54 protein-coding genes and 2 pseudogenes are annotated in these 57,268 nt (G+C 42.0%); 41 read left to right on the top strand and 15 right to left on the bottom strand.

Annotated features, from left to right (window positions below):
* On the bottom strand, positions 1 to 683 hold a 683-nt coding region (locus DP73_RS23690), incomplete at its 3' end, for a DNRLRE domain-containing protein (protein ID WP_034600411.1).
* Between the two features lie 774 nt (positions 684 to 1,457).
* Here DP73_RS23690 and DP73_RS14370 point away from each other — a divergent pair.
* From DP73_RS14370 to DP73_RS14360, 3 genes are read left to right on the top strand one after another with little or no spacing between them, the layout of a single operon-like run.
* Positions 1,458 to 2,096: a TetR/AcrR family transcriptional regulator gene (locus DP73_RS14370; protein WP_034600410.1), complete on the top strand. Its 639-nt coding sequence runs from the start codon at positions 1,458 to 1,460 to the stop codon at positions 2,094 to 2,096.
* A 14-nt stretch (positions 2,097 to 2,110) separates the two neighbouring features.
* Entirely contained in the window at positions 2,111 to 3,277 is a 1,167-nt protein-coding gene (locus DP73_RS14365) for an efflux RND transporter periplasmic adaptor subunit (RefSeq protein ID WP_034600409.1), read from the top strand.
* Positions 3,278 to 3,289: 12 nt separating this feature from the next.
* A complete protein-coding gene (locus DP73_RS14360; RefSeq protein WP_034600408.1) occupies positions 3,290 to 6,391 on the top strand; it encodes an efflux RND transporter permease subunit in 3,102 nt (1,033 codons plus the stop codon).
* Between the two features lie 160 nt (positions 6,392 to 6,551).
* Here DP73_RS14360 and DP73_RS14355 read toward each other — a convergent pair whose 3' ends face one another.
* From DP73_RS14355 to DP73_RS14335, 5 genes are read right to left on the bottom strand one after another with little or no spacing between them, the layout of a single operon-like run.
* On the bottom strand, positions 6,552 to 6,842 hold the full coding sequence (locus DP73_RS14355) for a spore coat protein (RefSeq protein ID WP_034600407.1): 291 nt from the start codon (positions 6,840 to 6,842) through the stop codon (positions 6,552 to 6,554).
* Positions 6,843 to 6,877: 35 nt separating this feature from the next.
* Entirely contained in the window at positions 6,878 to 7,123 is a 246-nt protein-coding gene (locus tag DP73_RS14350; RefSeq protein ID WP_242865771.1) for a spore coat protein, read from the bottom strand.
* Positions 7,124 to 7,181: 58 nt separating this feature from the next.
* Entirely contained in the window at positions 7,182 to 8,327 is a 1,146-nt protein-coding gene (locus DP73_RS14345) for a zinc-dependent alcohol dehydrogenase (RefSeq protein ID WP_034600404.1), read from the bottom strand.
* A gap of 20 nt (positions 8,328 to 8,347) precedes the next feature.
* Positions 8,348 to 8,752, bottom strand: coding sequence for a spore coat protein (locus DP73_RS14340; protein WP_242865770.1), 405 nt, complete (start codon positions 8,750 to 8,752; stop codon positions 8,348 to 8,350).
* Between the two features lie 18 nt (positions 8,753 to 8,770).
* Positions 8,771 to 8,977 carry a hypothetical protein gene (locus DP73_RS14335; protein ID WP_034600403.1) on the bottom strand — a complete coding sequence of 69 codons (207 nt, stop codon included), beginning with the start codon at positions 8,975 to 8,977 and terminating at the stop codon, positions 8,771 to 8,773.
* Between the two features lie 420 nt (positions 8,978 to 9,397).
* On the opposite strand from DP73_RS14335, the gene DP73_RS14330 reads away from it, so the two are divergent.
* The 3 genes from DP73_RS14330 (at position 9,398) to DP73_RS14320 (ending at position 12,361) form a co-directional block, all read left to right on the top strand.
* On the top strand, positions 9,398 to 10,600 hold the full coding sequence (locus DP73_RS14330) for an MFS transporter (protein WP_034600402.1): 1,203 nt from the start codon (positions 9,398 to 9,400) through the stop codon (positions 10,598 to 10,600).
* A gap of 122 nt (positions 10,601 to 10,722) precedes the next feature.
* On the top strand, positions 10,723 to 11,355 hold the full coding sequence (locus DP73_RS14325; protein ID WP_034600401.1) for a corrinoid protein: 633 nt from the start codon (positions 10,723 to 10,725) through the stop codon (positions 11,353 to 11,355).
* A gap of 28 nt (positions 11,356 to 11,383) precedes the next feature.
* The gene (locus DP73_RS14320; protein WP_034600399.1) at positions 11,384 to 12,361 is read left to right on the top strand and encodes a uroporphyrinogen decarboxylase family protein; all 978 of its coding nucleotides are present in this window, start codon (positions 11,384 to 11,386) and stop codon (positions 12,359 to 12,361) included.
* 117 nt (positions 12,362 to 12,478) lie between these two features.
* Here DP73_RS14320 and DP73_RS14315 read toward each other — a convergent pair whose 3' ends face one another.
* A complete protein-coding gene (locus tag DP73_RS14315; RefSeq protein WP_034600398.1) occupies positions 12,479 to 13,621 on the bottom strand; it encodes an acyltransferase family protein in 1,143 nt (380 codons plus the stop codon).
* Between the two features lie 232 nt (positions 13,622 to 13,853).
* Here DP73_RS14315 and DP73_RS14310 point away from each other — a divergent pair, with 232 nt between their 5' ends.
* The gene (locus DP73_RS14310) at positions 13,854 to 14,612 is read left to right on the top strand and encodes a Uma2 family endonuclease (RefSeq protein WP_034600397.1); all 759 of its coding nucleotides are present in this window, start codon (positions 13,854 to 13,856) and stop codon (positions 14,610 to 14,612) included.
* A 183-nt stretch (positions 14,613 to 14,795) separates the two neighbouring features.
* Here the strand turns inward: DP73_RS14310 and DP73_RS14305 are convergent, their stop codons facing one another.
* Positions 14,796 to 15,419 (bottom strand): CatB-related O-acetyltransferase, encoded by a 624-nt coding sequence (locus tag DP73_RS14305; RefSeq protein ID WP_034600395.1) that lies wholly within the window; start codon positions 15,417 to 15,419, stop codon positions 14,796 to 14,798.
* 678 nt (positions 15,420 to 16,097) lie between these two features.
* On the opposite strand from DP73_RS14305, the gene DP73_RS14300 reads away from it, so the two are divergent.
* The 12 genes and pseudogenes from DP73_RS14300 (at position 16,098) to DP73_RS22095 (ending at position 26,157) form a co-directional block, all read left to right on the top strand.
* Positions 16,098 to 16,568 carry a VOC family protein gene (locus tag DP73_RS14300; protein ID WP_034600394.1) on the top strand — a complete coding sequence of 157 codons (471 nt, stop codon included), beginning with the start codon at positions 16,098 to 16,100 and terminating at the stop codon, positions 16,566 to 16,568.
* 123 nt (positions 16,569 to 16,691) lie between these two features.
* Complete coding sequence (locus tag DP73_RS14295) at positions 16,692 to 17,414, top strand: DUF5131 family protein (RefSeq protein ID WP_034600392.1); 723 nt, start codon at positions 16,692 to 16,694, stop codon at positions 17,412 to 17,414.
* A gap of 498 nt (positions 17,415 to 17,912) precedes the next feature.
* A complete protein-coding gene (locus tag DP73_RS14290) occupies positions 17,913 to 18,605 on the top strand; it encodes a hypothetical protein (protein ID WP_034600391.1) in 693 nt (230 codons plus the stop codon).
* Positions 18,606 to 18,736: 131 nt separating this feature from the next.
* Positions 18,737 to 19,438, top strand: a complete 702-nt coding sequence (locus DP73_RS14285) for a hypothetical protein (RefSeq protein ID WP_242865769.1) — start codon at positions 18,737 to 18,739, stop codon at positions 19,436 to 19,438.
* Positions 19,439 to 19,561: 123 nt separating this feature from the next.
* The gene (locus DP73_RS14280) at positions 19,562 to 20,173 is read left to right on the top strand and encodes a LysE family transporter (RefSeq protein WP_034600390.1); all 612 of its coding nucleotides are present in this window, start codon (positions 19,562 to 19,564) and stop codon (positions 20,171 to 20,173) included.
* Positions 20,174 to 20,178: 5 nt separating this feature from the next.
* Positions 20,179 to 20,967 (top strand): AraC family transcriptional regulator, encoded by a 789-nt coding sequence (locus DP73_RS14275; RefSeq protein ID WP_034600415.1) that lies wholly within the window; start codon positions 20,179 to 20,181, stop codon positions 20,965 to 20,967.
* A 272-nt stretch (positions 20,968 to 21,239) separates the two neighbouring features.
* A complete protein-coding gene (locus tag DP73_RS14270; RefSeq protein ID WP_052090692.1) occupies positions 21,240 to 21,818 on the top strand; it encodes a hypothetical protein in 579 nt (192 codons plus the stop codon).
* A 232-nt stretch (positions 21,819 to 22,050) separates the two neighbouring features.
* Positions 22,051 to 22,335: a hypothetical protein gene (locus DP73_RS14265; protein WP_128751421.1), complete on the top strand. Its 285-nt coding sequence runs from the start codon at positions 22,051 to 22,053 to the stop codon at positions 22,333 to 22,335.
* Positions 22,335 to 22,541: pseudogene (locus tag DP73_RS22675) on the top strand (response regulator transcription factor). Before DP73_RS14265 ends, DP73_RS22675 begins: the two are co-directional and overlap by 1 nt.
* 101 nt (positions 22,542 to 22,642) lie before the next feature.
* Positions 22,643 to 23,287, top strand: a complete 645-nt coding sequence (locus tag DP73_RS14260) for an N-acetyltransferase (protein ID WP_034600413.1) — start codon at positions 22,643 to 22,645, stop codon at positions 23,285 to 23,287.
* Positions 23,288 to 23,737: 450 nt separating this feature from the next.
* Positions 23,738 to 24,115 (top strand): BlaI/MecI/CopY family transcriptional regulator, encoded by a 378-nt coding sequence (locus DP73_RS14255; protein ID WP_034600388.1) that lies wholly within the window; start codon positions 23,738 to 23,740, stop codon positions 24,113 to 24,115.
* Between the two features lie 2 nt (positions 24,116 to 24,117).
* Entirely contained in the window at positions 24,118 to 26,157 is a 2,040-nt protein-coding gene (locus DP73_RS22095; RefSeq protein ID WP_052090690.1) for a M56 family metallopeptidase, read from the top strand.
* Positions 26,158 to 26,189: 32 nt separating this feature from the next.
* On the opposite strand, the gene DP73_RS14245 is transcribed toward DP73_RS22095, so the two are convergent.
* Positions 26,190 to 26,942 carry a methyltransferase domain-containing protein gene (locus DP73_RS14245; protein ID WP_034600386.1) on the bottom strand — a complete coding sequence of 251 codons (753 nt, stop codon included), beginning with the start codon at positions 26,940 to 26,942 and terminating at the stop codon, positions 26,190 to 26,192.
* A gap of 139 nt (positions 26,943 to 27,081) precedes the next feature.
* On the opposite strand from DP73_RS14245, the gene DP73_RS14240 reads away from it, so the two are divergent.
* The 9 genes from DP73_RS14240 to DP73_RS14205 all read left to right on the top strand — a co-directional run bounded on the left by DP73_RS14240 (position 27,082) and on the right by DP73_RS14205 (position 37,918).
* On the top strand, positions 27,082 to 27,291 hold the full coding sequence (locus tag DP73_RS14240; RefSeq protein ID WP_034600384.1) for a hypothetical protein: 210 nt from the start codon (positions 27,082 to 27,084) through the stop codon (positions 27,289 to 27,291).
* A gap of 86 nt (positions 27,292 to 27,377) precedes the next feature.
* Positions 27,378 to 27,473, top strand: coding sequence for a Dabb family protein (locus DP73_RS22670; protein WP_128751420.1), 96 nt, complete (start codon positions 27,378 to 27,380; stop codon positions 27,471 to 27,473).
* A 120-nt stretch (positions 27,474 to 27,593) separates the two neighbouring features.
* The gene (gene alr / locus DP73_RS14235; RefSeq protein WP_034600382.1) at positions 27,594 to 28,784 is read left to right on the top strand and encodes an alanine racemase; all 1,191 of its coding nucleotides are present in this window, start codon (positions 27,594 to 27,596) and stop codon (positions 28,782 to 28,784) included.
* A gap of 245 nt (positions 28,785 to 29,029) precedes the next feature.
* A complete protein-coding gene (locus tag DP73_RS14230) occupies positions 29,030 to 29,605 on the top strand; it encodes a restriction endonuclease subunit M (protein WP_034600381.1) in 576 nt (191 codons plus the stop codon).
* Positions 29,602 to 32,811: an HsdR family type I site-specific deoxyribonuclease gene (locus DP73_RS14225; protein WP_034600380.1), complete on the top strand. Its 3,210-nt coding sequence runs from the start codon at positions 29,602 to 29,604 to the stop codon at positions 32,809 to 32,811. The genes DP73_RS14230 and DP73_RS14225 overlap by 4 nt, the downstream gene beginning before the upstream one ends.
* 31 nt (positions 32,812 to 32,842) lie before the next feature.
* Entirely contained in the window at positions 32,843 to 33,844 is a 1,002-nt protein-coding gene (gene rhuM / locus DP73_RS14220) for a RhuM family protein (protein WP_034600378.1), read from the top strand.
* Complete coding sequence (locus DP73_RS14215; protein WP_034600376.1) at positions 33,841 to 35,073, top strand: restriction endonuclease subunit S; 1,233 nt, start codon at positions 33,841 to 33,843, stop codon at positions 35,071 to 35,073. The genes rhuM and DP73_RS14215 overlap by 4 nt, the downstream gene beginning before the upstream one ends.
* A gap of 15 nt (positions 35,074 to 35,088) precedes the next feature.
* The gene (locus DP73_RS14210) at positions 35,089 to 36,684 is read left to right on the top strand and encodes a type I restriction-modification system subunit M (RefSeq protein ID WP_034600374.1); all 1,596 of its coding nucleotides are present in this window, start codon (positions 35,089 to 35,091) and stop codon (positions 36,682 to 36,684) included.
* A 244-nt stretch (positions 36,685 to 36,928) separates the two neighbouring features.
* The gene (locus DP73_RS14205; protein WP_034600373.1) at positions 36,929 to 37,918 is read left to right on the top strand and encodes a guanosine polyphosphate pyrophosphohydrolase; all 990 of its coding nucleotides are present in this window, start codon (positions 36,929 to 36,931) and stop codon (positions 37,916 to 37,918) included.
* A gap of 88 nt (positions 37,919 to 38,006) precedes the next feature.
* On the opposite strand, the gene DP73_RS14200 is transcribed toward DP73_RS14205, so the two are convergent.
* On the bottom strand, positions 38,007 to 38,402 hold the full coding sequence (locus DP73_RS14200; protein ID WP_034600372.1) for a type II toxin-antitoxin system HicB family antitoxin: 396 nt from the start codon (positions 38,400 to 38,402) through the stop codon (positions 38,007 to 38,009).
* 76 nt (positions 38,403 to 38,478) lie between these two features.
* Entirely contained in the window at positions 38,479 to 38,661 is a 183-nt protein-coding gene (locus tag DP73_RS14195) for a type II toxin-antitoxin system HicA family toxin (protein ID WP_014184374.1), read from the bottom strand.
* 313 nt (positions 38,662 to 38,974) lie between these two features.
* Between DP73_RS14195 and DP73_RS14190 the strand changes: the two genes are divergently transcribed.
* The 4 genes from DP73_RS14190 (at position 38,975) to DP73_RS14175 (ending at position 43,033) form a co-directional block, all read left to right on the top strand.
* Entirely contained in the window at positions 38,975 to 39,847 is an 873-nt protein-coding gene (locus DP73_RS14190) for a radical SAM protein (RefSeq protein WP_034600370.1), read from the top strand.
* 152 nt (positions 39,848 to 39,999) lie between these two features.
* Positions 40,000 to 40,533, top strand: a complete 534-nt coding sequence (locus tag DP73_RS14185) for a dihydrofolate reductase family protein (protein ID WP_034600369.1) — start codon at positions 40,000 to 40,002, stop codon at positions 40,531 to 40,533.
* The gene (locus DP73_RS14180) at positions 40,526 to 40,705 is read left to right on the top strand and encodes a hypothetical protein (RefSeq protein ID WP_034600368.1); all 180 of its coding nucleotides are present in this window, start codon (positions 40,526 to 40,528) and stop codon (positions 40,703 to 40,705) included. The genes DP73_RS14185 and DP73_RS14180 overlap by 8 nt, the downstream gene beginning before the upstream one ends.
* A gap of 120 nt (positions 40,706 to 40,825) precedes the next feature.
* Positions 40,826 to 43,033 carry a hypothetical protein gene (locus tag DP73_RS14175; protein WP_034600367.1) on the top strand — a complete coding sequence of 736 codons (2,208 nt, stop codon included), beginning with the start codon at positions 40,826 to 40,828 and terminating at the stop codon, positions 43,031 to 43,033.
* A gap of 203 nt (positions 43,034 to 43,236) precedes the next feature.
* On the opposite strand, the gene DP73_RS14170 is transcribed toward DP73_RS14175, so the two are convergent.
* The 4 genes and pseudogenes from DP73_RS14170 to DP73_RS14160 all read right to left on the bottom strand — a co-directional run bounded on the left by DP73_RS14170 (position 43,237) and on the right by DP73_RS14160 (position 46,452).
* The gene (locus DP73_RS14170) at positions 43,237 to 44,205 is read right to left on the bottom strand and encodes an MBL fold metallo-hydrolase (RefSeq protein ID WP_034600365.1); all 969 of its coding nucleotides are present in this window, start codon (positions 44,203 to 44,205) and stop codon (positions 43,237 to 43,239) included.
* A 169-nt stretch (positions 44,206 to 44,374) separates the two neighbouring features.
* Complete coding sequence (locus tag DP73_RS14165; RefSeq protein ID WP_034600363.1) at positions 44,375 to 45,493, bottom strand: RNA-guided endonuclease TnpB family protein; 1,119 nt, start codon at positions 45,491 to 45,493, stop codon at positions 44,375 to 44,377.
* A gap of 27 nt (positions 45,494 to 45,520) precedes the next feature.
* A pseudogene (locus DP73_RS22665) lies at positions 45,521 to 45,622 on the bottom strand (IS607 family transposase); the annotation flags it as partial.
* 452 nt (positions 45,623 to 46,074) lie between these two features.
* Complete coding sequence (locus DP73_RS14160; protein ID WP_034600361.1) at positions 46,075 to 46,452, bottom strand: FMN-binding protein; 378 nt, start codon at positions 46,450 to 46,452, stop codon at positions 46,075 to 46,077.
* Positions 46,453 to 46,765: 313 nt separating this feature from the next.
* On the opposite strand from DP73_RS14160, the gene DP73_RS14155 reads away from it, so the two are divergent.
* The 9 genes from DP73_RS14155 (at position 46,766) to DP73_RS14115 (ending at position 56,863) form a co-directional block, all read left to right on the top strand.
* A complete protein-coding gene (locus DP73_RS14155) occupies positions 46,766 to 48,172 on the top strand; it encodes a PLP-dependent aminotransferase family protein (RefSeq protein WP_034600360.1) in 1,407 nt (468 codons plus the stop codon).
* Between the two features lie 166 nt (positions 48,173 to 48,338).
* Positions 48,339 to 48,584 carry a hypothetical protein gene (locus DP73_RS14150; RefSeq protein ID WP_034600359.1) on the top strand — a complete coding sequence of 82 codons (246 nt, stop codon included), beginning with the start codon at positions 48,339 to 48,341 and terminating at the stop codon, positions 48,582 to 48,584.
* Positions 48,584 to 48,985 carry an aspartyl protease family protein gene (locus tag DP73_RS14145; RefSeq protein WP_034600358.1) on the top strand — a complete coding sequence of 134 codons (402 nt, stop codon included), beginning with the start codon at positions 48,584 to 48,586 and terminating at the stop codon, positions 48,983 to 48,985. The genes DP73_RS14150 and DP73_RS14145 overlap by 1 nt, the downstream gene beginning before the upstream one ends.
* A 999-nt stretch (positions 48,986 to 49,984) precedes the next feature.
* Positions 49,985 to 50,686 (top strand): response regulator transcription factor, encoded by a 702-nt coding sequence (locus DP73_RS14135; protein ID WP_034600356.1) that lies wholly within the window; start codon positions 49,985 to 49,987, stop codon positions 50,684 to 50,686.
* A gap of 8 nt (positions 50,687 to 50,694) precedes the next feature.
* Complete coding sequence (locus DP73_RS14130; protein ID WP_034600353.1) at positions 50,695 to 51,741, top strand: HAMP domain-containing sensor histidine kinase; 1,047 nt, start codon at positions 50,695 to 50,697, stop codon at positions 51,739 to 51,741.
* 120 nt (positions 51,742 to 51,861) lie between these two features.
* Entirely contained in the window at positions 51,862 to 54,969 is a 3,108-nt protein-coding gene (locus tag DP73_RS14125) for an efflux RND transporter permease subunit (protein ID WP_034600352.1), read from the top strand.
* Positions 54,956 to 56,203: an efflux RND transporter periplasmic adaptor subunit gene (locus DP73_RS14120; RefSeq protein WP_034600350.1), complete on the top strand. Its 1,248-nt coding sequence runs from the start codon at positions 54,956 to 54,958 to the stop codon at positions 56,201 to 56,203. Before DP73_RS14125 ends, DP73_RS14120 begins: the two co-directional genes overlap by 14 nt.
* A 14-nt stretch (positions 56,204 to 56,217) precedes the next feature.
* Positions 56,218 to 56,448 (top strand): type II toxin-antitoxin system RelE/ParE family toxin, encoded by a 231-nt coding sequence (locus tag DP73_RS22660; RefSeq protein WP_128751419.1) that lies wholly within the window; start codon positions 56,218 to 56,220, stop codon positions 56,446 to 56,448.
* Between the two features lie 211 nt (positions 56,449 to 56,659).
* Positions 56,660 to 56,863: a DUF6366 family protein gene (locus tag DP73_RS14115; protein ID WP_034600349.1), complete on the top strand. Its 204-nt coding sequence runs from the start codon at positions 56,660 to 56,662 to the stop codon at positions 56,861 to 56,863.
* Positions 56,864 to 57,268: the final 405 nt, after the last annotated feature.

Genomic DNA, 57,268 nt, shown 5'->3' with positions numbered 1-57,268 from the left:
GTAGCACCAGTAGCACCAGCATCGCCAGTAGCGCCAGTAACGCCAGTAGCGCCAGTAGCGCCAGTAACCCCAGTAGTACCAGTAGCACCAGCATCGCCGGTAGCACCAGTAGCACCGGCAGCGCCAGTGACTCCAGCACATGAGCTATAGTTTATTAGCAAATATGGCGGATTGACGTTATTAGTGCTTTCATACCCGATGATTGTATTTGGCTTACCTTCTTTTCCTATAAGTGTAATGCCAAAGTTCTCATTACACCCATTAATCCAGCCCTGTACTAAACCCGTTATATTGATAGATATATAAGTTCCTACATCGCTATCAATTACATTAAAGGAATAGGGGGTTATGACAGTATTTGGTGCCGTTTCCCAGGTTACAATGGCTTGGTTAAAATCATTTTCATTTTCGTATATTGTTACTGTTTGTGGCGAAAGCTCATTATCAGGCCTATCTTTTCTATTAATAAAAAGGTAAAGAATAGCACTGCATATTATACTCGAGCAAGGTAAATTAATGGGAAATTTGAGTAACGTTCTATAAGAATCTGGCTTACAGCGATTCGTGGTAGTTCTAAGATATTCTCCTGTAAACAATTGATTGATAGCCCCAAAATTTGTATTATGATAATATTGTGAGATATACACACTATCAGTCGGAGGAATAATAATAGATGACGCCATATAATTCTTCCTTTCTTTAAGTTTCTATTTGATAAAGATGTTAACGATTTCTGAGAATCGTCCGTCATTATATACATTCAAATAAAAGAGAGCATAGTAGATTCAGTTTATGATCAATTGGAATAGTTAAGTTGAGACTCAAATGCTAAGAAATATAAAATAAGAAATCTAGCCTAAAGCCAATATATTCCATTAACAACGAGAGTGTTACGTATTGAACTATGCTGCCGAAGGCGAAAACTACGAGTGGACAGATATGACATCCACAAAGCTTTTTCGAGGTGAGAAACGAAAATTATTAAGACAGTTGCGAAATTGGCCGGAAGGAGGTGGATAAGACGAAAGGAAAAGCTCATATGCTATTAATTATAGTTTTCATCGTTTTTTCTTTCTTTCCAACGCTTGCATACGCCAATTCTGCCGAACCGCCTGAGGTTATTTGATCACTTTTTTGCCAATTTAGATTATCATCGATTCTTCTGTTGCTAACCTATAGCAATTATGGCGTTGATCCTAAATTTCATAGTAGGTGTTAACTAAATAGTGGCCTGTAAAGAACAGGGTTCGGCGTATCTAAGCTGAACCCTGTTCTTTACTTAAAATAAGGATGTCCAACCCATTTGTCTTAATAGGATGAGGACTGATGTACTCCCAGGAGCTTAAAGGGTTTGTAATAAAATTAATGATTGATCTCATAACATTAAAGGAGTATTATGTGGTTAGAATTTCCAAAAATTGACCGAACGGTCGGACAATAATTAAATGGAGGTTAATATGGCAAGGTTGAAAGACAAAGAGGAAACCATTCTAAATGCAGCATTTGAAGTGTTTAGAAAGAACGGTTTTACAAATGCCAGCATGAAGGATATCGCAGCAGAAGCGGGACTTGGGAAAGGTACCCTATATGAATACTTTCAGAACAAGGAAGATCTGTTTATACAGGTGGCCAAGGCTGAAACTAATCATTTCTTTGCTGAAATTAACCGAAGGATCAGCGATAAACTTTCCCTGCGGGAAATATTAAATGAAATTATTAAGTTTACCCAGGAAACCTTGGAAGAGACGGAGTTTTTCTTCAAATTTATGGTGTTCGGTAAATTTTTTGAAATGAACTGCGAGGTGAAGCAAAAGTTATATGAAATGATTTTAAGTAGTAGAGAGGAATCGGTGAACATATTAAGGGGAAAATTTGAGAAGGGAGTAGCAGATGGAATTCTAAGAGAATTCGATTGGGAATTTGCGGCGAATTTTATTCCTGAAATGATCGGAGCTTATTGTAACTTTAAAGCCCACATTATGGGTTATTGCTGGACTCAGCTGCAGAAAGATATTGATAGAGAAAAAATGATTGATTTTATCCTGAATGGAATAGCAGCAAAAACAAACTCAGAATCGGACACTTGTGCAGTCTAAGGAGGGGTGAAGGTGTGAGTAAAAAGAGAATAATCTTATTAGTAATTATCGTTATTATTTTTATTGGTGGAGTTGCACTGTTTAACCGATACGGAGCTCAATCAATCTTTGCAGCCAAAGATAATGAAAGTGTGGAAGCTGATATAGCCAAAAAGGTGGCAGTGGAAGTAATCAGTCCAAAAGTAGCAACTGAAAGCGAAGGGTTGTACTATAAAGCAACCTTGGAAGCTGATCAAGAAGGAATTGTAAGTTCAAAGAACAGCGGAAAGGTTATCAGTATTTTATTTGATGACGGAAAGCAGGTCACTCAAGGTGAGCCGCTAATAATCTTAGATAATCAGGATATTATGAATCAGATAAAGTCTGCGGAAAGCCAGTTAGAGGTATCTAAAGCTTCTCTGCAAAAGACAGAAGCTAGTTTGGAAAATACTCAGCGATCCTACGATCGGACTAAAACCTTAGCCGAACAAGGGGTTGTTGCCCAGGCTGAACTGGAAAACGCAGAAACTTCTCTGAAAATGATTAAGGCAGACGTTGCTTCAAGTCAAGCGGCTATTCAAGCAACCCAGACCACTATCGATAATCTTAAATCTACCTTAGCCGATATGACTATCCTGGCTCCAATTTCCGGAATCATGGACGGAAAAAATGTCAGTATAGGGCAGTTCCTCTCGCCGGGAAACGTTCTGGGAAAGGTTAAAGATATTTCATGGATCGATGCTGTTATCGAGATAGACCAAGCTCTGATTAAGACGATAAAAACCGGGCAAAAGGCTAAGGTTAAGCTAAGTGAAGATGATTCGCAAACCTATGAAGGTGTGGTGAAAAGCATTACTCCCTCTGCCGATCCATCCTCAAGATCCTTCAAGGTGAAGGTACAATTAAATAATGAAACCATGTCCTTAAAGCCTGGGGTATTTGCTAAGGTAAGGCTGATAGATGAGGCTGATGAGAAAGTCCAAAACTTCCTTATACCTGTAGGGTTAATAACCGGGAGCGAAGGCAATTATTTCGTGTACATAAATGATAACGGGATTGTGAAAAAACGGGCAGTAACGGTTGGGAATTTGGTAAACAATCAGGCAGAGATCAAATCGGGCCTTCAAGGAAATGAATCCATAATCTCGACAAACCTCAATATGCTTCAAGAGGGTGATGAGATTACGGTGGGTTCAGAATAGGGGGACTAAGGTATGTTTATAGCCAATATCAGTATAAAACGGCCTGTATTTATTACCGTTATCATCATTGTATTCCTGGTTGTCGGAATGCTTTGCTTTCGAGGTCTAAGTATTAATGATATGCCACAAGCAGACTTTCCCTATGTAACAGTGGCCATTGAACAGCATGGAGTTGCACCTGACCAGATGGAAACTAATGTGGCCAAGAAAGTTGAAGAAGCCATAGGACAAATTTCTGGTGTAAAGCATATATACACAAATATTAGTGAGGGTGTATGCAACGTAATCGTTGAATTTGATCTGGCAAAATCCCCGGATGTTGCCGCCCAGGAAGTGCGGGACAAGGTCAGTTCCATAAGGAAAAGCCTCCCTAATGATATAGATGAGCCGATTATTGCCAAATATGATTTCTCAGCAACCCCTATCTTATCACTGGCAGTAAGCGGTACAATGGATAACCGTGTCATAACTAAGATTGTTGATGATGTCATTACCAAGAGTCTCTACACTGTAAGCGGAGTAGGCTCAGTTAAGGTATATGGAAAAGAGGAAAGGGAGATAAAGATCAAGCTGGATCTTGAGAAGCTAGCCGAATATGGTCTGGCTCCAGCGGAGATGGTCAGCGCAGTCCAGAATGGCAACATGGAAAGACCTGGGGGGAAGGTTACGGATGGGCAAACTGAAATATCCCTGCGGACGGATAATAAGGTTAAGAATCTGGAGGATTTCTACAATATCACCGTGGGAGTACGCTCAGGACGTGAGATTAAGGTTCGTGATGTAGCGACGGTAGCGGACGGAATTAAAGATAAGGACAGTATTTCTTATTACGATGGTAAAGAGGCCATCGGGGTGGATATTATCAAACAGTCTGGTTCGAATACGGTGCTTGTCTCGGATAATGTAAAGAAACAATTAGACTTAATCAAAGGAACTCTCCCTAAAGGAATAACTGTCGATGTTGTGGCGGATAATTCTGTCTCGATACGTGATTCCGTCGACGAAGTCGTAAAAACGATTCTTGAAGGATGTATCCTGGCAATCATTATCGTGTTTATTTTCTTAAGGGAATGGGAAAGTACCTTGATCAGTGGAATTTCCTTACCAACATCGATTGTTACAACCTTTATTGCCATGAAGGTCATGGATTTTTCTCTGAACACCATGTCGCTGATGGCCCTGTCTCTAGCCGTAGGCTTGCTGATTGACGATGCTATTGTCGTGATCGAGAATATTGTCCGACATCTACATATGGGCAAGCCGCCCATGCAAGCGGCTAGAGAGGCTACTTCAGAAATTGGGTTAGCGGTAATGGCAACAACCTTTGCAGTGGTTGCGGTTTTTGTTCCTATCGCCATGGTTTCGGGGATTATCGGCAAGTATTTTGTGGAATTCGGACTTACCGTAGCCTTTAGTATGCTGGTATCCTTATTTATATCCTTCACTTTAGTGCCGATGATGTCTTCCAGATTGTTAAAGTCTGAGAGAAAGACGAAGAAAACCTTTGTAGGACATTTTCTGGACTGGTTTAATGACAAATTTGATTTATTGGGAACAAGCTATTCTAAATTTCTAAAGGTAGTTCTCAATCACCGCCTTATCACCCTAATCTTTACGATTGGAATTTTTGTTGCCAGCATGAAGTTGATTCCTCTGTTGGGCTTCAGCTTTATTCCAGCTACGGATGCAGGGGGAATAAATATCAGCGTGAGTACGGACTCTGGTTTGACACTGCAGGCGGTCGGGGACAAAGCTAAGGAAATCGAAGAAAAACTTAAAAAGTATCCTGAAGTTACTCATGTCTATACGACGGTCAGTTCGGATAAAATTTCAGTCTATGCTAAATTAACGGAGAAACAGGAGCGAGAAAAAGCGGCTAAACAGATTGCATCAGAAGTCAGGGAGGACTTAAAAGGAATCACTGGAATAGAAATGGCTGTAAAAGCAAGTTCATTAGGCCCCAACGAAGGTAAGGATGTCTCCTTTATTATCCTGGGGAACAACACGGAAGCAATGCAAGCTGTAGCCCTAAAAGGGAAAAAAATGCTCAGTCAGGATCCTCATGCCAAAGATGTAGAACTAGATCTCAAAACAGGGAAAACTGAAACTAAACTAGAGGTGGACAGAGATAAGGTTTCAGATCTAGGTGTTGATGTGGCCCTGGCGGCCACGACAATACAGGCCCTTTTTGACGGAATAGATGCGGGCAAATTTGAGTGGGCAGGGGATCGGTATAATGTAAGGGTATCCTTGAAAGATGATCAGCGGAGGAGCTTAGACAATCTAAATGGTATTTATGTTAACGGCTCAGTTAACGGTTCAAATGATCGAATGATCCCCCTGGCTAATGTTACTAAGAAAGTTCTTTCTACTTCATATGCAACTATCCATAGGTATGACAGATTGACCCAGATTGAGCTTTCCGCAAACGTCGAAGGAATACCCACGGGGGACTTTTTAAACATGTATACGAACAAGCTCACTAAAGAGCTGGACATTCCGGAGGGAGTTATTGTAAAGGTTGGAGGAATGAACGAGACGATGCAGGAAGGCTTCGCCAGCCTTGTAACTGCGCTCTTAATGGGGATATTGTTTATGTTCTTGGTGATGGCTATGCAGTTTGAAAGCTTTTTAGATCCTATTGCTATTATGTTCTCTTTGCCAATGGCCCTGATCGGTGCTGTTCTGGGACTGTATATTGCCGGAAGTGAGCTGAGTATCTTGTCCCTGATTGGGATCATCCTCTTGATGGGACTGGTGGCTAAAAACGGTATTCTGCTAATTGACTTTACCAAGCAGAAGATGAATGAAGGATTTGAAGTAAAAGCGGCTTTGATTGAAGCAGGTTCCGTCCGCTTAAGACCTATTCTCATGACAACTCTGGCTATGATCTTCGGTATGATCCCCGTTGCCATTGGCACAGGATCAGGTGCTGAGATGCGTGCGCCCATGGGGCATGCAGTTATTGGCGGTTTGATCACTTCAACATTATTAACACTTTTTGTTGTTCCGGTGGTCTATTCTTTTCTGGACGATATGAAGAAGAAGCTCAGCAGGAAGAGCAAAAATACTGTATCAATAGTTTATCAAACGAATAATGACATTTATCCTTGAACAAAATTTATGATCAAAAATCCATGTTAAGATGCACCCCCTTTTTGGGGGTGCATTTAAAATGACCGGAAAAAGCCAAAGCGAAACCAACAGATAAAGTAGAGGATTCAGAGTACAAAACAGGGCTGGGATATAGTAATTATCACGGATTTCCATTTGCTTACTGGATATCTAACACGGTATCGGCTGCCTTTGCATCAACGATTAATTGCTCTTGAGGGTTATTAGCGTGGTAATAACCCTTTTTCGTCATATAATTGAATATTTTTTCATGAGTATCGATAGCAACATCCAAATGTCTGTGAAGAACCTCCCTTACTTCCGGTGTTGCGGTTTCAGAGATTGCCACGGCATAATTCCTAACACCTGCCTTAGCAGAAATTAAAAAGTCTGTGGCAATTACCTGCTCAGTCATATCTCCCATACCTGCTAAATTTTGTAGAAGTCCCATAGTTTGTCCACCTTCTTTCTTGTATTGTTTTAGGTTTAATGGTTGTTAGGGAGCTGATTTTCATCCCAGAGCTCTGATGATTGGATTAAGTCTTTTAGTTCTGCTATATGTTCTTGTGAAGTGGTAAAGTCTTGCTGCAAGAGGGTAGATAATTCTTCGTCTGTAACTAATCCGGCCATTGCTGATGCTTTTGTAGCACATATATTTTTAAATGATACGATTTCATGAAGCTCAAAGGTCTCATGGGGTGATATTCTTTTTCCTTCTAGCAATTTTTTCACCTCTTTATAAGTTTAACGAAAATATAGTCTTATCTTACATAAAGACAATAATGATGCTTTAGTGTAGTCCCGGATGAAGTACAACTTTTATGCAATCATCTGTTTTGGTATCAAAAACTTCGTAGCCATGCTTTGCTTGATCCAAGGGTAATCTATGGGTAATGATATCACTGGGATCAAACTTTTTATCGGCAAGGAGCTGATAAAGACGTGGCATATAAGGAATGACAGGAGCTTGCCCCAATCTCAAATTAATATTGCGATTCATCAAATCTCCCAGTGGGAAACCGTTATACCTGGAACCATAGATTCCGGTTACTTGAATCATTCCTCCTTTGCGAACTGCCTGACTTGCCATAACTAAACTACCTAAAGCTCCTCCTTGAAGCTTCAAACCGGAGGCCAGGAATTCAAGGGGTGTCATCTTGCCATCCATGCCGACACAGTCAATCACAATATCTGCGCCACCTTGGGTCATTTCATATAGATAGTCTCCCGTATTGTCATATTGCTCAAAATTGACAGTCTCCACGTTGTTATACCGGTTGGCATGAGTTAAGCGGTAATCTATGTAATCAACGGCAATAACTCTTTTAGCCCCCATAAGCCAACAGAATTTTTGGGCCAAAAGCCCCACCGGCCCGCATCCTAAGACAATTACGGTATCCCCGTTTTTGACCCCTGCGTTTTCTACACTCCAATAAGCAGTTGACATGGCATCAGACAGTAACACTAGTTTTTCATCTTCTACCTCACTGTCCTCTGGGATTTTAAAGGGGGCAAAGTTTCCATAAGGGACTCTCATATATTCGGCTTGGCCTCCGGGGTACCCGCCGGCAGTTTCGGAATACCCAAAAAAGGCTCCCATATTCCCATGAGGGTTTGAGTTATCGCATTGACTTGTTAGATCGTGTTTGCAAAAAAAGCATTCCCCACAACTGACATTAAAGGGAATGATGACTCGATCTCCCTTCTTGAGCTTGGTTACTTCCGGGCCTACTTCCTCAACAACACCCATGGGCTCATGTCCGATAATATAGTTTTTAGGGAGGTTTGGGATCATATCATGAATCAGGTGTAAGTCTGAGCCGCAGATCGCGGTAGAAGTAATCTTTACGATGATATCGTCCGGTTTATGAATTGTGGGATCTGGAACATCCTTAACCTCGACATTTTTAATACCTTGAAAGGTTACAGCCTTCATTAGTTTGTTTACCTCCTAACTTAATAGTTTGGGGTTGCAAATGTACCTAGCCTGCTTGTATTACCGGGAAAGAGCTGCATATTGGAGATTTGAACTGCCGCCTGAGCGGACACCAGGTCTAATTTGAATTGTTCAGCTACGTGGTATGGGTGAAACCACCCTTTGTTCATCATAAGTTCTGAAATTTGAGCGTGGAGGTCAATTTGAGCGTTTAACATATTGTGTATTTCTTTTCTTGCCTCCGGATCTGCGATTTCAGTTAAGGCAGTGGCACAATTTTTTATTCCACTTTTTGCATTCAGTAGGAAATTAAGAGCAATGGTTGAATCCACAAGCCCGGGCATTCCTTCCGAGTTTTGAATTTCCAAATAATCGTTATTCATAGGTCCTTTGAGAGCGTTAATGGGTTTCTTTTCATAACTCATCGCTGGATTCCCCTCCAATCATTGTGGTTGAGTTTTGATTACTAGTCCTTGTAAGACAGTTATTGCTTGCCTAGATTGTTGGACATCTTTTTCAAGTAATGCTTTTAAATCTTGATCAAAGACTACTCCTTGTGCCATTTTTGAGGTAGTCATACAGATAGTCTTGAAATTTAGAAGTTCATGTAGTTCCATAGTTTCGTGCAACGTTGAATTTAGTTGGGGCATGATAATCACCTCCAATTTTTTCAAATCGAATATATTTTCACCAAATCAACTGGACTTATGTGTAGGATAAAGTTGCCCTTCTTATAAGTTAGTCAAATTAGCCATGAGCCAGATAGAAAAAGACTTCCTTTGCAGGAGGTCTTTTTTTAGTAGGGACTTAAGTTCAGATTTTTCCCAAAGAATTTTTTGAAAATTTATTTAACTGGCTACTGTAAGTGGTTGAAAAAGCTTCTTTTTCGTATTATTATGAATATACAGATATATATACATCTGTATGTATATACAAATTTCATTCATACAGATGGATTATATTCAAAAGAGGGGAGCGATGTTTAAATAGTAAACCGATTGGCCTAAACTGCACCAATGAAAATCAAGGACTTATGAATACAAAAATAGTTGTATAGAAAGGAAGATATTATGAGCGAGAAAAGACAGTCTTTAGTATTATTGGCCATCTTCTCCTTTGGTTTTCTAGCTATGGGTATCGGTACTATTACCCCAGCCATAGCGACGATTGGCGGAGCATTCCCCGCCATAAGTTTTAGTACCCTGTTGCTTGTATCCACGATTCCTTCTCTTATATCCATTCCAGTATCAATCCTAGGAGGCAGTGTTGCCGGTAAATCTGTGAAATATAGGACATTAGCGCTCTTTGCAACCTTGGTATTCAGCATTGCAGGAGCAATTCCTTATTATTTGCAAGATTTTAACCAAATCTTGTTGGCTAGAGGTCTTTTTGGCTTGGGACTTGGTCTTATTATGCCTCTGAACAGTGCTTTGATTTTCAATCTTGTACCAGAAGATAAGCAGGCCGGTGTCATGGGAATCAATAGCGTTGTCATGAACATCGGGGGAATTGTGCTCCAATTGCTGGGCGGTGTTCTGGCTTCAATTGGCTGGAATTATAGCTTCTTAGCCCATGCTCTTGGTATAATTACATTTATAATAGTATTGGTTTTCCTGCCGGAACCTCAAAAGCAAGAAATGCCTGCAGGTACTGATGGTGTGGCAAGGGAAAAACTTAAAATGCCCGGCTCAGTTTTTGGCTGGAGCTTATTATTTGGAATAGTTACAATTTTAGATTATCCATCTCTGACCAATATGTCTTCGGTACTTTTGACCATCAAAGCTAATGCTGCAGTTGCCGGAGTAGTTCTAATGTTTATGACTGTAGGAGGAATGGCGGCGGGAGCAATATTCGGCAAAGTGTTTCAAAAATTTGGCCGTCAGACCCTTAGTATAGGACTTGTCTTTTTTATAGTTTCCCAAGTGATTTTTTCTTTCAGTCAAAGCGTAACGTTGTTTATAATCGGGGAAGCGTGTTTGGGTGTTGGACTGACCCTAAGCATGTCATCAATTTATATGCTCGCAGGTGCCTCAGTTCATCCCAGTCAGACTCCCATGGCCATGTCTATAATTGTGTCAGGAATGAATTTGGGCGGATTTCTTTCCGGATATTTTTATGCAGCCATCATGGAACCACTGCATATTACTACCTTGAGATTTCAATACTATTTCGGGACAGGTGGATATTTAGCTATCTTAGTATTCTTCTTAATCTTATTTGCAGTCAAAAAACCCCTACCTCTGGAAGCAGGAAGGCAAACCCCTGCCCAATAAATTAAAGGTGAAATAAATTCTTACTGTGATCTTCGCTAAGCTAGTTAACATAGTGAACTCTAAGATATAATGTTTTTACTCTCATGATAATGCAAAATTGACAATCAAGGAGGAATTTTATAATGTCTAAGATTAATGAAGTAAAAGCGATGGTAGAGGCAGGAAAAGCTAAACTCGTACCAGGACTGGTACAGGAGGCTTTGGCTGAAGGAAATGCTGCCAAAGATATTCTGCAAGGAATGGTTGACTCTATGCGTGTTGTCGGTGATCTGTTTTCGGCTGGAGAATTATTCGTGCCTGAAATGTTGATGGCCGCTAAAGCTATGTCTAAGGGTGTGGAAGTGCTAAAGCCGCTGTTTGCGGATCAAAGTACTTCATCTTTAGGGACATGCATTATCGGAACAGTTGAAGGTGATCTCCATGACATCGGCAAAAATCTCGTTTCCATGATGATCGGAAGTGCCGGATTTGACATGGTCGACCTGGGCGTAGATGTAACACCAGCGAAATTTGTAGAGGCAGTTAAAGACAATGAGAACGTTAAAATAGTGGCCTGTTCCGGACTTTTAACAACAACTATGACCAAAATGCAGGAAACCGTTCAAGCCCTAAAAGCCAGCGGACTCACAGGCTTCAAGGTTATTGTCGGCGGTGCGCCTGTATCAGCAGAATATGCAGCTTCAATCGGGGCAGACGGTTTTGCTCCCGATGCAGGCAGTGCGGCTGTTAAAGCGGTTGAACTAGCCAAGAATTAAATAAGCAGCTACTTAAGGAGGAAGATTTATGCTGACTAAGAAACAAAACCTATTGGAGACGATTAAAGGCGGAAATCCCGATCGGTTTGTCAAGCAATATGAGTTTATGCACTTTATAATGGAAGCACCCGGTGGCAGATTTCCTCAACCGGGGGAAACCATTAAAAATGATTGGGGTATAACTTTCAAATGGCCCGAAGGTCAACTTGGCGGTTTCCCTGTCCATGATGATGAACACAAAGTTTTGAAAGATATTACCGAGTGGAAAAAATACGTCAAGGCCCCGGTTATTCCGACGTCCGAGGAAGCTTGGGCTGCGGCTATCGCCCATGCCAATACTGTTGATCGTAATGAGGAATTTGTAACCTTGTTTGTTGCCCCGGGAGTATTTGAAATGACCCATCATCTGATGAGCATGGAAGATGCTTTGATGGCTTTATATGAGGAGCCGGAAGCTATGCATGAGCTCATTGATTACCTTACTGAACATGAGTTGGCTTATGCCAAAGCCTTGATTGATCATATCCATCCGGATTGCATATTCCATCACGACGATTGGGGCAGCCAAAAATCTTCCTTCATTTCTCCCGCTATGTTCGAAGAGTTCTTTCTCCCGGCTTACAAGAAAATATACGCTTTTTATAAAGCGAATGGGGTGGAGCTGATCGTGCACCACAGTGATTCCTATGCCGCTAACCTGGTTCCCTTTATGATCGAGATGGGAGTGGATATCTGGCAAGGAGTCATGACCACGAACAACACCCCGGAACTTGTCAAGCAATACGGCAGTCAAATCAGCTTTATGGGGGATATCGACAGCGGTGTCGTTGATTTTCCCGGCTGGACCCCGGAGATAGTTGCCAAAGAGGTAGAGCGGGCCTGCAGGAATTGCGGAAAGTTATACTTTATTCCTTGTTTAACCCAGGGCGGGAATTGGAGTTCATTCCCGGGAGTATATGACTCTACCAATGAAGCGATTGAGAAAATGACTAAAGAAATGTTCTAAACAGAAGATTTTTGGGGAGAGTACGGTAGTCCTCCGGAACAAACAAAGGGGTTCAGCGTAAAAAGGCTGAACCCCTTTGTTTCTTAATATCAGGTTTTGACACTGGAGATTATAACCTTACATTACTTTTTTTAACAAGGGAATTCGTCTCACAATAAAATAGGTAAAGGCAAAGCAAATCGGTGGGCAAATCAGACAAAGTAGCGAAAATTTAAGAATAGGCAGCCAGGCCAGTGGTTTAATTAATTGTGCTGCGGCAATTATAATTGGGGGATGAAAGACGTAGACTGCAAAGGAATTATCCGCTAAAATTTTAACCAGCTTAGTTTGGTGATTGAATTTTTCCTTAAAGAGGGTAAGTAGTCCGATTGACATAGAAACTGCTACAAAAGACTCCCATAAAGCGTAGGCTGTCGCCTGCCAGGAAAGTCCGCCGTTAAAACTTTGATCGCCATGAATTGCGCCGCCAAGAATCATGATTGCGAGCCAGACGACAGTTCCGGGTATTAGTCCGGAAAATAACCAGATTTTCCCGGACTTAGGATCAAGCTTGGAGAAAAGATTATTTCTGTAGGCCAGCATACCCACGATAAAAAGAATCACATACTGAGAGAAATGGCAAAGCTGCATTCCTAAGATACTTGTTCCAATGGGTTGTATCAATCTGATCAGAAAGGCACAAAGGGATATGATTAAAATCAGAATAATTTCGTGCTTGAATTCAGGTTTTAATTCTTCTTTAGAAGTGTTTTGACCTTTCCCAGAAACACGGACAAGACCATAAATTACCGAGAATATTAAGAGGGCAAAGGCAAACCACATCGGCCCGGAATTTCTGATAAATTGTAGGCTGCCTAGGTAATCAATGTAATAGGAAGTAAAACTCGGTTTTGGTCTGGCCCAATTGAGATCAAGTTGGACATATAAAATAAAGGGAGTTATCGCCAGCATATAGATGAGTGTTGGAATGCCAAGACGGATGAAACGATCTCGGATAAATTTAGAAAATCCTTTTCGATCATAAGCCCCGGGAATAAAAAAACCAGAAAGCAAAAATAAAAGACCCATGAAGTATCCCTGGGTAAATGATTGATAAAAGCCAAATATAACTGTTGAAATTAGTCCTACGGGCTTTCCCTCGGTTACATACCAGCTACCAAAGCCACTGTAAGTTCCTGAGAGATGCATGATAATGACTAGCATTATCACTAATAAGCGCAAGTTATCAATATATAGAAACCGCTTCCCAGTCGCCTCCATTCTAGAACCTCCTTTTTTATCTTGTAATATTCTTCACTATCGAGTCTAACATTCCTTGACAGAATTTTCACTTCTTAAGTTATTATAGGCACATACGGGCTAAAAGGCAATTTCAAATCTCGTTAAGTTCAATTTTTAGTAACCAATAATCCGGTTTACTCCTCAATGGTTAGGAGTTATGTTTGATTGACTAGACTTGTGTTTAATTGTATGATGGTGCTGAGGTGATCTCATGGAAAAATTGTTCACGGCTCAAGAATTGGCGGAGATTCTTAATCTCTCGGTAGAAACGGTCTGGAGATATACCCGGCAAAAAAAGATTCCCACTATTGAACTGGGCGAGAAACAATACCGCTATGACAAAGCCGCTGTACTGGCTGCGTTGGCTGGAGGGAATCCGTCTGTTCAAGAAGACGGTTCGGTGTACGCCAAGCAGGGTAACTATACTTATGATGATTATTTGCAGCTTCCGGAAGAACCAGGCTGCCGTTTTGAGATCATGGAAGGATTTCTGGTCAAAGAACCATCACCTTCGTTGCAACATCAGCGATTATCACGAGAGCTGGGACGCCGGTTGATGACGTTCTTTGAGGAATATGATCCGGAGGGTGAACTCTTTTTTGCTCCCTTGGATGTCACTTTGAGCAACAGTAATGTAGTACAGCCGGATATACTATTTATCTCCGGAGCCCGCAGGGAGATTATGCGCCAGCAACGGATCGACGGTGCTTGCGATTTGGTGGTGGAAATTATGTCCCCGACAAATCGCCGGAAAGATCGCTTACAGAAGATGGAGATTTATCGCAAGGCAGGGATCCCTCACTACTGGATTGTGGATCCCGAGGAAAACACCTTGGAAACGTTTAGATTTAATGATGGAAGTTATACTCTGGTCTTTGCCGGGGGACCGGGGGATGAATTCACCCATCCTGATTTTCCGGGTTTGGACTTGGATCTGGACAGGGTATTTTTTCGACCCGTTGGGGGGTGAATTTTATTGAATTCGAGAAAGTACCAAAGTAATGCCTCATGGGGGAAGGTTAGGCAAAAAAGGCATGGAAAGCACGGATCTTGAAATCATTAATATCATGCTTGACAAGTCGAGATGGCGCGGAGCTCGTACGCATAGAAGCGCTCTGTTTCAGAGCGCTTCTTAAGCTAGTTTAAGCTAATCTTACAATGCCTTGAGATTTCCACTCATGATATCACTTAAATGCTTTTGGATCTTATCGTAAGGCCAATCCCACCACTGTAAACGCAGTAAGGTTTCAACTATTTCTGAATCAAATCTTTTTCTGATTTCTTTTGCAGGAATTCCGCCAACTACTGTATAAGGAGGGACATCCTTAGTAACAACTGCTCTGGTTCCGATAATTGAACCGTTACCAATATGCACTCCCTGCATAATGATGGCCTCGTAACCGATCCAGACATCATTATCAATTATGATATCACCTTTGTTATCCCATGCATCCGTAACATTCTTCCATTCTAATCCCCACTCACTGGCGAAGATAGGAAACGGAAAGGTGGAAAGCGAATTTTGCGCATGATTAGCACTAGTAAAAATAAACTTAGCACCGCAAGCAATGGAACAAAATTTACCAATAACTAATTTTTCCTGATTTACAGAGTAATGATAAAGAACATTGTTTTTTTCAAATTGTGTAGGGTCGTTGACATAATCATTATAAAATGTGTAATCGCCTACAAGAATATTAGGATCTTTAACCACATTTTTTAAATAAACGGATTCATGGTCATTTCTTGGATATATTTTGTTTTCCGGAACAGTCATAGTAATTCTCCTTATTCTAAAGATATGATTTGTTGACTATTCCGGCGTTGACAATGCATAGTTTCATATAAACCACCGCCTTATTCAAAATGTTAAAAGCACCTGTCATTTCTGAGAAATGATTGGGTTAACAGAGCTGTCATGTCCTAAATGCGGATTTATATGATACATCGAAACTATGCACAAAGATTTGCTGAAGCTGACACAGAAGATATGTTCTTTTATTTTTTCCCAATGGTCAAGGTGATTGTACAAATCTTGTGAGCCAATGTGTCTGGGCTGCTTACGGAGGATATGCAACTCAAAGAAAGACTATACGCCCAAAAAAGAAGCACATGGAAATCTCTTCTGAAGATGGCGATTAATAAGCCTTTTCCCGATACATTTGTATGAAAGCCCCCGACAGCAAGTCTCGCTATTTCTTTCTCTCTGCTTGTCAACCCTGTCCTGTATTCTGAGAAATATCTTTTTAAATCTGATCTGATCCAAGGATTGGTTAATATTTTACATTATCTTGCCTTAAAACGATAACAGGTTTGATAAATAAATGTGAGCAATTTTGCATAAACGCATGGAAAAGCAAGTTGTTTCGGACTCCTTGTTGTTGGCAACCGAAATGGTTTCTGATCTATGATGGAACGGAGATATAATACAATTTCCTAAAAGGAGGAATGAGAAATGAAATTTGAAGGTTGTCTTTTAGCGGTAAAGGATATATCCGCTTCTAAGCATTTTTATGAAAAGGTGCTTCATCAAAACGCTGTAATGGATATTGGCGTACATGTAACCTTTGAGGGCTTTTCTCTGCAACAGGGATATGCCGAACTCGTTGGTGTAACAGTCGATAGTGTGAAAGAACAGTCTCACAATTTTCAGCTCTACTTTGAAGTAGAAGATTTAGACAAAGTGTATGCCGAAATGAAAAGCATATCCGGCTTACTATGGGTACATGAAATAAAAGAGTACCCGTGGGGGCAGCGTGACATTCGAGTATACGACCCGGACAATCATATTGTTGAGATTGCAGAGGATATGAATATGGTTATCAAACGCTTTTTGAATCAGGGCATGTCGGCGGAAAAAGTTGCCAAGCGCACAATGTTTCCCATTGAAGTCGTAAAACAGTATGCGTCGTGCTTTGATATATGACACATGGCGGCTTGGTAAACCAAAGCCGCTATTTTACTTTGAACATATAGTATGCTTATTATAACAAAATGGGTATTGATACTTATTGTGACATCAAAACCCAGCAAAATGAGGAGGATGCCTATGAACTGGGAGCCGTGGACAGGTTGCTACAAAGCAAGTGATGGCTGCACAAATTGCTATTTTTATGGGCCACATGCGAAACGCTATGGCCAAAGCACCATACAAAAAACAGATAAATTCCATTGGCCTATAAGGACAAATGCAAAAGGTGAATACAACATCAAAGGAAACAAGATTCTTGCAACCTGTTTTGCAACCGACTTTTTCCTTCCAGAAGCGGATGAATGGCGCAAAGAGGTTTGGTCTATCATCAAGGAAAGAACCGACATCGATTTTTTGATTTTGACCAAGCGAATTGATCGTTTCCTTGTATCCCTCCCATCAGATTGGGGAACAGGATATGACAATGTAAATATTGGATGTACTGTCGAAAATCAAAAATTAGCCGATTATAGGCTTCCATTATTTTTATCCTATCCGATCAAGCGGCGTTTTATCGCCTGCGCTCCACTTTTAGAAGCGATAGATTTAACACCGTATCTTCATGGCGTAGACCATGTAACAGTCGGCGGCGAAACAGGGCGAGAAGCTCGTGAATGTGATTATGATTGGGTGCTTAATATCCGTGAACAGTGCGTAAAAGCAAATGTAACATTTTGGTTTAAAAATACAGGCTCGCTTTTCAAACGTGACAGCGTAGTGGAAAAAATAAACCCATTTAAGCAAACCGGTATGGCGAAAGAGCTTGGTATCAATATTTTAGATGGAAAAAGGTTGTTCTGATAGAATAATTCATTAGTTTTCCGTCACAACGATAAATAAAAAAACCGTTATTGTAGCGGCTGAATATTTATGCGCCTAAACAAAATACAGTAGCCTAACGGCGGTTTTGAAAGCGTTGTTGGTCGTAACAAAGTTATGAAAGGCTGAGGTTTATTAATAATGATGTATTACGTACTCGGCGGAACTAGTCGTTCCGCGAAGGTACCTGAAACCTACACGGAACGACAATATATGATAGCCCATTAGCTTGTTCCGCCGAATACTGGTTGTGTTGGCTGGAGGGAATTCGTCTGTTAAAGAAGACGGTCCGGTGTACGCCAAGCAGGGTAACTAAGGCCTTTGATTTCCCCTTGGATATGATGACCCGATAACTTCGGCATTTGAGTTTGTTGTTTAATGAAGTAGTTGAAGGGTAATTACCAAGAATTGTAGAATAAGATATAGAATTGAAAGCATATGGATTGGTTCTTCTTAGAGACCGTTGAGGAGGAATATGATATGGACAAAGATATCAAAGGATTGTTAAAATACTCAGGTCTTATTTTCATATCAGTTTTGCTAACCTCTAAACTACCGCGTGATTCTTATTCAGTCATCCAATACATTATTAGGCCGATAAGATTTGAACATTCTGTTCTCTACCTTTCGGGGGTAATTCCATTAGCAATACTGTTTGTTGGAATAAAGGGATTGAACAAATTAAAATGGTTTGCAGGAAAGAGTAAGTTACTTATATTTATCATGGTAATTGCTTTTGCAATACCGATTATGCGAAGCTCAGTAGATTTTGGGAAAACCACTTATTTTAGAGGAATGGATAATGAACTAAGGTCAATCGATTTCAAAGATACAGACATCAAAATTAGCGAGATAAAAGCAAATGAAGCCACAATAAATGTGAGACTTTCATTAATTGATTACGGGCGGCGAGATATGAGTAAGTTTAAGGTAAGAATGTATTTGCCGGATTCCTTGGCGAATTATTTTAATGAAGACTTTCTCGAATTTGAGGAATTATACAAAACTTATGGTCATCAACATGAATTAAACATTGATAAAAAGCTTAAGGTGCAATTAGCAAAGGGTACAACTATTAACGACATAAATACTACTGATTGGGATTGGGACACCTTCAAGTATGAATTATATAATGACTCAAGCTCCACAGAATTAACTTACCATGGGATTTGAGCTGATTTTTTAAGGTTTGACTTGAATCTGGACAGGATATTTTTTCGACCTCTAATTAGAGAAAGTATATGAGATTTGATAGATGTGGACCAAACTGTTATTAAATGTAAGGTTAAGATAAGGGGGCTGAAATGCTTAAAACAACTCTATTTGTGATTGCAGCATGTCTGATATTCATTATCTGGTTAGAGCTATCGTTGAAGGCATCAAGGTATTTGAGAACGAATCGCAAACTTGAAATTATACTTCACACCACCGTTTTAGCCATCATCATAGTTTTAATAACTCTATGGTCAACTGGTTTAATAGGACTATGGAGGAATGGTATATCTTATATGGCCTATAGTGCAAAAGACTATACCGATTCCAACAGTCATCATATTGAAGGACACCATTCGGTTTCCATTGATCTTTCAAATTTAGAGAGTAATGTCGGTAAAGATTTATACAATGATGGCACCCACAGGATATACGTCAGTAATGTAATTAATGCAGGCAACATAAATTCCGGAGGTTACAGCATAGGTTTCAGGGCCAGTGGCCAGTATTCCTTAAACAAGGCTACATTAATTTCAGGGGTTAGGCATGCCACAATTGATAATAATTCCTTTGCCAGTCATATGACTGCAAAAATGACCGCAGAATACAATGGCAAAGTCTACAATTGTTCAGAAAAGGCAACAAGTGGATTACACTATCAAGACGGAGATCACTTTAGTATCTATGTATTCCCCTCTGAAGCTTATGAAAACAGGGAAATCTCATTAAATGAAAAAGGTACGCTGCAGTTGACCGTTACGAATCTCTATGAAAATATATGGAGTAAGATTTAAGCGAATCTTATTCCATATCTTGCGGTTGTCGTTGAATATAAGATAGTCGCAATAACGTCCTATACGTTCTGTAAACTAAAACGCTATACTTCATTAAAGTATCATTTTAAGGAGATATCTTTGATGAACACTGCAGCTTTTTTAGCTTACTGCTTTATTGTAACCTTTACACCGGGTCCAACCAATATTGTTATTCTGTCAACAGTCCAAAACCATGGTCCGAAAAAAGCCTTGGAATATGCGGCTGGTGCTGCCCTGGCCTTTGGCTTATTGCTTATTCTCTCGGTGACCTTCAATAGTGTATTATTTGAGGCACTCCCTAAAATTAAACAGGTCATGGGCGGAGTAGGGGCGGGTTACATGCTTTATTTGGCCTGGAAACTATCTAAAATGGATGTATCTGCTGCTGAAACTACTACTGAAACTGACCAAGTCGGAATCTCATTTAAGGAAGGATTTTTGATGCAATTCATCAATCCGAAGGTCGTGTTATTCGTATTGACGGTTATTTCAAATTTCATAATGCCTTATTATTCATCCCTTTTTCACCGGGCTTTGTTCGTTATAATTATTACAATAATAGGATTAGCGGCTTTTGTTTCGTGGGTCATTTTTGGAGCGATACTCAAATATTTTTTGCGCACTTATCAAAAAACAGTTAACCTAGTGATGGCTTTATCATTAATCTATTGTGCTTTTATGGTGTCCGGTTTGCAGGAACTGTTGCTGAGGTGATTGGGATGGAAAAATTCATTTATAAAAAGTCAGCAGATCTCACTGTTTTATCTGCAAGCATGACTGAATTTGTCTACAAGCGCCATTCTCATGCTGAGTATGCTCTGGGCGTAACTTTGCGTGGAATCCAGCAGTACCACCTGGGCGGAAGCTTATGTTCGTCACACCAAAACGGTGTTATGCTGTTTAACCCTGAGCAGGCCCATGACGGAAGTGCTGCAGATAAAGAAGGTATAGACTATGTGATGATCTATATTCCGACAGAACTATTTGCTGAGATATCCGGCAGGAGAGAGATACTGCGCTTTAATTCTCCCATTGTTTATGACCATAAGCTGGAGCTGTGTATATTGAGCCTGGCGGACAGTATATTAAAGGATAGAAGCGAAGCCTTAAGCAGTGAACTCCTCGTAAAACTTGTCACAGTCCTTGCCTGGCCTCATATTCAGCCGGCTATTGTCAAGCCGGATGATCTGATTAAAAGGTCTATTGAGATGATACGCAGTAATCTGGGTGCAGTATTAAAACTTGAAGATATCTGTCAGGAGCTTCAGATGTCCAAATATCAATTCATACGGCTATTTAAAGCTTGGGCTGGAATTTCACCCTATCAATATTTTCTAAACTGCAAGGTCGAATGGGCCAAAAGGCTCATCGAAGGGAGAGAAGACCTTTACACAGTAGTATTAGACTGTGGCTTCTTTGACTTAGCCCATTTGAACCGGCACTTCAAAGGGGTTTATGGCACAACAGCCTTTGAATATTCCCAGTATGTAAAAAAATCTACTCTATAGTGTGTTGGACTTGAAATCGGAAGGATTTCTGGCTAGAGCTATGACCTTCAGACTTAATTGGATAATGAGCTGCTGTTTAAAATGCCGGAGGCAAGAGAAATCTTGACTCCGGCATTTAAGAGTCTTATAACCGGAGTTGCCCCCTAGCCAGTGCCAATCCCTACTCTTAGATCATCGCAAACCCTACTTTCGAGAGGGTTCCTAAGGGTTTAAAAAGTGTATATATAAAAATGGGGATATGAGGTGAAATTAGTGTTTTCTTAGCAAAACTATTGAAGAAGGTTCTGGCAGTCTTAGTTCTGATTGCCATGGTAATGTCTGCGTATATGCTTTGGGCACGCCCTTATCAGCTTAATTGGGGTGCAACGGAATTGGAATTAAATCAGGCCATGCCGGGAGATCACTTAGACCCCCAGCCGGAATTCTTCGCGACTCGGGGGATTACCATCTCAGGTATGCCGGAGGAAATCTGGCCTTGGCTGCTGCAGATGGGATATAGTCGAGCCGGGTATTATGGCTATGATATTGTGGAAAACCTCGGAAGTCCGCGAGGGATTCGCAGTGCCGACCGCATCTTGCCGGAGTTTCAAGAATTTAAAATTGGAGATGAGGTGCCGATTAGTTCAGTGGCCCGTATGGTCTTTTATGCTATTGAACCCAACCAATGCCTGATTTGGACGGGAACGAATCAAAAGGGTAGTTTTCTCTGGGCATTATATCCTATAGATGAAAAGCAGACTCGTTTAATCAGCCGTATTCGCTGGTCATTTCATTGGACAGAGCTGGTGGTCACTGTAGTAATTACGCTTTTGACCATAGGTATGCTTTACTTCAAGGCTATGCGGAGTTGAAACTGCAAATTAGTTATGCTAACAAGTTTGGGCTGTCCTGCTGGACAGCTTTTTGTCGTTTAGCAAAGTATTGATTTGCTGCCAGGCCCTTTTCCTCCGTGAATTCCGGGAGGGAAAAAATTTCACCCTTATCATAAATCAGTGAAGGAAAAGCGGTTGTTGGTAAGAAATATTAGGATAGAAGGAATAGTAAATTGAGAATGGTAAAGGGGCTGCAAATTTGGGGGATCTATTGCTTAAAACCAAAATTTATGTGCCCAAACCCCGCCCGGGGTTAATTGGGCGGAAGAGGCTATTAGAGCGACTTGATGAAGGGCTTTTAACGGGCAGACCTTTTGCCTTGATCTCAGCTCCCGCGGGGTATGGAAAAACCACCTTGGTCACAAATTGGCTTGAGGGACTTGACCGGGCTAAAGCCTGGCTTTCCCTGGATGAACTGGACAATGACCCTATGCGGGAGTCCACTGCGACTCTGTACAGGGCTTATGACACTGCGCGCCGGGCCGGGCTTCGGTGATGATTGAGGCGTTGACCCAGCGTGAGTTGGAGGTTTTAAGGCTGGTGGCGGAGGGCCTTTCCAATGAAGAGATCGCAACGCAATAATATATCTCTCTGGGTACTGTGAAGTGGCATGTTAAAAACATCTTCGGCAAGCTGGGGGTGGGAAGCCGCACTCAGGCAGCGGCTCAGGCCCGGCGTTGGGGGGCTTTTAAAACAAGGTGATCTCTGATCATCTTTCCCTATTTTGCAGCTACCAACAAGATTTGCTGAGCAGATAGCGTAACAAAAAGCACAGAAAATTGGTCTTAGGTAAATTAGCGGAGGTGTATAAAATGATTAAGATTAGGAATGAAGAAGAAACAGATTATGAGAGAGTAGAAGAAATCACAAGGAAATCTTTTTGGAATTTATATATCCCTGGCTGCAATGAACACTATTTGGTTCATGTTATGCGATCCCACAAAGACTTTCTGACGGAGTTGGATCTGGTGATTGAAGTTGATAATCAGATCATCGGGAATATCATGTATACGAAAACAAAACTAATTGATGAGTCTGGGGAAGAAAAAGACATCCTTACTTTCGGTCCGGTTTGCATTTTGCCAGAATATCAGAGAAAAGGATATGGAAAAAAACTAATGGAGTATTCCTTTGAACAGGCGGCCGCACTTGATTATGATGTGATTATAATATTTGGAAATCCGAATAATTATGTAAGCAGTGGTTTTAAGAGTTGCAAAAAGTACAATGTCTGTCTTGAAAATGGGACATATCCTGCGGCAATGATGGTAAAAGAACTCAAACCGGATGTCTTGGACGGAAGAAAATGGGTTTACTATCAAAGTCCTGTATTTGAGATAGATGAACAAGAAGCAATGCGCTTTGACGAGGGTTTGGAAAGCCTGGAGAAAAAATACCAGCCAAGTCAGGAAGAATTCTATATTCACAGCCATTCTATTATACAGTGAGTTTTTTGATGGTATAAGGGTAAGTGCTGCTCCGGCGGAAAGGAGGTCCCAGAAAGAAATCGTCACCGCCTGCCTGGAGGAAGCCATTGCCAAAGCCGTATTTGTTGCCATCGAAAATACTAAGAAAATGAAAGAACCGGGACGGTGGTGCACCATCCCGCCAAGGAATTTCCTATCGTATTTATTTCAGAAGCGCTCAAGGCATTCATTCTTTAACCAACATACGACCTTGCTCAATGTGAGTTTAATTGTATTCCTGCTGATGCTGGGGTGTTATCAGCCTTTCTTCGTTAGGAGCATTTAAAGCCAGGCTTTTTTGAAAGTCTGGCTTTGTAACGTTGGCTTATATTTCGCTTTCAGATTACTAATCAAGATGGAAAAGGAGATTGACATTTATAACTACAAGTGTAATAATGACTACAAAAGTAAACGAAAGAATGGAGGAAACATATGGCTGAGACACCGAAAATATCTGAAGCTGAGTGGGAAGTAATGAAAATAGTTTGGTCAAGAAATTCTCCTCTTACCGCCAACGAAATTGTTGATGCCTTAGAAGGCATAGCGGAATGGAAGCCTAACACAGTAAAATCATTAATCACAAGGTTGGTGAAGAAAAAGGCTCTGGGTTATAAGGAAAAGCGCAGGATCTATTGGTACTATTCCTTGGTTAGTGAGACTGAGTGCATCAGGTCAGAGACCCAATCTTTTGTCAGCCGGGTTTTGGGCGGGGCATTTAAACCGCTGTTAGTTACCTTTCTTCAGGAAGAGGAATTATCGAAGGATGATATTGAAGAGCTGAAACGCATCCTGGAAGAAAGGAGGGAGTGATATTGCCGCCAATTCATCTGGATTATCTTAGCTTCTTTGATTGGGTCTGGAGTGCTTCGGTAAAGGTAAGCTTCCTGGTAATTCTTCTACTGCTTGTGAAATTAGTGGTAAAGAACCGAATCGGAGCCCGTTTGCACTACTGGTTATGGGTTGCTGTTTTTGTCAGCTTGCTTGTACCATGGGCTCCCCAAAGTTCATTGAGCATTTACAATCTTACCAACTTCGATATACAAAAACCGGCTTCTCTCCAAGGAGGGACGGAAATGCCTTCACGCCTTTCCGCAGCAGGCGTTGGAATTAGTGATCAAGAAAAGGTTGATAGCTTAAATCAAATTGCCGCGGCTCTAAAGCCGAGTGTATTACATATGGGCGAACCCCAGAATGCTCTGGCCAACTACCGGTTCATTCACCGGCTTTTATTCTTCCTTTGGCTAATAGGGGTTGCTGTTTTGTTCATGATTACCGGCTTAATCAATAGAAGATTTGCGATAAATATTCAAGGCCTGCCTGTAGTTGATGCCAATTTAGTCTCTGCCTATATAAAAGCCAAGAACAAACTAAACATCAAGGCAGAAGTGCCTTTAATTCAAACGAAGATAATCACAAGCCCATCGCTCTACGGATTATTCCGTCCCAAACTTTTAGTGCCAGTTGGCCTTTTAGAGGAATTCAACCCTGAGCAGCTTAATCATGTATTCACGCATGAGTTGAATCATTTCAAGTCTAAAGACCTATTGGTAAACTGGTTGACCCAGGGTTTGCTTATACTCCATTGGTTTAACCCTCTGCTTTGGTACGCTTTGATAAAATTGCGGGAAGATCAAGAAATTGCCTGCGATTATTTGACGATTGAAAAGATGGGTATTGACAACCCTGAGGAATATGGCTTTACTCTCCTCAAGCTAGCGGAGAGCAGCTTGAAAGTATCAAGAATTGTCAGTGTGGCAAGTTTGTTGGGTACAGAGTCACAGATAAGGAGAAGAATCGGAATGATAAAAGATTATCGTAAAGTACCTTTAAAGTGGGCTTTATTTGTTATTCCAGTCGCAGCTGTTTTGGTATGGGTAACATTGACCAATGCTAAGGTGAGTACTTCCGGTCCAGTTGGCAAAGTGGCTGCAGTGACAAATGGCCAATCGGGTGAGGCTATAACTCAGTCTGATCAGTCTTCTTCTGTGCCTGAGGGAGGCTTTAATTACCGGCAATATCTGCCCTTTACCCCCTTATTGCCGAGCTACACTGCCGGCTACGAGCTTACCTCTTCGCAGATCAGCTGCAGCCAAAACATGCCTCCGGACAACTATTCCGGTGTAGGGTACTTAGCTGCCTATGGCAGCCACGCAGCATTTACAATCTCAGAGGGGCCCTCTAAAGGGATAGAGCCTAACATTTCGAATTACTCTACAAAAACCCAAATCCAAATAGGTGATTTGTCGGCAACATTATACGTCAGAGAGATTGGAGATGCCTTTATTCAATTTACTAAAGATGGTGTGGATTATACAGCTCACAATATCATCGGCGGGGGCATTTCAATCGAGGAGTTAAAGAAAATATGCGCCAGTATAGTAGTTCCGGCTAAAAATCCGCCTTCAAACATTTATATCGGAAAAGGGGGCACTTCGGCTACAGATGGGTTAAGCTTTAAGACTATCCAAGCAGGGGATGTAGTCATTCCCCAGGGCTATAAATTTGACATGCAAAATTCCATGACCTTTATTCAAGGGGACAAAAAGACAGAAACCTTTTCGTTATACCATAGGAATACGAAAGGAACATCAACACCTTTCATTAATGTACAAATGATCAAAGGAGATCACCCGTGGTTCGCTCCAGTGGCAACGCCAGACTCAACCTTTGATACGAAACAAATTGACGGAATTGAGGTTAAACTGCGTAAAAACTATAATGATGGTCTGCCGGCTGCTGTGTTTCAAATTAGCAGCGGTTTAAGATTTGAGATTGCTTCGACGGAATCGCAAGGGATTATCGAGACTATGGTGAAATCGATTGTGCAAACTTATGCCGATGGTATGTTATAGAGTCTGATATCGATGCCGCCAATCATGATAGCTCAAGCCTGCAATGTTCCCCAGATACCAAAGGTCATATCCCTCACAAAAACTGCATCTGCATTTTGCCGTTCACTGTTCAGTCTTTCTTCTAATAAATCAATATCGATTTCTTTTTGAGTAGCAGTACCCGATTGGATGATCCGGGGCAGCATCATCTTTACGACCCACGCAAGATCGCTGCCTGTTTCAGGTGTTTGTAAAACGGCTTCCGCCCTTACCTGGGCAATCGTTAATCCAGCCTGCTTAAATACGCAATATAGATTTGAGCCAATATGAACATTACCGCCTTCTTTTGCCACGGTATCCCAAATCCAGGCTTGAGCTTGTGTATGGAGCGGTAAATCCATATTCTTAAATGATCCCATTGAATCGCTCTCCTGAAAAACAACCAACCCATTTGTTTTCAGGTAGGGCAGAAGACTCTTAACACTGTGAGTTGCATCTGTTTGATACATCAGAACTCTGCGTCCAATAATCGCATCAAACCGCCCAATGCCTTGCGGCAACCCGCTAATTTCAGCCTTGATAAATTTTGCATTAATAATGCGCCTTTCGACAGCGGCATTCCGAGCTATGTCAAGTGCTGCCTCGTTTGTATCAAAGCCAATTACTTCGCCGTCAGCGCCCACAGTTTCTGCTGCCAATAAAGTTACATCTCCGGAACCGCAGCCTACATCCAGTATCCGGAACCCTTTTTTAATACCTGCATCCGTTAAAAGCCGATAAGTAAAATCTTCGCGCTGATTTATCATAAATGCCTTCAATCCCTTCTCATTCATTTACTCGCTCGTTATAATAATAAGAAATATCGCTTAAATATTCAAATGCCCATTTGAGACGGCATTCATTGCAGCAGAGCATGACTAATCTAATTAAGAAGGGAGAATCTTCATGTTGTTAGTTACAGCAATTTTGTTTCTTGCAATCGGTTTATGGTGTGTACTAAAACCGGAAATCGTTGGAATGTTTGATGGGTTTAAAATCAAACCCTCAACTAATCAGTATTATCATAATTACATTAAACGTTATGGTCTGGCCTTATTTATAGTAGGAGTTGGCATGTTAGTGTATGGTTTGCTAACGATTATTTTGGCAGTTTAAATTGGTCACTGGTGACCAATTTAGAAAGGGTTCCAGAATACCTAGATCTGCAGTAATCATATGCCTGATTTTGGTGTTTTTGAGATTTGCTTTTCTATCAAAATCACCCTGACCATTTGAAGATTTCGGAATTCGTTACCAAGGTAAGAGATGAAAGAGTAGTTACGGATTATGAAATATAAAAACAATATTACCAAGCTGAACGGTACTATATCTTGCTTATGAAATGGTGTACTGTATATAGACAGGGTGAAAACAAGTTTTAAGAAAAAGCCACCAAAAAGAGAAGAGAGAGATGAAAAATGACTGATTCCTTTAGAGCTATTCCGGATCAAGCATTTGGTTTCAAGCCAATTGTACGCATCAGAGACATTGATGCCGTAGTCCACAATTACCTGTTATTTAAGAATAAGGCGGAGAAAACCAATTCTATTTGTGCAGCCGTCTTAAAAGCAGAAGTTCATGGACTGCAAATGATTGATGTGGCTCCGGCTTTATACAATGTCGGCGCGAGGTATTTCTTTGTTGCCGAACTCTATGAGGCGATAAGCTTAAGAGAAATCTTGCCTCAAAAGGATGCCCAAATATATACTCTGGCCGGAATTCTTAGTAATGAAGAACAATACTTCAAAGAATATAATATTATTCCTTGTGTGAATTGTTTAGAGCAACTGTCTAGATGGAATAAATTTTGCCGGGACAATGGGAAAGGCTCAGTAATCATCCATCTTGATACTCATATGAACCGCCTTGGCTTACTTGACGATGAGATCGAAATTTTAAGCAATAATAATAACGAATATCTTTCCGATCTCGAAGTGCATTTTTACATGAGTCACTTTTATGATATCAAAGGAAATGATTTCACTAATTGCCATAAGCAAATTGAGATCCTGAAAAACTATCTGGACAAACTTCCCAAAGCGCCAATCACCTTTGCCTGCACTGATAGCGTTATATTGTTGGACAATCAACAAGTAAACTTTGATATGATCCGACCAGGGATTGGATTGGTGGGAGGAGCGCCTAATGCGTCTCATCCTATCTCACCTGAAGCAAAGCACACTATAGAAATTTACGCCAAAATATCACAGATCAAGAAGATTCCGAAAGGACAAACCGTGGGATATGGAGGGGCATTTGTAACTAAAAGAGATACGAAGATGGCTCTGGTTCATATTGGGTATAAGGACGGTTACTTAAGAACGTTAAGTGAGCTTGATAGCGATCCAAAAGGGGTGTACATGTGCATCGATGGTTACAGGACTCCCGTGATGGGAAAAATATCCTTGGATGCCTCAACCATTGATGTGACCGATGTTCCAGCGGATGTTTTAGCAAATGCCAATTATGCGGAAGTTGTGGGGCCTAATGTAGACCTGAAGGTTCTGGCTGATAAATCTGGGTGTTACGAAATTCTTGTAGCTTTGGGCAGAGAAAATAAAAAAGTAAATGATTATACGTTAAAAGAGTTTAAGCGGATTTTTGGTTAAATTTCCGGATTACCTTTAGATCAAATTGTATCCATAATATAAACTGAGATTGTTTCTTTCTAAATGCAAATTATTCGATATAAAAAAATACGTCATTTGTAAATGCAGTTACTTAGTCAATGGAAGTTGTTTGCTCTTTAAACAGGGGAAGCAACTTTTTTATTTCAAAACTAATGCTTGCATTTGCAAAATAACTTGATAGAATATAAACAATAAAAATGTAATTTTAGAAAGGCACGAATTGCATGAAAAGATTAGAGGACGTGGTAGAGCTCGTGAGTGGTTCGCCGCAATTTAGGATTAAAGAAGTGTTTGATGATAAAGCGCCACTTTACATCTATTATGGACAATCCGATCTTGAAGAAGATTTGGTTGGCCTGGATTCTAATCGTAGTGACAGCAAACAAGTGCGAACCTTTGACAAGGTCAATACCCTTTGTCAAGGTGATCTGGTATTCAGTTTGATATCGGGAAAATCCACTCTGGTTGGTGAGAATCATCAGGGGTATCTATACACTCAAAACTACGTTAAGTTAGTAACTGACGAAAAGGTTGATGGGAAATATCTTGTTTACATATTGAATGAAGATCAATCCATTAAGAAACAGGTTCAAATGGGCTTGCAAGGATCTCAAGTTCTAAAATACACGCTGAAACAAGTGAAAGAACTTGAATTGCCGGATTTGCCGGCAATAGAAACACAGCGCCTGATCGGTAAACTTTATTTCAACCAATTGCGGCTAGAAGCCTTAAGAAATAGAGCGGCAAATTCAGAAACCATCATCGTATTGGAAAAGCTAAGGGAGGCGAGCAGGAAATGAAGGAGAAGGAATTTGAAACAGAACTCATTCAATACATTACCAGTGGCACAATTACCAAACCGGAGCATCTGAAAGGCAGTGGCGACTTTGTTGCCAAAGAATCACAGGTTAATTATGTAGTGAAAACCAAACTGTGGAACTATGAACCCCATATTAAAACCACAGCCCAACTCTGGGATAACTTTAAGGCGATCTTGGAACAACACAATCAAAACACCCTGGACCATCCTTTAAGTGCTGTGGAATTTAATCAAGTTAAGAAAATCATCTCGGACCTTCGGACACCTTACGAAGCGGGGCAGTTCCTGTATGGCTTAAATGGTGTGTCCCAAATCGAGATTGATTTAGATGACGGACGTCATGTATTTCTGACGGTTTTTGATCAAAAACAAATCGGGGCCGGGGATACGGTTTATCAAGTGGTCAATCAAATTTATCGGCCCGCAGTTATCACTGGAAAACAAAAGTGCTATTTTGACACGACGCTCTTGATTAACGGTCTGCCCATCATTCAGATTGAAGAAAAGCGTGACACCCGTGATGTCAATGAAGCCCTTAATCAAATGCACCAATATGCCAATGAAAATCAGTATCGTGATATTTTCTCCACGCTGCAGATTTTGGTGGCCATTACGCCCAACAATGTGAAGTATATGGCCAATACGACGCCGGATCAATTCAATAAAGACTTCGCCTTTAACTGGCAGCGTAAGAGTGACAATACCATCGTGCGCAACTGGAAGGAATTTGCGGATTCAATGCTTTCCATTCCTATGGCCCATCAAATGGCCACCAATTACATGATTTTGGACGGAACAAAGAATAAACAAATGTTAAAAGTGATGCGCCCTTATCAGGTGTATGCGACCCAAAACGTGATCGAGAGCTTAAAAGGTGTCGATTTTGAATTCGGTATAAATAAAGTGGGTTATATCTGGCATACAACCGGCTCGGGAAAAACCATTACCAGTTTCAAAACCGCCTGGTTGGCCAGCCGTATGCCCAAAGTGGACAAGGTAGTCTTTGTGGTGGATAGAATCGCTTTAACCAAGCAAACCATGGAAAACTACAAAGCCTATGATCCGGATGCGGCAGAAGACACTTGGGGCAGCGTTCAAAACACAGACAACACGACGGATTTGAGCCGTAAGCTCAAAAGTAAAGACAATAACATCATTGTGACTTCCGTGCAAAAACTGGATACGTTGGTGAAACGCAAAACCTTTAAAGCCCCGGATAAAAATATCGTATTTATCGTGGATGAAGCCCACCGTTCAACTGGCGGCGACTCATTTAAGGCAATTCAAAAAGCTTTTAAGAAATCCGCTTGGGTGGGTTATACCGGAACCCCCATGTTTGATGAAACAACCAGCGGGCTGCGCACAGAAGAAATTTTTGGTCCGCTATTACACGCTTATACCATTCGTGAAGCCATTGCGGACCGCAATGTTTTGGGCTTCAAAGTGGACTTTGAGACAACGATCGATGAAAAAAAAATGAAAGAAAACTATCTTCCTGGGTTTTACCGGGAGCGCCATCCTAAATGGAGCGAAGAGCAAATTCAAGAGAAAATCAACCATCTCACTCAAGAAGATATGGATGATGCTATTGAACCCAGTTTCTACGATGAAAATCCGGATCACATCAAACTGGTAGTGGAGGATATCTTCAAAAATTGGCGTAATCGTTCTAATGGAGGCAAATATAATGCGTTGTTTACCACTCACGTAGGTGGTGGTAAGGCAAGTACGCCCATGGCGATGATGTATTTTCACGAGTTTCAGCGTGTCAACGAAGAAAATAAGCTGAAGGGCGGGCAGACTTTAAAAGTCGCCGTTACGTTCAGTCAAAATACATCGAATAATGATAGCATGCTTGCCACAAATCAAGGTTTGCACAATGCCATTAAAGCTTATAATGCTGAATTCGGCACAGCTTTTGGGATGGACGATGTTTCAGGCTACACCCAAGACGTGACTTCACGCTTAAATAAATCAGCTGCGGACGGAAAAATTCTGGATTTGGTGATTGTGGTGGACCAACTATTAACCGGTTTTGACGCGCCGGAATTGAACACCCTTTATGTGGATAGAACCCTGAAAGGTGCCGGGTTAATCCAGGCTTATTCCAGAACGAACCGCATTGCGGATATGCAAGAGAAACCATGGGGACGTGTGGTTAATTACCGCTGGCCAGCGCAAAACGAGAAGCTGATGAATAAAGCCCTGGCTGTTTATGCCAATAAAGACTCAGCCATTTTGTCTGAAGATGAACAGCGTAAGTCTAATCAAAAAGACGGTATCATTGCCAAACCGTTTGCAGATGTGTTCAACGAAGTGAAAGAAGTAGTTGGGAAATTAAGCAGCATGACGACTGGATTTCAACAGCTGCCACCCTCTGAAAAACAAAAGGACAATATGCTTGAGCTGCTCCGTGAATATAACAGAGGTATGGCAAAATTAAAGCAATATGATCCCGATGAAGTTGAGGGTGAAAGCGTCGGATTTAACTATGACAATCCAGATGAACTTTTAGAAAGGTTGGGGATGACTTCAGAGCAGGAAGTCATGTTGACAACCGTCTTAACCAATGAACTTAAGTCACATATTGTCAAAGAGAAAAAAATCCCTCTTTATCAGATTGAACTGCGCATGACCCACGTGAAGGATGTTAAAGTAGACTATGATTATCTCACGGAACTGGTGGAACAATTATTGAACCAGGTTCACGAAGGGAAAGATAAAAAAGCCAAAGAGACCCAAGAGAAAATCAACCAATTTGCCAATGGGTTGGATGACCGCAACTATGCGACGAAGATTATCAATGCGGCGGTGGCCATCATCAAAGGGTACTTCCCGCCTGCAGGTTCCGGCTTCAAGTATCCTGCGCGGCTAAGTGACAGTGAACTAATCATCCAGCAGGCGAATAATGTTAGCCTGGATCGCATGTTTCTTGATTTCCGGGTGAAGTGGGGAATCACGGATATTATCACCAGTGCGGGGATGCGTGAGCTGTTCAGCCGTCATCGCTACGGCTTGCAAGATTTGGATGATACTGGGCAAATCCGCGACATTATCTCCCAAGCAAGTTCCGACTATAAGACACTTGCCCATGCCAAAGAAATACAGGCATTACCTAAAATGAAATATCGGAACGGTTTACGTGAAGCAATTTACCAATTAGCGGATGAATTGGCGGAAAGTTAAACCGGTCGAAGGAATTGCAGGGGAGGATATAATGAACGAAATACAGTTTTTAATGTATGATGCCGATGAAAAAGTGGAAGTTCTTGTTCAAGATGAAACGATTTGGGCAACCCAAAAGACGATTGCAGAATTGTTCGATGTTGGCGTTCCAGCCATTAGCAAACACTTGAAAAATATCTTCCAGTCTGGAGAATTAGAGGAAAAAGTGGTTGTTTCCATTTTGGAAAATACCACTCAACATGGCGCAATGGAAGGAAAGACACAGACGAACTCTGTTAAATACTACAACTTGGATGCGATTATCTCCATTGGCTATCGTGTGAATTCGCAAAAGGCGACGAAGTTCCGGATATGGGCAACGGATGTCTTAAAAGAATACATCCAAAAAGGCTTTAAGATTGATGTGGAACGTATGAAACAAGGTGAAAATGTTTTTGGCAAGGATTACTTCCGTGAGTTGCTTGAAACCGTTCGTTCAATTCGAGCAAGTGAACGACGGATATGGCAACAGATAACAGATGTTTTTGCGGAAATTTCATTCGATTATGATAAAAACTCAGATATTACCAAAAAGTTTTATGCGACAGTACAAAACAAGTTTCATTATGCGATTACAGGGAAAACTGCCGCTGAAATTGTTTATGACAGCGCCAATAAAGACAAAGAGCATATGGGGCTTACTTCATGGAAGAACTCACCTGAGGGGCGAATTTTACAGTCAGATGTTGTGGTTGCAAAGAATTATCTCTCCCAAAAAGAAATTCGCAGCCTGGAGCGTAACGTATCAGCCTATTTTGACTATGTAGAGCGTCTGCTTGAAGATGAAACCTTATTGGGAATGCAGGACTTTGCGGTAAGTATTGATGAATTCTTAAAATTCAACCGCTATGAAATCTTGGAGGGGCATGGGCGTATTTCCCAGAGTGCAGCGACGAAAAAAGCTATTGACGAATATAAAGAATTCAACAAGCATCAAAAAATGGTTTCTGATTTCGATAGGGAAGTTAAGAAACTACAGGGAGAGCAGAAATGAGCGAAAACAAGGAAAATGTGCCTAAAATAAGGTTTCCGGGATTTATTGATGATTGGGAGCAGCGTGTATTAGGTAAAATGGGCGATACATTCACTGGACTGTCGGGCAAAACTAAGGAAGATTTTGGACATGGTGATGCTAAATTTGTCACTTATGTTAATGTCTTTAGTAATGCAATCTCTAACCCTAATGGTGTGGAAAGTGTTGAGATTGATAATAAACAAAAACAAGTTAAATATGGTGATGTGTTCTTTACAACGTCCTCTGAAACACCTGAAGAAGTTGGAATGTCGTCTGTATGGCTTGAAAATTCTAAGAATGTGTACCTAAATAGTTTTTGTTTTGGTTACAGACCAACAGTAGAATTTGATCCACATTATTTAGCATTCATGTTACGCTCATCATTAATTCGGGAGAAATTTATGTTCTTGGCCCAAGGTGTTTCACGATACAACATATCTAAGAACAAAGTGATGGAGATGAAAGTTCCAGTTCCCAAACTTAATGAACAACGTAAGGTCGGCGCGTTCTTCGCTAGCCTTGACCGCCTCATCACGCTTCATCAACGTAAGTTAAATAACCTGCAAAATTTGAAGGCTGGGCTGCTTCAAAAAATGTTTCCGAAAGATGGCAAAGATTTTCCGGAAGTTCGTTTTCCAGAATTTACTGACGCTTGGAAACAACGGAATCTGGGGGAAATATACACAGAGAGGAAAGAGCGAGGATACGATTCGTTACAGATCCTTTCCGTTTCCATCCATCATGGTGTTTCAAACGAAGAATTAGATAGTGATACTTTAGGGAAGAAAGTGCGCAGAAGCGCAGATAAGTCACTATATAAACATGTTCATTTCGGTGATCTCGTTCTTAACATGATGCGTGCGTGGCAAGGGGCAATCGGAGTTGTAAAGTCAGAAGGGATGGTAAGTCCTGCATATATTACAGCTATTCCCAGTGCAGAGCTTTACCCTCTTTTTATGGATTATTGTTTACGCCGAGATGAAGCGATTATTCAGATGAACAATCTCTCTTATGGAGTCACCGACTTCAGAAAAAGACTATATTGGGACTCGTTTATTAACGTTTTGTGTCGCATACCTTCTGTGCCTGAGCAGCAAAGAATTACGATCTTCTTTTCTAACCTCGACCACCTCATCACCCTACATCAGCGCAAGCTGAAACACCTGCAAGAACAGAAGAAAGCATTACTGCAACAAATGTTTGTCTAGGAGGAAAATAACAACATGAGTAACTTACAAACCATTACAGCAAAGCTGTGGGCGATGGCCAACGAGCTGCGTGGCAACATGGATGCCTCAGAATACAAGAATTACATTTTGGCCTTTATGTTTTATCGGTATCTGTCAGAACATCAGGAACAGTATTTAGTTGAAAATAATGTTCTTGATGTGGCCGAGGGTGAAACGATCAATAAAGCCTATTTGGAACAAGCCAACGGCGACGATTTGAATGACTACTTAGAAGATATTTCTTCAAGTTTAGGCTATGCCATTGCCCCCCTTGATACCTGGGAATCTTTGGTTCAGAAAATTGATAACAGCATGGTGGTTCCAAGTGATTATCAAACAATTTTTGATAACTTCAATAAGAACGCTGAATTAAACAAAGAAGCCGTGAAAGATTTCCGGGGTGTGTTTAACGACATCAACCTGGGCGACTCACGCCTTGGTTCGTCTACCAATGAACGGGCGAAATCACTGAACCGTATTGTCAAGCTGGTTAATGGTATTGATTACAAAGGTGAAGATGGCAAAGACATCCTGGGTGTAATCTATGAATATCTAATCGGTCAATTTGCCGCCAGTGCAGGCAAAAAAGGCGGGGAGTTCTACACACCTCATGAAGTGTCTAAGATCTTGGCTAAAGTCGTAACGGATGGGGTAGAAGAATCGGATCATACTTTTTCGGTGTATGACCCGACTTGTGGCTCCGGGTCATTGCTGTTAACCGTTAAAAGTGAGTTGCCTGGCGGCGATAAGCCAGGGGCGATTAAATTCTTTGGGCAGGAAAAGAATACCACAACCTACAACCTGGCTCGTATGAATCTGATGATGCATGGCGTTTCATTTAACAATATGACTCTGTCTAATGCCGATACCCTTGAAAGGGATTGGCCCGACGGGCCGGACGCCATAGGAATAGACCACCCACGCTCTTTTGATGCCGTGGTTGCGAATCCTCCTTATTCTGCTCATTGGGACAATAGCGAAACAAAACTAAAAGATCCACGTTTTAGCGAATATGGTAAGCTCGCTCCGAGAACTAAGGCGGATTATGCATTCATTTTACACAGTTTATATCACCTGAATGATAGGGGAACAATGGCCATTGTACTGCCCCACGGTGTCTTGTTCCGTGGTGCGGCAGAAGGTGCCATTCGTCAAACCATCGTTGAGAAAAACTACCTAGATACAGTGATCGGGTTGCCTGCCAACTTATTTTACGGTGTAGGAATTCCAACGACGATTTTAGTATTCAAGAAAAATCGTAAAATAAAAGATATCTTCTTTATCGATGCCAGCAACGAATTTGAAAAAGGTAAGAATCAAAATAAACTTACTGATAAAAACATCAATAAGATTATTGTAACTTACAAAAATCGTGTGGATGTTGATAAATACGCTCACGTGGCATCACTTGAAGAAATCAAAGAAAACGAGTTTAACTTAAATATTCCTCGCTATGTAGATACGTCTGAAGAAGAACAAGCCATTGATCTTGATGAGGTGAATAAGCAGCTAGAGCAAGATAAACAAGAAATCGCGGAGCTTGAAGCTAAGATTAATGAACAGTTGAGAATTTTGGGAATTAATGTGTAGGAATTGATTGGAAGGGTCAAGGATATGGTTTCTTAAATCTTTTCCATTGATGTTGCGTTTTAGTGAGAAATTCTCTTCAACCAAGGAACCGGTAGGGCCTCACGACAAATCATCAGAGCGAGAAGTTCATAAGGCGAAGGTGGAACGCGTTTTGTCCTGATCTTCAAAAAATGACTTTTGATTGCTATGAAAATCGGATTAATATCGTTTGGGTGAAAACCATATAGGAAAGGAAAGTGCATCTGTGAAAAAATTAAATGATTATTTATACTCAGGCGATACCGTTCTAAAGATATTGCAGAGATATGCAGAGGATTTGAAACAGTCGGCGAAAGAAACTCATAATCAGATTGATCTTTTGCACTGTAATTTTCTGCTTCAAATTGCGGAACTTTTGCAGCACAACGAATTCCTGACTTCCCAGTCTCAGCGGATTCGGGAATTCTATAAACTTATGGCAAATGAGTATCCTTTTCTTGCCTTTACTTTTAAGGGCCGAATTAAATCTCTGATACGCGCGGAAGCAAAATTTAACGGATACATCGTAGAATATATTTACGAGTATTATATTAAACATGGCAATTATCCGTCTCTTCCTGAACTGAAAAACTATTTAAGCTGTTTTCGGGACCTGATTGCATACCGAATCGTGATTTCTCTTCCCAAATGTCATTTAAAAGAAGGTGAGATTTGCGCGGATGAAGAAAATAAATATCTATATGATGTTGCCAATAAGTTGCTTGGTTTCCTTGAGGAACGCGGATTTACCGCAGAACTGTCTTCATTTATGGGTCAGAAAAAATCGCTCTTGTTAAAAGAGAGCGTAAGCCCATACTATAGAGATTACGTTGCAAATCCAGAGTCTAGTGGGTATCGTTCGCTGCATATAACATTTTATGATAATATTGCCCGTTGTTATGTGGAAGTACAACTTCGTACCAAAGAAATGGACGATTTTGCTGAAATTGGTCCTGCTAATCATTTAGGTTACGAAAAGCGACAGGAAAGTGAAAGAGTTAAACGAGATGCAATTCCAAAAGGAGAAAATATTTATTTTGATGATGCTTATGAAAGAGGTATTATGTTGCAGCAGCTTGAATTATCAAAATTGGATGTAAATATGTTTTCGGCAATGAATAATTCCCTTATCAACGATGGTTGCGGCCTCTACCGTGGAAGACTTATTCTTCCGTACGAGCATCTTTCAAAATACCAAAATGACCTTATTGATTAATTAAATGCTGAGCAAGTTTAACTCGATAAATCAGCGTTTTTAGGCAATAAAAAAGCAGCCGGTTAGGCTGCTAAAATTATTTATATTACTAAATACCCAGCTGGTCTTTGAGGGCGCTTTGCAGAACCTGAGAGAAGTTTACATTATTCTCCTCAGCAATAGTGTTTAACCAAGCGGGGATTGTAAGGGTTTTCTTTACAGCTTTATGTCCGTGCTTTTGGGAGTATTCGTCTAAGTCAACACCAATGAGACTAACGAAACCATTCTCATATTCGTTAGGGATTACATTTATAATATTTGTAGCTTTAGGCAATTGCTTATTCTCCTCAACTTCGCCTAACAGCCAACCGGAAGCTGCGTCGATAGCCATATCCATAGCTTCAGGTAAAGTATCGCCTTCGGTTACGCATCCTGGTAAATCAGGAAAGACCACAGTATAACCATCTTCGCTTGGGTAAAAGCAAGCAGGATAAATAAGTCTCATTGCTTATTCCGCCTTTCGTCTAGTTAATTAATTATTTTCAGCTTCTATGCTTATCGTAAACTCTAGGCAAGGGGGCTTATTTCAGCCCCGCTTGTTTTAGGATAGAGTTTACTGTTTTGGTTTTTAAATCTTTCCCGTGAAATGGGATTGTAACTTTTCCCGGTTTTGAGGGATGTTTATAATGTTTGTGAGAACCTTTGGTGTCAGTGTATTGCCATCCATCGGCTTTAACTATGTTTTCAAGTTCCCGGGGTTTCATTCGTAAACCTCCTCTCAATGTGTTCATTATAACACGTATAGCACGTGTAATGAAGAGCTGTTTGAATAAAATGTTAGGAGTGTAGTCTTCCATTATTAATCGGAGGGAGAACATGGCCGGGAGAATGAGGATTTAGTCACTATATCATTGCTTTAACTTGGTGTCTGGACGATCCGTTATTTGCTTTTTTTTGGATTATTGCCAACATCATGGGAGGAAATCTGGGAAAGATGTGGAAATTCATGATTGATGTTCACAGACAAGCGGATGATATTGTTTCACAAAAGAGATTCTTTGGGAAAGGGTGTTTGCTATGCGTTATGAAGGTATTGTTTACCGACCGCCCAGCGAGGCCGAAAGTTTGCTTATCCAGGCGACGATTGGTTGCCCGCATAACCGCTGCACTTTCTGCGGAATGTATAGGACTAAGAAATTCAAGATTCGTCCTGTAGCAGATATCAAAGAGGACCTGAAAAGGGCCCAAGAACTGTACGGAAATGATGTAGAGAGCATCTTTTTCCCGGATGGCAATACGATAGTTATGAAAACTGAGCAACTGGCAGAAATTCTGGAATATGCCGGCCGGTTGTTTCCCCGTCTTTCCCGAATGACAATGTATGGCTCCGCTAAGTTCCTGAAACTGAAAACTTTGGCGGAATTGCAACGGTTGCGGGCGGCTGGCCTGACTAGGATTCACTCCGGTCTGGAAAGTGGAGACGATATCGTGCTGGCGAATATTCAAAAGGGTTTTACGGCGACAGAGATGATTGAGAATGGGCGAAAAGTGAAAGAAGCGGGTATGGAATTGAGTGAATACATTCTAATTGGGATTGGCGGAAATGAGCGTTCCCAGGAACATGCCCTGGAAAGCGCCCGGGTACTAAACGCCATCGCCCCGGATTTTACACGTTTACGCACATATAATCCGGCAGAAGGAACGCCTTTAGGTGAAGAATACCAGCAGGGTAAATTCCGGCTGCTGAGTCCCCATGCCGCAATCAGGGAGACTCGCCTCCTGGTCGAGAACTTACGGGGACCTGGTCAGCTTATGAGTGACCATGTTTCCAACTTTGCCTGGATCAACGGTGAGCTGCCGGCAGATAAACCGACCATGCTTGCTGAACTCGACCGGTTGCTTAATGTTTCAGAGGACAGTTTTACGCGGGCTGATCCCCGTTATTTGTAATCACGTGGTATTCATATCCATCTGTATTTGCGAACCTATTTCGTAAATAATACCTAGATCGGAATTATTGTGCACTCCGGTAATCCTAAAACGTTGACGACATAGGACCTTTCAGTTGGACAAGAGTGAATCAAGTTGGAGGTGATAATCGTATGAGGCGGCTGCGATACCAGGTCGCATGTAGTCTGGATGGCTACATCGCAGGACCAAACGATGATTTTAACTGGATAACGCCAGAGCCCTCGTTCGACTTTGAGGCGCTGTATGCGCAATTCGACACGTTGCTGATGGGGCGACGCACGTACGAGATCGTACGCGCAACGGGCGAGAGTTTTCGCGGAAAGCAAGTGATCGTCGTCTCGCGGTCGCTTCGGCCAGTGGATCATCCTGATGTCGAGATCGTGAGCGAGGGCCTTGAAGCACGAGTTCGAGAGCTTCGTGCGCAACCTGGTCGAGATATCTGGCTCTACGGCGGAGGAAATCTCTTCTCCCAACTTCTCGCCTGGAATCTGGTTGATACGGTCGAACCGGCGATCATTCCGATCCTTCTGGGCGGTGGGGTGCAGTTGCTCTCCCCGCACGGGGTACATCGGCGCTTGGCGCTCGTCCGGCACCGCACCTATCCCAGTGGGATGATCCTCCTGGAATATGAGGTGCAACAGGCTGCGGAAGGCACGAATGAATAGAATAGATCATGTGAGTGTAAACGTAAATGATCTTTCAGCAGCTAAAGGGTACCAATATGAAGAAAGTTATAAGTTATGCTACGTTCGTGGGCCCGAGGGAATCTATCCTAATCATTCGGCTCTCATCGAAAACGGTGGGGGCCTTTTCTGCGGAATTTCTGAATATAACTGAAGAGGAAAAAAAGATAATTGCGTGCCAGGTAATTATCCTCCTGGGAATTCCCCCTGACAGATTGATGGAAATTGCATATGATATTCCAGCATCTCAAATCAGGAGGAGTGAACTCAGGCCATGCTGTTTGAACGGGAAGACTGGAAATTATTCAGAAATATTGAATCCCTGCCCCAAAAGGCGGGGGTGCCTAAAGATAAACTGTCGCTGCTGGTTTGCAAAGAACTCACGGACAATGCCCTGGATGTGTGCGGTGAGTGTGAAATCGGCTTTGAGGACGATTTTTTTTATGTCAAAGATCAGGGGCCCGGCATGGATCCCGGCTTGTTTGCCATCAACAGGCCCCTTAAATCCTCCAAATACTTGCGCCTGCCCACCCGGGGAGCACTGGGGAACGGCCTGCGGGTGGTGGCCGGGGCGGTGGCGGCCACAGGCGGCCGGCTTTTGGTTGCTACCGGGGGGGAAAACTACCGGATCCATTGCCAGAACGACGGTTCGGCATTGACGGAAAGTTTAGGCCCTTACGGCGAAGGGGGGAGTAAAATCAGCTTTTCCCTGGGCCAAATGGAGATTGATCCGGCCTGGGCCAAATTGGCGCTGCAATATGCCCAAGGTCAAACCTACCAGGGGAAGACATCCCCTTATTGGTATACCAGCGAAAACTTCTTTGAATTGTTTCAGGCCTACAGCGGGTCTGTCCGGGAACTAATCGCCCAATTTGACGGCTGCAGTAAGAAAGCCGGGATACTATCCCGCAGGTATCCCTATGGGGCAGCCGCCGCTTCCCTGACCTTCGCCGACACGGAAGCACTGTTGGCCGAGCTCAGGACCCTGGTCACGAAAACGAACCCGGAGAGGCTGGGGCGGATCGGTGAGCTGGAGTACTGGAAAGGCTATTACAGAAGCTGCGGTACCTTTACGGTGGAATCCGTCAGAGGGGTTCATGAGGCAGAAATCCCCTTTGTGGTCGAAGCATACGCCGACTTTGCCGACGAACCCCAGATCACGGTTCTGCTCAATAAGTCCCCGGTGACGGGAGAGGTTCACATCTTCTGTAATAAAAGTGAGCTGAAGATTTTCGGCTGCGGCTTCAGACATTATTTTAAGGCCAAACCCGCCAGGCTTTTAATCAATGTCATGACCCCTTATGTGCCAATTGTGACGGACGGCAAAGAACCGGACCTGGGAGTGATGGCTGAGACTATCGGCGCCAGTATTACCAAGGCGGTGAACAAATTAAAAAAGTCCCTCCCCGCTGCTCCGGCGAGAAAGCGGTCCCAGAAAGAAATCGTCGCCGCCTGCCTGGAGGAAGCCATTGCCAAAGCCAGCGGCAATGGGGAATACCGCTTCAGCCTGCGCCAGCTCTATTATGCCGTCCGGCCCTATGTGATCAGGGAACTGGGCAAGGAACCGGATTACGCCTATTTCTGCAAAGATCTGATCGGCGGTTATGAAGCCGAGCACGGCGACATCCCGATGATGTACAGGGATGACCGGGGAACGCTGTATCATCCCCACGAAGGCCGGGATATCCCTATCGGCACCATTGCCGTGGAGAATTACCGCAAGCCCGCCTGGACCTTCAACAAAGTTTTGTATATTGAAAAAGAAGGCTTCTTCAATGTGCTTAAAGAGAAGAAGATTCCGGAGAAATACGATATGGCACTCCTCACCAGCAAAGGCTACGCCAGCCGGGCAGTCAAGGATTTGCTGGACGCACTGGGGGAGGACGGGGAGGAAGAGATCACTTTTTTCTGCATTCACGATGCGGATGCCTATGGCACAACCATCTACGATACCCTGCAAAATGAAACCAAGGCCAGACCGGGCCGCACGGTGAAGATCATCAATCTCGGCCTGGAGCCGGAAGAAGCGGTGCTCATGGGGCTGGAGGTGGAAAAAGTGGAAGCATCAAGCCGCCAGAGAGGTGTGGCCGGCTATATTAGTCCTGCCTGGAAGGACTGGCTGCAAGAGTATCGCGTGGAACTGAACGCCATGAGTACGCCCCAATTCATTGCCTGGCTGGAGGAGAAAATCCGCTCCTATGATCAGGGCAAGGTGATCCCGCCGGAAAAGGTCATGACGGAGTATCTGGAAGGCAAGCTGCTGGCCGAACTCAAGGAGCGGATTGCCGACCGGATACTTTTGGAAAATAACCATGAGGCTCAGGCAGCGGCAGCCTTCCGGGAGGTTAAACAAAGCTTCAGTGACCGGCAAATCCGTTTAACGGAGATAGTCCCGGCAGAATTGGCCCGGCAGCCTGTGCAGCTCTGGCGGGAGGTCGTTGCGGAAGTGGGTGACGAGGTTTTGCGAAATTGCCCTTTTTGACGGGGATTAAGCTAGCTTACTGAAAGACGGAATAGCCCGAATTTCCAAATCTCCCTTTTAAAAGCCATTGAAGGGCATAAAGGGGCTGCCACTGGAAACCGGAACACTCTGGGCCTCAGCGGCAGGTAAATTTATATTGACCATCGGACAGACTTTTTAGAACTCGTTAAACGAACCGCCAGATGAAGATCCCGCACAATATACTATTTTGCCAAGGTATAAACTAGTTTCCCCTGCTCAGTCTCTCTTCTAACTTTGCCCTTACCTTCCAAATATTTGAGATGAGCAATCGCTTCCCCTGTTGCAAACCATTTCTGGGTAACCGGAAACATCTCCCATGACTCATATGTCATATCCCAAGTCATCTGAGCAGCGACTTGGTAACCATTCAAATTACCTCTGCTTAAAATGGCGAGAATCTCAACCACCCGTTCCTGATGGTGCAGCTTAAGTTCCTGAATTCTTTCCCTGCAGGAGGTAATGAGCGCTCTGTGACCTGGTAAAACAAGTTCAACGTCGAGGATACTCACTTTGTCTAAACTTTTTAAATAAACACCTAAAGGATCCCAATCATCGCCCCAAAGGGAAATGTTTGGGGTTATGTTGCTAAGAATATGGTCCCCTGACACAAGAATTTTTTTACTTGAGTCGTAGAGGCACATGTGTCCGGGAGAATGTCCCGGAGTCTCAATGCACTTAAAGCTGTAGTCACCGATACTCAAAACGTCATCCTGCTTAAGGATTTCAAAGTCTACCTTTTTGGTATTGCCGTATTTAAAACCAGGATGCATTGCAATGGCCGCTTCAAGTTCATCTTCGGGAAACCCGAATATCTTAGCGAAGTGTTTCTCTTCTTCCCAAGATGGGAAGTTTATCAACTCGGCATCGGGCCCGTTAAAGTATATTTTCGATGTAGAAGAGGCCAAGCTGGACACAAGCCCTAAATGATCTGCATGAAGGTGGGTAATAAAGAAGTCAGTGACATTCAGATTCACTGACAGCTCAATTAAGCCTGCCTGCATTGCCTTAAGACATTCTTCCCGGTTCATCCCGGTATCGATAATGAGATTACGTTCCGGCCCCTTGATCACATAGGAATTTAGAGCCTTAAGTGGATTTTTCGGCAGTGGAATTTCTATTCTAAACAAATTGGGTCGTATTTCTTGACACATGGATTAGGCCCGTTGCCAAAACTTTATAAAAGTATATAAAAGCTTTGTTTGCTTCCTGATTCATTGTGTCCGATTTTGTCCGAAGACTACTTTCGTTTGATATAACACTCCACAGGCTTAAATTCCGATGCAACGAATCGTACACATTAGTAGTGTCTTTTTTAGGTGACTAGACTACTAATTGATATCTCGAAAGATTAATGGAAGCATTAAAATCTCTATCAATCGCTAAACCACACTTACACTTGTACACTCTGTCTGACAATTTTAAGTCTTGCTTTATAGCCCCACAACCGGAACACAGCTTACTCGATGGAAACCATTTGTCTGTCTCAACGAGTTCAATGCCCTGTATCTCACATTTGTATTGAAGCTTTGACTTAAAGTCATACAGTTTTTGCTGGGCAATGGCTTTCGATAGATGTCGATTTTTCATCATACCCTTGATATTCAAGGTTTCCATAACCACTTTACAAGGTTTGGTTTTCACAATTGCCTTAGTGGCTTGGTGGATATGATTAGTTCGTATCCCATTTAACCTTCGATGTAGTATACGAATTTGCTTTTCCACTTTTATAATGTTGCAGGTTTTGACGAAACGGCTTCCCTCCTTATTTAGTTCATATTTACGAGAAACTTTACGTTGCAACCTACGAAGCCGTTTCTCTAGCTTTTTGACAACTCGAGATTTATTAATATTCTTGACTATCATGCCGTTAGAGCAAACTGCAAGTTCTTTCACCCCAACATCAATACCAATGACTTCACGTGTCAATGGTTCTGTGCTTTGTTCCTGCTCAATTCCTAGGGATAGATACCAATACTTTCCGTCAAACGAAACTCTAGGATTAGTGTAGTTCACACCGATCGGTAACTGCTCTGAACTTTTGATCCATCCGACTTTCTCAATCAGAACAATTCCAGATTTAACCTTCAACTTCACAACATCATTGTAGAAAGATGGTTTTGATTTCTTTCGACTCTTGAAGTTTGGCTTATCGGCAAGTTTCTTGAAAAATTTCTTGTAAGCATCACAAGCATCTTTGATCGCTTGTTTCGTGATATTGTTGGAGACATCATAAAGCCAAGAAAACTCTTCCGTTTGCTTTAATTGGGTTAATTCTTTTCTTAGCTCATTATCCGAACGAAACTTGCCACCCTTAGCATAGTTTTTTTCTTGTTGATCCAAGGCCCAGTTATAAGCCCATCTTGCAGTTCCTGAAGATTTCCACAGTTGATGTTCCTGTTCTTCGGTGGGCTTGAGTCTAACTTTTTTCCCCAGTATCATTCTCAAGCAACTCCTTGATCATCTTCGAGCAATATGGTGGGGTTTTAGCGTGTTATTTTTACAGTTTCTTAATGTTTGTTCCGTCTTCCCAATAAGTTTGGCAAATTCACCAATTGAATAATAGTACAATTCAAAAGCACCTCTATTGGTAACGTACACTAACAGCATTATAAATTATCAATAAGATCTTATAGGGTTCGGCTACAGTTTTATCCCTCCTTTAATGCTATTGGAAGATAATTCATATTCACATTATAGCAGCACTACTGAGGCAATTATAGTAATTTGTTTGAGTATTCAGAACCCATTAATTTTAAAGGAGCTATATCAAATTTTCTATAGAAGGGGGTGAACCCGTGGCCTTACTCCAGAGAATTAAAAATGCAACGGAGTCATCGCCAAATTGACGCTGGATGAGGTTTTTGAGCTAAATGTTCTTGAGCGACCATTTGGATGGGGTAAAAAAACCAGCATTATCAAAAATGATATGCTGGTTTTGAGTGTTTTTAATATATTTAGGTATATTTTAATAATACCAAGGGTATCAATACAATATTGGAAAGCTCAACATAGTAGCTAATTTAAAGCATTTGTTTCGCAGATGACACAGTTATCTCTAATACTGCTCGAACCCAAGAGAATTTTTCTTTCATACGCTCAAAGTCTTCACCTGATTTTAGAAAACGGGTAGTTCCTTTCAGGATAAAGCCTGTACCCTTAGCCTTATAACCCTGGATTTCCTTGCTGGCAATGGAAAGAGTAACATCGTTATGAACGCTGAGATTTTTTTCCGTTTTGTTATAGCCGTAAGCTGGAATCAATAGTTTATCCTCAGGGGTAACTACAACATAGCTATTCCAGGTATTTACTAAATGCGGACCGTCGTCACCGTTGGTCACGATAGAGATGGCTCCGTCTGTGGGATGAGAAAGTACCTCCAATAATTTTTCATTAAGCATAAGAATACATCCTTTCTGTTTTGAAGAAGTGTTAGATAACTCATACTTGATTGGTTGACACTACTATTGTGTCCTCTATTACTGCAATGCACTCAGTAATTTTCGAATTACCATCTGCACAAAGCAATCGATGTGTTAGCCACCGGACACCCAGATTATAAGATATAATTCCCCCTAAACACAGGGGCAATTTTCAAATTAAGTACAGGGGCAGTTATCTTTGGCGCAATTTTCCTGAGCCTTGACGCTAGGTATTAGCCTATATATAATGGCGGTAATTAAGATCCTACATATAAAGGATTAGGTGAGAGCAATGTTTATATTGGACGGTCAGGGTCGTCAGCCGTTGCACACTAAAATATATAACCAGATTAAAAATCAAATATTAACAGGGGAATTGCCCCCAACTACCAAGCTTCCTTCTATTAAAAACTTATCTAGTGAATTATCGGTAAGCCGTAATACTGTGGAGTATGCCTATCAACAGTTATATGCAGAAGGGTATATACACAGCAAGCCAAGAAGCGGATACTTCGTTTCATCAATAGACCCTGAATTCCGCCAATCGCCTCTCCGTCAAGTATGCATGTCACCGAAAGAAGGCTCTGAAGACGGAAAATCATTTGCCTTTGATTTTCATCCGGCTCGACTTTCCCCAGGCAGTTTCCCTGTTAACCTGTGGCGTAAACTTTATGTTGATTGTTTAAAGGATGATCAAAATCACCTTGCTTCCGATGGTAATCAGCAAGGTGATTTTGATTTGCGCTGCGAGATTCAAAGATATCTGTCGCGCTCTCGTGGTGTTTCTTGTGATCCTGAACAAATCGTTGTTTGCTCGGGACTTCAAGATAGTCTTTCTATCTTAGCGCCCATATTGAAAGAAGATCATTCGAAATTGGCTGTAGAAGATCCTGGCTATTTCGTTCCAAAAGCTGTTTTCCGAAATCATTCGTTTTCTATCACAACCGTATCTGTAAATTCGGATGGTCTAGACTTGGAGTGTCTACAGAAGACCAAGAGTACCGTTGTATATGTCACGCCTTCCCACCAATTTCCATTAGGCTATGTTATGCCTGTGACAAAACGATTAAAATTAATTGATTGGGCAGAATCTGTCGGGGGAGTCATCATTGAAGACGACTATGATAGCGAACTGAGGTACTTCGGCAAACCAATTCCTGCGTTACAAGGATTACACCCGCAAGGGAATATAGTCTATGTAGGTACTTTTTCTAAGGTATTATCGCCTGCGCTTCGAATAAGTTATATGGTTCTGCCTCACCGATTATTAACTGTCTATCATAGGTTATTCAGGGATTATTTTACGAATGTATCTCTACTAGAACAGAGAACACTGCAAAAGTTCATGGAACTGGGGTACTGGGAACGGCATTTGCGTAAAATGCGAACAGTTTATAAAGAAAAGCACGACGCACTCCTACAATCGATTCACCGTCATTTCGGCACTCAAGTTAAAATCATTGGTCAAGGAGCGGGGCTCCACGTTGTTATAGAGCTAGTTGATAATCCTCTTAGTGAAGAGGAGCTTATCAAGCGTGCTGCGGAGAGCGAAGTCCGACTATTCCCACTCTCTAGAACTTTTCTTCACAAAGACAGTAATAGATCTCAAATAATGATGGGGTTTGGCGGCATGAGTATTGAAGAAATTAATCGAGGAATTGAGCTATTATATCGTACTTGGCTGCAGGAAGTACCTTAATAGCATGCCTGGAAAATCAAAAAAGCTTTGAAGTCAGGAGGCGTATATATGCCACCTATACGCATCCATGCGCTAAATATTTGGATTGGCTTTACAAGATGATTCGTTGATTGTAAGTAACATGGTATAATGGGATTAAATTGAATTAACGAGGGGATGTATTTTAATGAAATGGGAGGAAGTTAGAAATATATATCCTAACCGATTTGTAAAAATCCAGATACTAAAGGCTCATATTGAAGATAATGTACGGTACATTGATGATCTGGCAGTAGTAAAGGCTTTTGATGATAAGAGGGAAGCAACAAGAGAGTTAGTACGCACAAAAGACGATGAACTAGTTTATCACACCGGAAAAGAAAAGCTTGAAGTACAGATTAAACAAATATTTGGATTTAGAGGAACATTCTAATGAATATGAAGTTTCAGGATGGGCTTTTGTTTACCTCTATCCAAATATCTTTTCGTGGGAATACAAAAGTAATTGAAAATATTGTAATTGATACTGGGGCTGCAGAGACAATAATATCCCCGGATGCAGTTGAGGATATAGGAATTTTTGCTGAATTAGAAGACAGCGTAAATTCATTTTATGGTGTTGGAGGAAGTCTACATAACTTTTTCTCTAAAAATGTCGTGAAAGTCAAATTGGGTGAGGCAAGTTTAGAAGTTAAAATGGATTTTGGAGTTATTGACCCACAAGGCAATATTAATGGGCTTTTAGGGCTAGATTTGCTCATGGAGTTAGGTGCTGTAATAGATCTGAGAAAATTATCATTAACATTAGACGCATATAGCGAAGGAGATATTTGAGGAGCCGCCGTCCATGGCGGTTTTCTGGTTTACGGGGCACCAGACTCCATGCAGCTTCTTTTATCATCGCGCGGCGAGAAGACTCCCATCCTCTTTAAATAGGCTTTATACAGAAGGATATGGAAAACTTTCTTATCAACACACTCTATGTTTTGCTTCAACGTATTTGTTTAATTTTAAGTAACCCCAGGTCGCCAAAGAAAACCAAAATGTGAAATTAGCCAATCTTAATAGAAAATTAGGCTCAATAAACATCCCTAAGTTGACTAATACTCTTGAGTATATCATGCTCATAACTATCCCTGATACAGGAAATATATATACTAACGGCCTATGTTTAGGCAAAAGATAGAAATACATAATGTAAAATGCGCACCAAGATATTGGTGAGTCTATTGGCAAATAACCATAGCCGAAAGGACCAAAGTTAATCCACCGAAAAACGTCTGTTAAATGACCAATTGTGAGTCCTATTACATCATACATGCTACCAAATGTAATTCCATATACAGCAAGACGACGGATTTCAGCTCTCGGAACAAGTACAATAAGTGCGAGAAGAAATATTGATAATTTTATCAGATGCATAAAGTAAAGGGACATCAATTTTTAATCTCCTTAATTGGACTTCCTATATTCTGAGGGGGGTTAGAGAAAACCTTTAGTTTCTTACTCTATTAACCTAATACTCGGTTATTGTACCCAGTACTTATGAAATGATGTAAGTGTGACTGAATTATTCTAAACAGAGGGTTTTTCCCTGACTTCCATAGTTTACTTGATTAATGAATTGAATTAACTGCTCTTCACATAACTTCGAGAAATTTATGAAGTCCCTTAAAAGAGAAAAGCTATTTTCAACGCTCTTAAAAAGCAACTGCCACGCGGCTTTTATAACAAAGTGAACTCTAATCACAAATCTTTATAGTTTTTTATTTTTGCTTTATTTATGTTTGCTATGATATAAAGAAAAGCAAAGTAAAGAAGTTGGTGAAACATGTGGAGAAGACGATTTTAGTAGTCGATGACGATCCGGATATTGTCAAGCTGATCACGAAAAGTTTGCGACTTGAACAATTTGAAGTGATCGCTGCCCATTCCGGCCCGGAGGCTTTAGCGGTACTTAAAGAAAATCCGGTGGATTTTATTGTCCTGGACATTATGATGCCCCAAATGGACGGGCTGGAAGTCTGCCGAAACATCAGAAATAATTACAGTATTCCCATTCTGTTTTTAAGCGCCCGGGATAGAGACATTGACAAAATTATTGGCCTGGAGATCGGTGCCGACGACTATATGACCAAACCCTTCAGTGTTCAAGAGCTTACTTCAAGGATTAAAGCTCATTTCAGAAAGTTTGACCGATTGTACAACGAATGGAAAGGACTTAAACAGGAGGCCGAGCCACAGAAGTTCCCCTCAGCTTCACCCCTGATTTTAAATCAAAAGACCTTTGAGGCTTACTTAGACCAGGAGAAGATTGAGCTGTCCACCAAGGAATTTCAAATCTTATCCTTTCTCATGCATCATCCCAATAACGTCCTGACCCGGGAGCAAATCTATGAAAATGTTTGGGCAGGGGAATACGGTGAGATAAATACTGTCACGGTGCATATCAAAAACATTCGCAAAAAACTTGGCAGCAAGTATGACTTTATTAAGACAATCTGGGGTATCGGCTACAAATATACGGAAGGGTAGGAAGGGCTATGAAGTTAAAGATCAAGCTGCCGCTGCTGTTCATGTTGGTTTTTGTGCTGATCATCTTTCCGGGGGCAGTATTTATCAAAAATTTCATGACGGAAAAGCCCAAAATCTTAAGATTACCCTTAATGCCCGTGCAATTAGAAGTGGCCTTTTATTTGCTGATTCTCACGGGTACGGTGTTTGTCATTTTAGCCGTCTATTTACATTTTAACATTACAAAACCCCTTCAGTTGCTTAATACCCGGTTGAAAAGGGTAAACATAAGTCGGCCCGTAATCTTAAGCTCGAAACGAAGGGATGAAATCGGAGAACTATACAATCACTTTAATGAAATGGAAGACAGGCTTTATCAAGCCCACAAGGAACAAATCGGGATGATTGCCGCCATGGCTCATGACTTAAAGACTCCCTTGACGACCATCAATGGCTTTGTGGAATTGTTAGCCCTGCAGAAAAATCTTTCTGAAAAGGAAACCCAGGAATATCATGAGCTGATCCTCAAGAAAACCAAGCATATTGCCGAGCTGATTAACACCTTCTCTTCCTATACTAAGGGGGAGGTGGAATTGGATGCGCTGGATATGAAATCCGTCCCCGCCCAGAAGCTATTTGCCAGCATTGCCACTGAATATGAGACGGAATTATCCGGTTTTGATTTCGAACTGGCTTGGGAAAACAGCTTCAAAGCCAACCAGCACATCACGATTGACGAACACATGATCCGCCGGGTTTTCGGGAATCTCTTCAGCAATGCCGTGAGGTATGGGGAGAGAAAAGACTTAAAGGTCTATATGCGGGGCTATGTCCGCGGCGAATATGCTTTTTTCCAGGTGGAGGATAATGGTGCGGGTGTGCCGGAAAAGGAACTGCCTCTGCTGTTTCAAAAATTCTTTACCGTGGATAAATCCCGACAGAACCAAAACGGGGGGATGGGATTAGGTCTGGCCAGCTGCAAATCCATTATCGAGCATCATGGCGGTGAGATATCTGCCTTTCACTCCAATTACGGAGGATTGGGCATCCGCTTTGCCTTACCCCTTGTGAAGTGACCGAAAAAGGTCACTTCATTATTTTTTAGAATTGCTTTACAGATAATTATTTTCTCTTTAGCCGGAGTTTACCTTTGCCTTGTATAATTCCATTAAAACCAAGGGAAGAGGTACATAATCATGAGTATTACTGAGTTATCGGTAAAGAGGCCTTCGGCAGTCTTTGTCTTGCTGGCCTTATTTATTGGTATCGGTATTTTCGGCTATAAGAGTCTGGGCGCGGATTTATACCCCTCTATCAACGTACCTATTATCACTGTCACCACCGGTTATAGCGGTGCAGGTGCCGAAGAGATAGAAGAGGACGTTGTCAAACCCATTGAAGATGCAGTTTCCGGGATCAGTGGAATTGATACCCTGAAATCAATATCTAAAGAAGGTATTGGACAAACAATTATAACCTTCACCATGGAAACGGATATGAATTCAGCCTTTTTAGACGTGCAAAAGGCAGTGGATGGTGCCTCAGGCAAACTGCCTGAGGATGTCAATTCCCCGATTCTCAGGAAGATTGACGCGGATGCCCAGTCTGTCCTGACTCTGGGCCTCACCGGCACGATCCCCTATGACCAACTCCAAAATGAAGGGGAAAAGATTAAAGAGGATTTGGCGAAGATACCCGGCATTGGCCAGGTCAGCCTTCAAGGTGCCGAGGATAAGCAGCTGGCCATTCGCTTAGACAAAACGGCTCTGGATTATTACCGAGTTAATGTCAATACCTTGCTGACAAAGCTAAAGACGGAAAACAGCAATCTCCCTGCCGGCCGGATAAGTCTGGATACCAGCGACCAAGCCGTTAAGGTAGTGGGACAGTTTAAAGATATCGATGAAATTAAGAATTTGTTAATTTCCAACTCGGAAGGAGGGACTGTTCGGCTGGCAGATATTGCCCAGATCCAGCTGGAATATCCCGACCAAGAACAAATCTTAACCTTGAATGGAACCAATGCCTTGGGCATCAGTATTCAAAAGCAAAGTGACGCCAATGTTGTCGAGGCTGTGAATAATGTCAAAGCTGAATTGCTGAAGATTCAAGCACAGCTGCCAGCAGGAGTAAGTGTCACAGTAACCACGGATAGTACTACTTTTATCAACGATTCTCTGGAAGATGTTAAATCCAGCCTTGTGGAAGGAGTCATTACAACAGCTCTTGTACTCTTGCTGTTTCTGCGGAGCTGGCAGTCATCCTTAGTTGTCCTGGTGGCCATCCCCACCTCCTTGGTTTCCACCTTCTTTATGATGTATGCCTTTGATTTTACCTTGAATATGATGACCCTCATGGCTTTATCCTTGAGTATCGGTATTCTGGTGGATGATTCCATTGTGGTTCTGGAGAATATTCAGAGACATTTAGGCATGGGGAAAAACCCGAAACAGGCAGCCATCCAAGGGCGCAGGGAGATAGGTATGGCAGCAATCGCCATAACTCTCTGTGATGTGGTCATCTTTATCCCCGTAGCCTTTATGTCGGGCATGGTGGGCCAGTTCTTTAAAGAATTCGGACTCACCGTTGCCGTGGCATCCCTCTTTTCCCTTTTAGTTTCTTTTACGGTAACCCCCATGCTGGCTTCCCTATTTCTAAAAAAGAAGAATCCGGAAGAAGCGGGAGAGCTTCAGCCGGATACTAAAAAACCCAGAAGATTTCCCCCTGTCCTGGACCGGGCAACTGAACTATATAAGAAGCTATTAATCTGGTCTCTGGATCACAGGTGGAAAGTTGTCAGCCTGTTAATTGCCGGCTGTATTCTGGCTGTCTCCTTACTGCCCCTGGGTTTTATTAAAACTGAGTTTACCCCCCAAAGTGATCAAAGCCAGATCTCCATTGAGCTGAATCTTACTTCGGGTTCCGGTTTAAAACAAACAGAGGAAAAGGTCAGCCTGGTTGAAAATCAATTGCAGACTATGGCTGAAGTGAAGGATTATCTCACCACTGTGGGATATAACTCAGATAAATCCTCAGCCAATATTATCGTCAAGCTGGTGGACAAAAGTGAACGGCAAAAGAGCCAGACTGAAATTGCTACAGAAATGCGCCAGTGGGGGAATACCCTGCCGGGAGTTCAATTCAGCGTTTCTGAAGCTCAATCCGCCGGTGGAAACGGTAAACCCGTTCAGCTAGTCATCAGTGGAGAGGACCCGGCTGTTTTAAAAGAGTTGTCCTACAAAGTAGAGGATATTGTCAAAGCCACCCCGGGGACGGCGGACGTCACTAATTCCGAGCGAACCAGTGAGAGCGAGATCCAGGTGAAGGTTGACAGGCTGGCGGCTGTTCAATACGGAGTAAATACCCCGGATATTTCTACGGTTCTCAGAACCGGACTCCAGGGATCGAAGGCCGGTATCTACCGGCAGAACGGGAATGAATATGATATTGTCCTCCGGTTTATAGATGACCAGATCCAAACTCCCGCTGATTTGGGCGCCGTCAAGGTTCAAAATTCGGCCGGAGAGCAGATTGCCCTGAATCAGGTAGCGGCCATTGAGTACGCCGAAAGTCCTTTAAAACTATCCAGAGAGGATAGAGAGAACATCGTAACTATCTCAGCGAATTTACAAAACAGTCTCCTGGGAGATGTAACTACGCTCATTGAAAACCAACTGGAGGGCACTAGCCTGCCTGATGGCTATACGATAGAATTCGGCGGCAGTCAGGAAAACATGGCCGAGAGCTTCAGCGCCCTGATTCAGGCCCTGGTTGTGGCGATTGTTCTGGTCTATGCCATTCTGATTATTTTGTATGAATCCTTCTTAACTCCCTTTATCAGAATGCTTTCCTTGCCTTGTGCAATTATCGGGGCCTTTGGCTTGCTGGCTTTATCCGGGCAATCCTTGAATATCTTATCCATGATTGGCTTGATTTTGCTGGACGGCTTGGCATCCAAGAACGGAACCTTGTTGATTGACTATACCCAAACCTTGATGAAACAAGGAATGCCCCTGCGAGAAGCCCTGATCGAATCGGGAACCACTCGCTTAAGACCCATCCTGATGACTTCAGCAACCATGATTGTCGGTATGCTGCCCTCGGCGCTATCCAGCGGAGCCGGAAGTGAAATGAGAAGCGGGATGGCCATTATAATTATCGGGGGCATGATTACATCGACAGTTTTATCCCCCATTGTTCTGCCGGTAGTTTATACCTTGATGGATGATGCCCGGCAGTATCTGGCGAAACGAAAGAAGCCAATTCTAACGATCAGGGAGGTAGAAGATTATGAAGCGTATTAAAGGGCTGGGCCTAGGTTTAGGGGTAGTGATCTCCGGAATAATCTTGGTTGCCTTAATATCCGGTTTCGGAAATAAAGAAGCAGAAGTTGTGCCGTCAATCAAAAATGTCACAACAGTGACAGCGAGTGCAGCCACCCTGACAACGGAAGTGGAATACGCCAGTATTCTGAAGCCGGTTCAAGAAGTGACCGTTTCCTCTAAAATAGCGGGCAGGGTTGCGACAGTTCAGGTTGAGGCCGGTGATAGAGTGGAAAAAGGTCAGGTGCTGTTTACCTTAGACTCGGGGGACTTACAAGCTCAGCTTCAGCAGCAGCAAGCCAATCTGGAGGTAAGCCAGGCCAATCTGGCCAAGACCGCAGGCTCCGCTTATGATCAGCAAGTCCTGCAAGCTGAGCAAACCGTGGAAAATAAACAAATCACTTATGAGGATGCCAAGAAAAAATATGATCTGAATCAACAATTGTATGCCAACGGAGTCATCGCCAAACTGACTCTGGATGATTTCCAAAAACAATACGCCAGTGCAGAGGTGGATTTAAAAACGGCCCAGGATAATCTCAAACTCCTCAAAGAAAAATCCGGGCCGGATTCAGTCAGCGTGGCTTCAGCCCAAGTAAATCAAGCTGCCGCCGGAGTTAATTATGCTTCTGAGCAGCTGAAGAATACGGTGATTACCGCACCCATTTCAGGAATAGTCTCCGGGCAGAATGTGGAGGAAGGGGAGATTATCTCCGGTTCCACCGCTGCTTTGACAATCATTGATACAGATACTATGATGGTCGAAATCAGTGTGCCGGATAAAGTGGTGGCTAAGATTGAAAAAGGAGAAATTATTTCTCTGAAAATGAATGCTCTGGAAAACAAGCTCGTAGAGGGGGTGGTTGACTATATCAGCCCTAATGCGGACAGCAAGTCCAAGGCTTATACGATCAAGATTCTGCTCAATACTACGGATGATTTGAAATCAGGTATGTTCGCCAGAGTTTTCTTACCTGAAGCTGTAAAAGAAAATGTCCTGACCGTTCCTAATGAGGCAATCAAAATTGAAAACAGTGTGTCAGTTGTATATCTGGTTGCAGAGGGTAGTGTAAAAAAAGTCCAAGTGACAACCGGGCTAGCTAATGACAGGTTTACGGAGATTATCGATGGCCTGAAAGCCGGTGATGAGATCATCACTGAAGGACAGATTTTTCTCAATGAAGGGGAGAAGGTTAATGTGGTGAGTGGTCAGTAGGGGTTAAGGAGCAAGTGGAGTGTTTCATCATCAATAAGGTGCGAGGGCTGGCGGAGCATCCTGGAATTGGTGCCCTGCTATCTTCCGTAGTAGATATTCAGACTGACTATCGGTTTCTTGTCTGTGCCAATCACCTTATATTTTACAGGTGCGAAGATGGAGTTGTTTTCGTGTCGAGGATCTTGTACTTCCGGCGGGATTGTATGCGGATACTGTTCAATGATTTACCGAAGAATGAAAAATAGAATTCAGCTTTGAATTGTCAGCGTGTAGGCTGGCAATTTTTTTGTTTATAATCGGGAATTATTGGGAAGATAGCTGGGTGATGTGCAGGATTGCAAGGATTTGGAGGTAGATACCTAGAATAACTCACTAGGGAATCGCATTATGCTTAAACCGTGACGCATTCGTAGGATGATGTTAACCAACTCACTAAATGATAGGGAAGGAGAAATAATGGACATAAAAGATGAACAGGATAAACTAGAGAAACGCAAAATTGAAGAATATAAAAGAAATCCATTTATTAATTTTGCAGACTCAATAAATCGTTCGCAATTTGGAGACTTAAGGGGGCTAACACATGGTGGTTGCCTCAATCAGATTATCACTACTGTTTTAATTATTGGAATATTGTTATTTATCTCCCGATGGTTCTAAATAAGTTAGTAAAGCTTTATCAAGCAAAATATTGTCAGGTAAAATTATTACCAGTATATATGTTTGATGGGCAACATTCTTATGATGCGTCGTATTGGCAGTAAAGCTAACTTTTGGTTATCCATATTTTGGAGCATGTTAAAGTGTCCCTTGAGGCTACCTCAATTTGAGTCGGTGGTCTCGAAAGTGCGGTTACCCATCGATTTTATATCTGATTTTTTAATCGACAACAGGAGATAAGTACAAGAGATAATATACATTATCTCTTGCAGACCGTAGACAAAAAGGTGCCTTATGCAAACTGCATGGCACCTTTTTGTCTCTTAATAATGAATTGAGAATCTGAGAGAGCTATGTTCTGAATAAGATGCGAAAAAAATGAGCGGAGCATACCCTTTCTCCGTT

The sequence above is a fragment of the Desulfosporosinus sp. HMP52 genome (assembly GCF_000765145.1).
GTDB lineage: Bacteria > Bacillota > Desulfitobacteriia > Desulfitobacteriales > Desulfitobacteriaceae > Desulfosporosinus.
Note: the sequence above shows the minus strand (reverse complement) of the source record. Positions and strands in the feature narration are given on the sequence as shown.

Coding starts and splice junctions, on each gene's coding strand:
- DP73_RS14370 (WP_034600410.1), top strand. CDS start 1,458: ATGGCAAGGTTGAAAGACAAAGAGGAAACCATTCTAAATGCAGCATTT.
- DP73_RS14360 (WP_034600408.1), top strand. CDS start 3,290: ATGTTTATAGCCAATATCAGTATAAAACGGCCTGTATTTATTACCGTT.
- DP73_RS14355 (WP_034600407.1), bottom strand. CDS start 6,842: ATGGGACTTCTACAAAATTTAGCAGGTATGGGAGATATGACTGAGCAG.
- DP73_RS14345 (WP_034600404.1), bottom strand. CDS start 8,327: ATGAAGGCTGTAACCTTTCAAGGTATTAAAAATGTCGAGGTTAAGGAT.
- DP73_RS14340 (WP_242865770.1), bottom strand. CDS start 8,752: ATGAGTTATGAAAAGAAACCCATTAACGCTCTCAAAGGACCTATGAAT.
- DP73_RS14335 (WP_034600403.1), bottom strand. CDS start 8,977: ATGCCCCAACTAAATTCAACGTTGCACGAAACTATGGAACTACATGAA.
- DP73_RS14330 (WP_034600402.1), top strand. CDS start 9,398: ATGAGCGAGAAAAGACAGTCTTTAGTATTATTGGCCATCTTCTCCTTT.
- DP73_RS14325 (WP_034600401.1), top strand. CDS start 10,723: ATGTCTAAGATTAATGAAGTAAAAGCGATGGTAGAGGCAGGAAAAGCT.
- DP73_RS14320 (WP_034600399.1), top strand. CDS start 11,384: ATGCTGACTAAGAAACAAAACCTATTGGAGACGATTAAAGGCGGAAAT.
- DP73_RS14315 (WP_034600398.1), bottom strand. CDS start 13,621: ATGGAGGCGACTGGGAAGCGGTTTCTATATATTGATAACTTGCGCTTA.
- DP73_RS14310 (WP_034600397.1), top strand. CDS start 13,854: ATGGAAAAATTGTTCACGGCTCAAGAATTGGCGGAGATTCTTAATCTC.
- DP73_RS14305 (WP_034600395.1), bottom strand. CDS start 15,419: ATGACTGTTCCGGAAAACAAAATATATCCAAGAAATGACCATGAATCC.
- DP73_RS14300 (WP_034600394.1), top strand. CDS start 16,098: ATGAAATTTGAAGGTTGTCTTTTAGCGGTAAAGGATATATCCGCTTCT.
- DP73_RS14295 (WP_034600392.1), top strand. CDS start 16,692: ATGAACTGGGAGCCGTGGACAGGTTGCTACAAAGCAAGTGATGGCTGC.
- DP73_RS14290 (WP_034600391.1), top strand. CDS start 17,913: ATGGACAAAGATATCAAAGGATTGTTAAAATACTCAGGTCTTATTTTC.
- DP73_RS14285 (WP_242865769.1), top strand. CDS start 18,737: ATGCTTAAAACAACTCTATTTGTGATTGCAGCATGTCTGATATTCATT.
- DP73_RS14280 (WP_034600390.1), top strand. CDS start 19,562: ATGAACACTGCAGCTTTTTTAGCTTACTGCTTTATTGTAACCTTTACA.
- DP73_RS14275 (WP_034600415.1), top strand. CDS start 20,179: ATGGAAAAATTCATTTATAAAAAGTCAGCAGATCTCACTGTTTTATCT.
- DP73_RS14255 (WP_034600388.1), top strand. CDS start 23,738: ATGGCTGAGACACCGAAAATATCTGAAGCTGAGTGGGAAGTAATGAAA.
- DP73_RS14245 (WP_034600386.1), bottom strand. CDS start 26,942: ATGATAAATCAGCGCGAAGATTTTACTTATCGGCTTTTAACGGATGCA.
- DP73_RS14240 (WP_034600384.1), top strand. CDS start 27,082: ATGTTGTTAGTTACAGCAATTTTGTTTCTTGCAATCGGTTTATGGTGT.
- alr (WP_034600382.1), top strand. CDS start 27,594: ATGACTGATTCCTTTAGAGCTATTCCGGATCAAGCATTTGGTTTCAAG.
- DP73_RS14230 (WP_034600381.1), top strand. CDS start 29,030: ATGAAAAGATTAGAGGACGTGGTAGAGCTCGTGAGTGGTTCGCCGCAA.
- DP73_RS14225 (WP_034600380.1), top strand. CDS start 29,602: ATGAAGGAGAAGGAATTTGAAACAGAACTCATTCAATACATTACCAGT.
- rhuM (WP_034600378.1), top strand. CDS start 32,843: ATGAACGAAATACAGTTTTTAATGTATGATGCCGATGAAAAAGTGGAA.
- DP73_RS14215 (WP_034600376.1), top strand. CDS start 33,841: ATGAGCGAAAACAAGGAAAATGTGCCTAAAATAAGGTTTCCGGGATTT.
- DP73_RS14210 (WP_034600374.1), top strand. CDS start 35,089: ATGAGTAACTTACAAACCATTACAGCAAAGCTGTGGGCGATGGCCAAC.
- DP73_RS14200 (WP_034600372.1), bottom strand. CDS start 38,402: ATGAGACTTATTTATCCTGCTTGCTTTTACCCAAGCGAAGATGGTTAT.
- DP73_RS14195 (WP_014184374.1), bottom strand. CDS start 38,661: ATGAAACCCCGGGAACTTGAAAACATAGTTAAAGCCGATGGATGGCAA.
- DP73_RS14190 (WP_034600370.1), top strand. CDS start 38,975: ATGCGTTATGAAGGTATTGTTTACCGACCGCCCAGCGAGGCCGAAAGT.
- DP73_RS14185 (WP_034600369.1), top strand. CDS start 40,000: ATGAGGCGGCTGCGATACCAGGTCGCATGTAGTCTGGATGGCTACATC.
- DP73_RS14180 (WP_034600368.1), top strand. CDS start 40,526: ATGAATAGAATAGATCATGTGAGTGTAAACGTAAATGATCTTTCAGCA.
- DP73_RS14175 (WP_034600367.1), top strand. CDS start 40,826: ATGCTGTTTGAACGGGAAGACTGGAAATTATTCAGAAATATTGAATCC.
- DP73_RS14170 (WP_034600365.1), bottom strand. CDS start 44,205: ATGTGTCAAGAAATACGACCCAATTTGTTTAGAATAGAAATTCCACTG.
- DP73_RS14165 (WP_034600363.1), bottom strand. CDS start 45,493: ATGATACTGGGGAAAAAAGTTAGACTCAAGCCCACCGAAGAACAGGAA.
- DP73_RS14160 (WP_034600361.1), bottom strand. CDS start 46,452: ATGCTTAATGAAAAATTATTGGAGGTACTTTCTCATCCCACAGACGGA.
- DP73_RS14155 (WP_034600360.1), top strand. CDS start 46,766: ATGTTTATATTGGACGGTCAGGGTCGTCAGCCGTTGCACACTAAAATA.
- DP73_RS14150 (WP_034600359.1), top strand. CDS start 48,339: ATGAAATGGGAGGAAGTTAGAAATATATATCCTAACCGATTTGTAAAA.
- DP73_RS14145 (WP_034600358.1), top strand. CDS start 48,584: ATGAATATGAAGTTTCAGGATGGGCTTTTGTTTACCTCTATCCAAATA.
- DP73_RS14130 (WP_034600353.1), top strand. CDS start 50,695: ATGAAGTTAAAGATCAAGCTGCCGCTGCTGTTCATGTTGGTTTTTGTG.
- DP73_RS14125 (WP_034600352.1), top strand. CDS start 51,862: ATGAGTATTACTGAGTTATCGGTAAAGAGGCCTTCGGCAGTCTTTGTC.
- DP73_RS14120 (WP_034600350.1), top strand. CDS start 54,956: ATGAAGCGTATTAAAGGGCTGGGCCTAGGTTTAGGGGTAGTGATCTCC.
- DP73_RS14115 (WP_034600349.1), top strand. CDS start 56,660: ATGGACATAAAAGATGAACAGGATAAACTAGAGAAACGCAAAATTGAA.